General features: G+C 35.7%; 47 protein-coding genes and 2 riboswitches (1 of these 49 only partly in view). Of the genes, 29 read left to right on the top strand and 18 right to left on the bottom strand.

Annotated features, from left to right (window positions below; genetic code table 11):
* The 5 genes from ACFSTE_RS11985 to ACFSTE_RS11965 form a co-directional block, all read right to left on the bottom strand.
* A protein-coding gene (locus tag ACFSTE_RS11985; RefSeq protein ID WP_176028752.1) for an App1 family protein crosses the window boundary here: on the bottom strand, positions 1 to 438 show its beginning. It extends 558 nt beyond the left edge of the window; only the first 438 of its 996 coding nucleotides appear in the window; the start codon lies at positions 436 to 438; the stop codon falls past the left edge of the window.
* 75 nt (positions 439 to 513) lie between these two features.
* Positions 514 to 2,856 carry a sodium-translocating pyrophosphatase gene (locus ACFSTE_RS11980; RefSeq protein ID WP_378257088.1) on the bottom strand — a complete coding sequence of 781 codons (2,343 nt, stop codon included), beginning with the start codon at positions 2,854 to 2,856 and terminating at the stop codon, positions 514 to 516.
* 295 nt (positions 2,857 to 3,151) lie between these two features.
* Complete coding sequence (locus ACFSTE_RS11975) at positions 3,152 to 3,682, bottom strand: inorganic diphosphatase (protein ID WP_176028754.1); 531 nt, start codon at positions 3,680 to 3,682, stop codon at positions 3,152 to 3,154.
* A gap of 169 nt (positions 3,683 to 3,851) precedes the next feature.
* A complete protein-coding gene (locus ACFSTE_RS11970; protein ID WP_176028755.1) occupies positions 3,852 to 6,347 on the bottom strand; it encodes a DUF5686 and carboxypeptidase-like regulatory domain-containing protein in 2,496 nt (831 codons plus the stop codon).
* Positions 6,348 to 6,467: 120 nt separating this feature from the next.
* Positions 6,468 to 7,445 (bottom strand): pyruvate dehydrogenase complex E1 component subunit beta, encoded by a 978-nt coding sequence (locus tag ACFSTE_RS11965; RefSeq protein WP_176028756.1) that lies wholly within the window; start codon positions 7,443 to 7,445, stop codon positions 6,468 to 6,470.
* Between the two features lie 168 nt (positions 7,446 to 7,613).
* On the opposite strand from ACFSTE_RS11965, the gene ACFSTE_RS11960 reads away from it, so the two are divergent.
* The 10 genes from ACFSTE_RS11960 to fabD all read left to right on the top strand — a co-directional run bounded on the left by ACFSTE_RS11960 (position 7,614) and on the right by fabD (position 16,430).
* Entirely contained in the window at positions 7,614 to 8,360 is a 747-nt protein-coding gene (locus tag ACFSTE_RS11960) for an electron transfer flavoprotein subunit beta/FixA family protein (RefSeq protein ID WP_176028757.1), read from the top strand.
* A gap of 74 nt (positions 8,361 to 8,434) precedes the next feature.
* A complete protein-coding gene (locus ACFSTE_RS11955; protein WP_378257085.1) occupies positions 8,435 to 9,403 on the top strand; it encodes an electron transfer flavoprotein subunit alpha/FixB family protein in 969 nt (322 codons plus the stop codon).
* A gap of 92 nt (positions 9,404 to 9,495) precedes the next feature.
* Positions 9,496 to 10,116 carry a bifunctional nuclease family protein gene (locus ACFSTE_RS11950; RefSeq protein WP_176028759.1) on the top strand — a complete coding sequence of 207 codons (621 nt, stop codon included), beginning with the start codon at positions 9,496 to 9,498 and terminating at the stop codon, positions 10,114 to 10,116.
* Between the two features lie 47 nt (positions 10,117 to 10,163).
* Complete coding sequence (locus ACFSTE_RS11945) at positions 10,164 to 11,930, top strand: NupC/NupG family nucleoside CNT transporter (protein WP_176028760.1); 1,767 nt, start codon at positions 10,164 to 10,166, stop codon at positions 11,928 to 11,930.
* 145 nt (positions 11,931 to 12,075) lie between these two features.
* A complete protein-coding gene (locus ACFSTE_RS11940; RefSeq protein WP_176028761.1) occupies positions 12,076 to 12,900 on the top strand; it encodes a thymidylate synthase in 825 nt (274 codons plus the stop codon).
* A 23-nt stretch (positions 12,901 to 12,923) separates the two neighbouring features.
* Positions 12,924 to 13,355: an energy transducer TonB gene (locus ACFSTE_RS11935; protein ID WP_176028762.1), complete on the top strand. Its 432-nt coding sequence runs from the start codon at positions 12,924 to 12,926 to the stop codon at positions 13,353 to 13,355.
* Positions 13,356 to 13,618: 263 nt separating this feature from the next.
* A complete protein-coding gene (locus ACFSTE_RS11930) occupies positions 13,619 to 14,077 on the top strand; it encodes a 2TM domain-containing protein (RefSeq protein WP_378257082.1) in 459 nt (152 codons plus the stop codon).
* A gap of 5 nt (positions 14,078 to 14,082) precedes the next feature.
* Complete coding sequence (locus ACFSTE_RS11925; protein WP_378257080.1) at positions 14,083 to 14,565, top strand: dihydrofolate reductase; 483 nt, start codon at positions 14,083 to 14,085, stop codon at positions 14,563 to 14,565.
* Positions 14,566 to 14,571: 6 nt separating this feature from the next.
* Positions 14,572 to 15,423: a fructosamine kinase family protein gene (locus ACFSTE_RS11920; RefSeq protein ID WP_378257078.1), complete on the top strand. Its 852-nt coding sequence runs from the start codon at positions 14,572 to 14,574 to the stop codon at positions 15,421 to 15,423.
* Between the two features lie 125 nt (positions 15,424 to 15,548).
* Positions 15,549 to 16,430 carry an ACP S-malonyltransferase gene (gene fabD / locus ACFSTE_RS11915; protein WP_176028765.1) on the top strand — a complete coding sequence of 294 codons (882 nt, stop codon included), beginning with the start codon at positions 15,549 to 15,551 and terminating at the stop codon, positions 16,428 to 16,430.
* 79 nt (positions 16,431 to 16,509) lie between these two features.
* Here fabD and ACFSTE_RS11910 read toward each other — a convergent pair whose 3' ends face one another.
* The 4 genes from ACFSTE_RS11910 to ACFSTE_RS11895 all read right to left on the bottom strand — a co-directional run bounded on the left by ACFSTE_RS11910 (position 16,510) and on the right by ACFSTE_RS11895 (position 24,140).
* A complete protein-coding gene (locus ACFSTE_RS11910; protein ID WP_176028766.1) occupies positions 16,510 to 17,790 on the bottom strand; it encodes a metal-dependent hydrolase family protein in 1,281 nt (426 codons plus the stop codon).
* 216 nt (positions 17,791 to 18,006) lie between these two features.
* Positions 18,007 to 20,904: a DEAD/DEAH box helicase gene (locus ACFSTE_RS11905; protein WP_378257075.1), complete on the bottom strand. Its 2,898-nt coding sequence runs from the start codon at positions 20,902 to 20,904 to the stop codon at positions 18,007 to 18,009.
* A gap of 97 nt (positions 20,905 to 21,001) precedes the next feature.
* On the bottom strand, positions 21,002 to 22,141 hold the full coding sequence (locus tag ACFSTE_RS11900; protein WP_378257074.1) for a DegT/DnrJ/EryC1/StrS family aminotransferase: 1,140 nt from the start codon (positions 22,139 to 22,141) through the stop codon (positions 21,002 to 21,004).
* A gap of 205 nt (positions 22,142 to 22,346) precedes the next feature.
* On the bottom strand, positions 22,347 to 24,140 hold the full coding sequence (locus ACFSTE_RS11895) for a T9SS type A sorting domain-containing protein (protein WP_378257072.1): 1,794 nt from the start codon (positions 24,138 to 24,140) through the stop codon (positions 22,347 to 22,349).
* A gap of 148 nt (positions 24,141 to 24,288) precedes the next feature.
* Here ACFSTE_RS11895 and ACFSTE_RS11890 point away from each other — a divergent pair, with 148 nt between their 5' ends.
* Positions 24,289 to 25,533: a 3-deoxy-D-manno-octulosonic acid transferase gene (locus tag ACFSTE_RS11890; RefSeq protein ID WP_378257070.1), complete on the top strand. Its 1,245-nt coding sequence runs from the start codon at positions 24,289 to 24,291 to the stop codon at positions 25,531 to 25,533.
* A gap of 7 nt (positions 25,534 to 25,540) precedes the next feature.
* Here the strand turns inward: ACFSTE_RS11890 and ACFSTE_RS11885 are convergent, their stop codons facing one another.
* The 4 genes from ACFSTE_RS11885 to ACFSTE_RS11870 all read right to left on the bottom strand — a co-directional run bounded on the left by ACFSTE_RS11885 (position 25,541) and on the right by ACFSTE_RS11870 (position 29,298).
* Positions 25,541 to 26,200 carry a DUF2461 domain-containing protein gene (locus ACFSTE_RS11885; RefSeq protein WP_176028770.1) on the bottom strand — a complete coding sequence of 220 codons (660 nt, stop codon included), beginning with the start codon at positions 26,198 to 26,200 and terminating at the stop codon, positions 25,541 to 25,543.
* Between the two features lie 24 nt (positions 26,201 to 26,224).
* Positions 26,225 to 26,839 (bottom strand): deoxynucleoside kinase, encoded by a 615-nt coding sequence (locus tag ACFSTE_RS11880; RefSeq protein WP_176028771.1) that lies wholly within the window; start codon positions 26,837 to 26,839, stop codon positions 26,225 to 26,227.
* A gap of 226 nt (positions 26,840 to 27,065) precedes the next feature.
* Positions 27,066 to 27,746 (bottom strand): response regulator transcription factor, encoded by a 681-nt coding sequence (locus ACFSTE_RS11875; RefSeq protein WP_176028772.1) that lies wholly within the window; start codon positions 27,744 to 27,746, stop codon positions 27,066 to 27,068.
* Entirely contained in the window at positions 27,739 to 29,298 is a 1,560-nt protein-coding gene (locus ACFSTE_RS11870; RefSeq protein ID WP_378257067.1) for a sensor histidine kinase, read from the bottom strand. Before ACFSTE_RS11870 ends, ACFSTE_RS11875 begins: the two co-directional genes overlap by 8 nt.
* 135 nt (positions 29,299 to 29,433) lie before the next feature.
* Here ACFSTE_RS11870 and ACFSTE_RS11865 point away from each other — a divergent pair, with 135 nt between their 5' ends.
* Together ACFSTE_RS11865 and ACFSTE_RS11860 are read left to right on the top strand one after the other, a co-directional pair.
* Positions 29,434 to 30,252: a GLPGLI family protein gene (locus tag ACFSTE_RS11865; RefSeq protein WP_176028774.1), complete on the top strand. Its 819-nt coding sequence runs from the start codon at positions 29,434 to 29,436 to the stop codon at positions 30,250 to 30,252.
* 91 nt (positions 30,253 to 30,343) lie between these two features.
* The gene (locus ACFSTE_RS11860; RefSeq protein ID WP_378257065.1) at positions 30,344 to 33,082 is read left to right on the top strand and encodes a carboxypeptidase-like regulatory domain-containing protein; all 2,739 of its coding nucleotides are present in this window, start codon (positions 30,344 to 30,346) and stop codon (positions 33,080 to 33,082) included.
* 39 nt (positions 33,083 to 33,121) lie between these two features.
* On the opposite strand, the gene ACFSTE_RS11855 is transcribed toward ACFSTE_RS11860, so the two are convergent.
* The 4 genes from ACFSTE_RS11855 to metK all read right to left on the bottom strand — a co-directional run bounded on the left by ACFSTE_RS11855 (position 33,122) and on the right by metK (position 36,699).
* A complete protein-coding gene (locus ACFSTE_RS11855) occupies positions 33,122 to 34,132 on the bottom strand; it encodes a hypothetical protein (protein ID WP_378257063.1) in 1,011 nt (336 codons plus the stop codon).
* A complete protein-coding gene (locus ACFSTE_RS11850; RefSeq protein WP_378257061.1) occupies positions 34,111 to 34,557 on the bottom strand; it encodes a hypothetical protein in 447 nt (148 codons plus the stop codon). Before ACFSTE_RS11850 ends, ACFSTE_RS11855 begins: the two co-directional genes overlap by 22 nt.
* A 192-nt stretch (positions 34,558 to 34,749) precedes the next feature.
* Complete coding sequence (locus ACFSTE_RS11845) at positions 34,750 to 35,124, bottom strand: hypothetical protein (RefSeq protein ID WP_378257059.1); 375 nt, start codon at positions 35,122 to 35,124, stop codon at positions 34,750 to 34,752.
* A 318-nt stretch (positions 35,125 to 35,442) separates the two neighbouring features.
* Positions 35,443 to 36,699, bottom strand: a complete 1,257-nt coding sequence (metK, locus tag ACFSTE_RS11840) for a methionine adenosyltransferase (protein ID WP_176028779.1) — start codon at positions 36,697 to 36,699, stop codon at positions 35,443 to 35,445.
* A 472-nt stretch (positions 36,700 to 37,171) separates the two neighbouring features.
* A riboswitch (SAM riboswitch) is annotated at positions 37,172 to 37,284 on the top strand.
* A 220-nt stretch (positions 37,285 to 37,504) separates the two neighbouring features.
* Here metK and ACFSTE_RS11835 point away from each other — a divergent pair.
* From ACFSTE_RS11835 to ACFSTE_RS11815, 5 genes are all read left to right on the top strand, one after another.
* Positions 37,505 to 38,791, top strand: a complete 1,287-nt coding sequence (locus ACFSTE_RS11835) for an O-acetylhomoserine aminocarboxypropyltransferase/cysteine synthase family protein (RefSeq protein WP_176028780.1) — start codon at positions 37,505 to 37,507, stop codon at positions 38,789 to 38,791.
* 22 nt (positions 38,792 to 38,813) lie between these two features.
* Positions 38,814 to 39,773 carry an alpha/beta fold hydrolase gene (locus ACFSTE_RS11830; RefSeq protein ID WP_378257056.1) on the top strand — a complete coding sequence of 320 codons (960 nt, stop codon included), beginning with the start codon at positions 38,814 to 38,816 and terminating at the stop codon, positions 39,771 to 39,773.
* 82 nt (positions 39,774 to 39,855) lie between these two features.
* Positions 39,856 to 42,270 carry a bifunctional aspartate kinase/homoserine dehydrogenase I gene (gene thrA, locus ACFSTE_RS11825; RefSeq protein ID WP_176028782.1) on the top strand — a complete coding sequence of 805 codons (2,415 nt, stop codon included), beginning with the start codon at positions 39,856 to 39,858 and terminating at the stop codon, positions 42,268 to 42,270.
* A 72-nt stretch (positions 42,271 to 42,342) separates the two neighbouring features.
* Positions 42,343 to 42,768, top strand: a complete 426-nt coding sequence (locus ACFSTE_RS11820; RefSeq protein WP_378257054.1) for an OsmC family protein — start codon at positions 42,343 to 42,345, stop codon at positions 42,766 to 42,768.
* Positions 42,765 to 43,943 carry a trans-sulfuration enzyme family protein gene (locus ACFSTE_RS11815; RefSeq protein ID WP_176028784.1) on the top strand — a complete coding sequence of 393 codons (1,179 nt, stop codon included), beginning with the start codon at positions 42,765 to 42,767 and terminating at the stop codon, positions 43,941 to 43,943. The genes ACFSTE_RS11820 and ACFSTE_RS11815 overlap by 4 nt, the downstream gene beginning before the upstream one ends.
* Before the next feature lie 78 nt (positions 43,944 to 44,021).
* On the opposite strand, the gene ACFSTE_RS11810 is transcribed toward ACFSTE_RS11815, so the two are convergent.
* Positions 44,022 to 44,552 (bottom strand): hypothetical protein, encoded by a 531-nt coding sequence (locus ACFSTE_RS11810; RefSeq protein ID WP_176028785.1) that lies wholly within the window; start codon positions 44,550 to 44,552, stop codon positions 44,022 to 44,024.
* A gap of 271 nt (positions 44,553 to 44,823) precedes the next feature.
* Here ACFSTE_RS11810 and ACFSTE_RS11805 point away from each other — a divergent pair, with 271 nt between their 5' ends.
* The 11 genes from ACFSTE_RS11805 to metH all read left to right on the top strand — a co-directional run bounded on the left by ACFSTE_RS11805 (position 44,824) and on the right by metH (position 57,628).
* Positions 44,824 to 45,090: a DUF2061 domain-containing protein gene (locus ACFSTE_RS11805; RefSeq protein WP_176028786.1), complete on the top strand. Its 267-nt coding sequence runs from the start codon at positions 44,824 to 44,826 to the stop codon at positions 45,088 to 45,090.
* A gap of 112 nt (positions 45,091 to 45,202) precedes the next feature.
* A complete protein-coding gene (locus ACFSTE_RS11800; protein ID WP_378257050.1) occupies positions 45,203 to 45,829 on the top strand; it encodes a phosphoadenosine phosphosulfate reductase domain-containing protein in 627 nt (208 codons plus the stop codon).
* A 71-nt stretch (positions 45,830 to 45,900) separates the two neighbouring features.
* Positions 45,901 to 46,866 (top strand): sulfate adenylyltransferase subunit CysD, encoded by a 966-nt coding sequence (gene cysD, locus ACFSTE_RS11795; protein ID WP_378257048.1) that lies wholly within the window; start codon positions 45,901 to 45,903, stop codon positions 46,864 to 46,866.
* Positions 46,867 to 47,002: 136 nt separating this feature from the next.
* A complete protein-coding gene (locus tag ACFSTE_RS11790; protein WP_176028788.1) occupies positions 47,003 to 48,250 on the top strand; it encodes a sulfate adenylyltransferase subunit 1 in 1,248 nt (415 codons plus the stop codon).
* 98 nt (positions 48,251 to 48,348) lie between these two features.
* Complete coding sequence (locus ACFSTE_RS11785) at positions 48,349 to 50,439, top strand: HEPN domain-containing protein (RefSeq protein ID WP_378257046.1); 2,091 nt, start codon at positions 48,349 to 48,351, stop codon at positions 50,437 to 50,439.
* Positions 50,440 to 50,562: 123 nt separating this feature from the next.
* Entirely contained in the window at positions 50,563 to 51,342 is a 780-nt protein-coding gene (gene cobA, locus ACFSTE_RS11780) for a uroporphyrinogen-III C-methyltransferase (protein ID WP_176031080.1), read from the top strand.
* 18 nt (positions 51,343 to 51,360) lie between these two features.
* Positions 51,361 to 51,948, top strand: coding sequence for a precorrin-2 dehydrogenase/sirohydrochlorin ferrochelatase family protein (locus tag ACFSTE_RS11775; RefSeq protein WP_176028790.1), 588 nt, complete (start codon positions 51,361 to 51,363; stop codon positions 51,946 to 51,948).
* Entirely contained in the window at positions 51,945 to 53,000 is a 1,056-nt protein-coding gene (locus ACFSTE_RS11770; RefSeq protein ID WP_176028791.1) for an NAD(P)/FAD-dependent oxidoreductase, read from the top strand. The genes ACFSTE_RS11775 and ACFSTE_RS11770 overlap by 4 nt, the downstream gene beginning before the upstream one ends.
* A gap of 99 nt (positions 53,001 to 53,099) precedes the next feature.
* On the top strand, positions 53,100 to 53,417 hold the full coding sequence (locus ACFSTE_RS11765; RefSeq protein ID WP_176028792.1) for a 2Fe-2S iron-sulfur cluster-binding protein: 318 nt from the start codon (positions 53,100 to 53,102) through the stop codon (positions 53,415 to 53,417).
* 144 nt (positions 53,418 to 53,561) lie between these two features.
* A riboswitch (SAM riboswitch) is annotated at positions 53,562 to 53,666 on the top strand.
* Between the two features lie 188 nt (positions 53,667 to 53,854).
* Positions 53,855 to 54,844: a homocysteine S-methyltransferase family protein gene (locus tag ACFSTE_RS11760; RefSeq protein ID WP_378257043.1), complete on the top strand. Its 990-nt coding sequence runs from the start codon at positions 53,855 to 53,857 to the stop codon at positions 54,842 to 54,844.
* Between the two features lie 66 nt (positions 54,845 to 54,910).
* On the top strand, positions 54,911 to 57,628 hold the full coding sequence (metH, locus tag ACFSTE_RS11755; protein WP_378257041.1) for a methionine synthase: 2,718 nt from the start codon (positions 54,911 to 54,913) through the stop codon (positions 57,626 to 57,628).
* Positions 57,629 to 57,671 lie beyond the last annotated feature (43 nt).

The following is a 57,671-nucleotide window of genomic DNA, read 5'->3' as shown; positions in this document are numbered from 1 at the left end:
TGTGTGGAGAATGGTATCGTCTATATCGCTAATTACTCCGTAGGTAGCCATGGAATCTGGAATCAGGATTTCTCCTTTGAAGCTATTATTAGCTGTTATAGGTTGTTTACAGTCCAGAAAAGATACTGTGTAAGGAGTCCAGGTGTTTTTTAGAACATTTGTATGCTGTACAATCTTTTCTTTGTCAAAATGATAGTACCCTTCTTCGTCAGTGGTGGTGATAAAAGTAGTACCATCAGCAAGGGTTAGCTTGATTTTAATATGAGGAATTTCATCACTCTCGAATTGTTTATAAAAGTTTTTGAGAGTTTTTCGGATACCGAGACCACTACTAAATTCAATATTCTTATCCTTTAGTGCCCGACCGGTAATTCGGCTTTTAATAGCAGATCCATAGCTTAAATATGAGTTGATACGTAATGGTTTTTTTTTAAACATAGATCTGTTAATGAGGGATAAAGATAGAAAACCTCGCTTATAAGCGAGGTTTTTTGAAGGTATTTTGTTTTAAAATTATTGTAAGGTTGCCTTAATCTTTTCAATTTCAGCCTTCACTTCTGCTTCACTACCTACAATAGTTCGTGTTTCTTGTAGTTGTTTTCCTTTTTGAGTAGAAGAAATTGTAACGGTTGCAGTTGTGCTATCGTGTTCTTTTTTCATTTCTACACGTATTTCTTTTTTAGTTTCAGCTACAGCTGTTTCTCCACTGTGATTACCTAGGAGCGGAGCAATTACAAGACCGACAAGACAAGTTAGTTTTATCAGGATATTCATAGAAGGACCAGATGTGTCTTTAAATGGATCGCCAACCGTATCTCCTGTAACCGCAGCTTTATGTGCATCAGAACCTTTGTAGGTCATTTCTCCATCAATTTCTACTCCTGCTTCAAAGGATTTTTTTGCATTATCCCAGGCACCTCCTGCATTATTCTGAAAAATTGCCCACATCACACCAGAAACACAAACTCCAGCCATATACCCTCCTAGTGGCTCAGCACCAAATAATACACCAATTATGATTGGAGAGATAATAGTGATTAGTCCTGGTAATATCATTTCTTTAAGTGCTGCTTTTGTAGAGATGTCTACACATTTTGCATATTCAGGGGTTCCGGTTCCTTCCATAATCCCTGGTATTTCTTTGAACTGTCTTCGTACTTCTTGTACCATTTCCATGGCTGCTTTTCCTACTGATTTCATAGCCAGTGCAGAGAATACTACTGGGATCATCCCTCCGACAAACAGGGCTGCAAGTACATCTGCTTTAAAAATATTTATTCCGTCAATACCTGTAAAAGTTACATAGGCTGCAAATAGTGCTAATGCGGTTAGTGCAGCTGATGCAATGGCAAATCCTTTACCGACAGCAGCAGTTGTGTTTCCTACAGAATCGAGAATATCGGTACGTTCTCTTACATGGTCTTCCAGTTCGCTCATTTCAGCAACTCCTCCTGCATTATCTGCAATAGGTCCAAAAGCATCAATAGCAAGTTGCATAGCTGTAGTAGCCATCATTGCAGAAGCGGCCATAGCCACCCCATAAAAACCAGCAAGCTCATAAGAACCATATATGGCAGCAGCAAATAATAATACGGATGAAAAGGTTGATTTCATTCCTACAGATAGCCCGGCAATAATATTGGTGGCAGCTCCCGTAGAACTGTTTTGTACAATGTCTAAAACTGGTTTTTTTCCCAGACTGGTATAGTATGCTGTTACCATCGAAATTAACGCACCTACTGCCAATCCTATGATAGTAGCATAGAAAACATTTAGAGAAGAGATGTTTTTAATTCCTTCTCCAAAAAAGTTCATCTGTAGTGTTTGAGGAAGCATAAAATCAATAAGGAAGTAGCTGGCAATTACAGTTAGTCCAATTGCTACCCAATTACCTAGATCAAGTGCTTTCTGTACGTTTGCTTCTTTAGCATTGTTATCTTTAATACTTACCAGAAAAGTTCCAATAATCGAGGCTAGAATACCAACTCCAGCTATAACTACAGGGAGTAATATAGGCCCCATATTTCCGAAATCATCTGAAAACTGGGAATTTGCAGAAATATCTCTAATGACATAATTACCTAAAACCATGGCAGCAAGAACAGTCGCTACATATGATCCAAAAAGATCCGCTCCCATTCCTGCAACATCTCCAACATTATCCCCAACATTATCTGCAATAGTTGCAGGGTTTCTTGGGTCATCTTCAGGGATCCCTGCTTCTACTTTTCCTACAAGGTCAGCTCCTACATCTGCCGCTTTGGTATATATTCCTCCTCCAACTCTGGCAAAAAGAGCGATAGATTCAGCACCAAGGGAGAACCCAGCCAAAGCTTCTAGTACGATAGTCATATTGGTATAGAAAGATCCTTCATTGCCCATAAATTGGTTGATGAAGAATAAAAAGAAAATACTTAATCCTAATACTGCCAGACCAGCAACACCTAGTCCCATAACAGTTCCTCCTCCAAAAGATACTTTGAGGGCTTGAGGAAGACTGGTTTTGGCAGCTTCAGCTGTTCTTGCATTGGCATCAGTAGCAATTCGCATTCCGATATTACCAGCAAGTGCTGAAAAAATTGCACCAAATATAAAAGCCGGAACAATCATCCAGCTAGTTGTCTCAACAAATAAGGATATGCTAAATAATGCAACAGAAGCTACAATAACAAATATGAGTAGTAACCTGTATTCTGCGGCTAAAAATGCTAAAGCTCCTTCTTTAATGCTTTTGGAGATATTCTGCATTTTCTCGCTCCCGGGACTTTGTTTTTTTACCCAGGACATTTTTATAAACATGAAAAGTAATCCTAATATAGATAAGGCAATTGGCACATAAATTATGTTTGATTTCATATGTGTGATTTTAGTTAATAAGTAGTTAAATGTAATGAAATTCATCAAGATAGAGAAGATGAAGGAAAAGAGAAGCTTCTTTTTTTTATGTTAAAGTGATGGAAAGAGTTGTTAAAAATAAAAAGAAAGCTTATCGCGTATTTTTAATACGGGATGTAGGTTATTTCAGAATTGAAGAGAAAAATAGGAGGTAAGAAGAGTATAAAATATGGGTTTTTTCTGTAGAAAATAGCAATATAAAAAAGCCAACTATTGAACATAGTTGGCTTTTTTATGCTTTTATATCAGGTGCTATTTATGCAATGCTAAAAAGTCCTTTTGGTTTATCTGCTAATTCGTCAAAACGTTTTACACAAGCTTTGATAATGTCCTTAGCTTCGGTAACATTCCCCCAGTCACCTACATCAACTTTTTTCTTTTCCAAATCTTTATACACCTGGAAGAAATGCTCTATCTCCTGGATTAAATGAGGGTTTAGTTCATTGATATCAGAAATTCTGTTAGCAATAGGGTCAGAAATTGGAACGCAAATGATTTTTTCATCTGGTCCTTTTTCATCAGCCATGTGAAAAACACCAATAGGCTTCACTTCGATTACGCAACCTGGGAATGTAGGTTCTGTAACTAATACTAATACGTCTAAAGGATCTCCGTCTAGTGCTAAAGTTTCAGGAATGAATCCATAATCAGCCGGGTACATCATTGAAGAGAAAATCATACGATCATATCGTATTTTTTTCATATCAAAGTCGTATTCGTATTTATTTCTACTTCCCTTAGGTATTTCGATTAGTACATCAAAACTATCACGAGTTGCTGCGCTCATATTTTTTCTATTTTTTTAAATCGGCGTCAAATATAGTTATTCCTTAGCCGTAGGGGAAATTTATAGACGAAAAATATAATGGTTTTCGCAAAATTAACTTTACGTTAAAACCCTAGGCGAAATTTTGTAAAATCTGTAAAATAATTTTGGTTTTCCGAAGAATGATATATTAGAAGTAAAATCCAAAAGATCCTGTAACTCCAAACTTTCGGGCATCGGGATTGTCAAAATAGTTCCCCCTGAAATGAAAATCGATTCTGAAGATTTTGAAAATATTCCCAACTCCTAAGCTATATTCCCAATAAACCTCGTCATCAGGAGCGAGTAGAGGGATATTAGAAGGAGCACTCATAGCTATATTTTCATCCGATAATTCTCCCCAAACACCTCTAAGACCTACTAATTCTCTTAGGTTTAGTTTTCTTAATAAGGGGATTCTGGAAAAAATTCTCCCATTAAAATTATGCTCTAAATGAAGAGAGGCATAAGTATCTGTTGTGAATTCATAAAAATTAAGTAACGGGAAAGTGTTGTATATCGATAGATAGGTTTGGTTACCAGGAATTACACTTAGGAGCCCTAAAGGAACAGTTCCGTAGGTTTTTCCAAGCTCTAATGAGCTGTTTAAAACTCCAAATCCGCCAATGTTCCATGGTTGTCTGTAGTATAATTGTATTTTCTCGTAGTCAAAATCACTTTCTAATAATCCTTTTATTCCAGCACTATAATTAAGAAATAGCTGAGCATAATCTCCATCGTTCACAACAATTCTATCGACGCCATATCCTGTTGTTTTTCTTCCAGGAGTATAGGTTAGTCGGGTCGAAATTTCTGTTTGTTTAATTTCTTGCCTTATCTCATTAGTATCGGGATCTATAAAATCAAGACTAAAGAGAGATCTGTCTGCAGGTTTTAAAGCTCGGAAAGTACCTGTCACTCCAATAGTGAAATTTCTTGCAGGCTCTATCTGAAGGTTAAAAGCAGATAAATTAATAGAAGTAAGTCGGTTATTGTCTCCCGTCATGATTACTGAAGAGGAAGCTAAACTTCTTCCTTCTACATCATTAGTGTTTGTGAGACTGGCTCCTAATTGTTCTACATCTCTTCGGTTCCCGCCAGAGATAATCAATCTGGATTTTCTGTCGACAAGTATTTTACCAGAAAGACCATATTTAAACTTATTGTCTTTAAAACCATAAGCGCCATACCCTTCGATTCTCCATCGATCATTAGGAGAGAAGTATGTTCTACCCCCGGCTCTTAAACGTAAACCTTCAATGTCATTATATCCTACAGTAGAAAATAAAGGACCAAAATCAAAATTATTGAATTCAATATATCCTGAAGCTAAGATGGTACCGATATTATAAAGCCGTTTAAAAGCTTTAACTGTTTTTAAAGTGTCTAATAGCTTGTATACTTTTTTTTCATCCTTATTTAGCTCTTCCATTCGGGCATTTTTCCAGAATGAATCTTCTCTGTTGTAAACATCGTAGTTATAAGGATCGACCTGACTGCGGTAGAATTTTTTGTCCTTTTTTCTATCGAATTTGTAATCGTCGTATAACGTGGTTCTCTTACCGTAAATACCTCTGGACTTTTCTTTTTTATTAAAAGCAAAATCAGATTGGAAATAGTCTTTTGTAATTAAGAAAATAGAATCATTTAATACTTTGAATTCTTGTTCTATATAGAGATCTTTTACCCAGTTTATATTGGCACTTTTAGTAACTTCCAGATTAATTTCTTTAATCGCCCAGGTGGTGTCATTAACCCAGAAATCACCTTTAAAGGTAAGTTCGTTTTTTCTTCTGGGATAATAGATGATATTGTAGCACCATTTATTGTCGATATATGCACTGTCTGTTAATACATAATTGTATACGTTTATACCTGTTCTGGATAGAGGACTGGTAAAGCTTTTGTCAAAAAACTTCAGATAATTGTCATAAACATTATAATCAGAATATAAATCTTTTACAAAAGCAATTAATGTTTGATTATCGCTAAATCCGGCGTTTTTATTTCCTTTTAATACTTCCTTTAGCTCATTGGTTGTATTGTCTCCATATACGGTTGAAATTGCCTCGTTTAAGAAGATAGGAAGATAGGTTTTTCCGGTAATTCTGGAGGTGTCAATATCATCAAAGATAAACTCCATACCATTAAAGATTCTGCTGTTTATAAAGGCACTATCAATGGTGTTGATATCGAATTCCAGTTTTTCATATTTATTATAGCTGTATTGTTTAAACTTTTTAATCCCGTTTTCTCTTCGGTATTCCCATATTTTTCGAAGAATATCAATAGCAGGGTTGTTCTTTTTCGAGGTTTTTCCTTTGTATATAACGACTTCATCAAGAGCAGCAGCTTCTTCTTCAAGGGTAATTTCCATATTGTAGGAAGTTCTCTTGTTTAGCGTGATGCTTTTAGTTTGGAATCCGACAAAAGAAACACTTATAGAGGTGTGGTTTTTGTCTGATTCCATATAGAAGCTTCCATTTTCATCGGTAATCGTTCCTATGGTTGAATTCTTAAAAACGATATTCGCAAAAGGAATAGGTGTACTATTGCTGTCTAACACTTTTCCACTTACTTTTGTTTGTGAAAAAAGAGTTGCGCTGCCGATTAAAAATAATACAATTACGAAAATCCTCTGCTTCATTAAATACACTTGTTTTGTGTCGTCATAGGTTGTATGTTTCTCGATAATAAATCTGTAGTTACATAACAAATGATTACAGCTTATATGATTGCGCGAAGACGCAAATTAATATACTTTATTTTATTTGTACATTACTTTTGTGACAGCTTTAACAACATCTTCACTATTAGGTAGCCATTCTTCTAATAATACAGGAGAATATGGTGTAGGTGTATCAGCAGTGTTTATTTTTATGATTGGAGCATCCAGATGATCAAAAATAGTAGCTTGTACCTGATAAGTGATTTCTGAAGCTACATTAGCAAAAGGCCAAGCTTCTTCTAGTATAATTAATCGGTTAGTCTTTTTTACAGAAGTAAAAATGGCTTCAAAATCTAACGGGCGAACGGTTCTCAAATCGATGATCTCACAAGAAATGTTGTCTTTCGCTAGTTGATCAGCAGCTTTGTAAGCTTCTTTAATTATTTTTCCAAAAGAAACTATAGTGACATCTGTTCCTTCTCTTTTGATATCAGCGACACCTAGAGGAATGGTGTATTCTCCTTCTGGTACTTCTGCCTTATCACCGTACATTTGCTCACTTTCCATAAAGATAACCGGATCATCATCTCTAATAGCAGATTTAAGAAGTCCTTTAGCATCTTTAGGGTTAGAAGGCACGACAACTTTTAATCCAGGTGTGTTGGCGAACCAGTTTTCAAAAGCTTGAGAGTGGGTGGCACCAAGTTGTCCTGCAGAAGCAGTCGGTCCTCTAAAAACGATAGGAATATTGAATTGTCCTCCACTCATTTGTCGCATTTTAGCAGCATTGTTAATGATTTGATCAATTCCTACTAATGAGAAATTGAAGGTCATAAACTCTACAATAGGTCTGTTTCCATTCATGGCGCTTCCAACAGCAATTCCGGCAAACCCAAGTTCAGAAATAGGAGTGTCAATCACTCGATCAGGTCCGAATTCGTCAAGCATTCCTTTACTAGCCTTGTAGGCTCCATTGTATTCTGCGACTTCTTCACCCATTAAAAAAATAGAATCATCACGGCGCATTTCCTCGCTCATGGCTTCACAAATTGCTTCTCTGAACTGTATTGTTTTCATTTATAAAATAATTATTTTTGTGCTACAACGTAGTTGGCAAAAGTAGCAATTAATCCTTTTTAGAGGAAACCGAAACCTTAAAAAATTATTATGCATGCATAGTATTTTAAAGTTTTTATTTGTACTTTCGTCCATAATGTCAAATAATAAAAAAAACAACGATATAAAATGAAAATATTAGTTTGTATAAGCCATGTGCCGGATACTACTTCTAAGATAAATTTTTCGGAGGGAGATACTAAGTTCGATACTAACGGTGTGCAATTCGTGATTAACCCAAATGATGAATTTGGATTGACAAGAGCGATGTGGTTTAAAGAAAAACAAGGGGCTTCTGTAGATGTGGTGAATGTAGGAGGAGCAGAAACAGAGCCTACTTTAAGAAAAGCTTTAGCAATAGGAGCTGATAACGCAATTCGTGTAAACGCAGAGGCAACAGATGGTTTTTTTGTAGCAAAGCAGTTAGAGAAAGTAGTGAAAGACGGAGGGTATGATTTGGTGATAGCAGGAAGAGAGTCTATCGATTATAACGGAGGAATGGTTCCAGGAATGCTAGCTGCATTAACCGGGGCTAATTTTGTGAATACTTGCATCGGGTTGGAAGTAGAAGGAGATACAGCAACTGTAACTAGAGAAGTTGACGGTGGAAAAGAAACTGCAACGGCAAAATTACCTTTGATTGTTGGAGGTCAAAAAGGATTGGTTGAAGAAAGTGATCTTAGAATTCCAAATATGAGAGGGATTATGATGGCTCGTAAAAAACCGTTAACAGTGGTAGATCCAGTTGCAGCTGAAGAAGGAGTGAAAACTGTTCAGTTCGAGAAGCCAGCGCCAAAAGGAGATGTAACTTTAGTTTCTCCGGATAACATTGGAGAATTAGTAGACCTTCTTCATAACGAAGCAAAAGTGATCTAAGAAATCACAAAAAAATTACAGTAAATCAATAAAAAATAACCAGTAATGTGCTGGTATAAAATATTTAAAAAAATATGTCAGTTTTAGTATATACAGAAAGCGAAGGAGGTAACTTTAAGAAAGCCGCCTTTGAAGTTGCTTCATATGCAAAAGAAGTAGCAAGCATGTTGGGAACTACAGTGACTGCAGTAAGTATTAATGCAAGTAATAATGAGGAGCTAGGACGTTATGGAGTGGATAAAGTTTTAAATGTATCATCTGGTGATTTAGAGCAATTTAGTGCAAAAGCATATGCAGAAGTTATAAAGCAGGCCGCAGAAAAAGAAAATGCAACTGTAGTGGTAGTAGGATCTAGTATTGATAGTAAATTTGTTGCTCCTGCTTTGGCGGTAAATCTGAATGCAGGATATGCTTCGAATGTAGTGGCTCTTCCAGAAAGTACAGCTCCTTTTAAGGTGAAAAGAACAGCTTTTTCTAATAAGGCATTTGGTGTTGTTGAGATTTCTTCAGATGTAAAACTGATAGGACTTTCTAGTAATGCTTTCGGAATTATAGAAAATGAAGTTTCTGCAGCAGTAGAAAATTTTGAACCAGCTGTTGGGGATGAGAATTTCTCAGTACATGTTACTGCTGTAGATAAAGCAACTGATAAAGTTTCTATAGCAGATGCAGAAGTGGTAGTATCAGGAGGAAGAGGGTTAAAAGGGCCTGAAAACTGGGGGATGATAGAAGGGTTGGCAGATGTTCTTGGTGCTGCAACGGCGTGTTCTAAGCCTGTAAGTGATATGGGATGGAGACCACATGGAGAGCACGTAGGACAAACAGGAAAACCGGTAGCATCTAACCTGTATATTGCAGTAGGTATTTCTGGAGCAATTCAGCATTTGGCAGGAATAAACTCTAGTAAAGTTAAAGTGGTGATCAACAATGATCCAGAAGCTCCGTTTTTTAAGGCCGCTGATTATGGAATCGTAGGAGATGCATTCGAAGTTGTGCCAAAACTTATAGAAAAATTAAAGGAATTTAAAGCGAATAACGCATAATTTTCATAAATTGTGCCCACGTAAGGGCTGTTTGAACTAATTTTTAAGTCCGTTTGTTCAAACAGCCTTTTTTTTGTTAATAAATTTCATGCATGAGCTTAGTCCGCCTAAATATAAAAGGAATATCATATAGTCAGACGCAAAATGGTGCGTATGCTCTTATCTTGAGCGAAGTAGATGGAGAACGAAAGTTGCCGGTTGTTATTGGTGCGTTTGAAGCGCAATCAATTGCAATTGCTTTGGAGAAAGAAATCAAACCTCCCAGACCATTGACGCATGACTTGTTTAAAAATTTCGCAGATCGATTTGATATTGTGGTAAAACAAGTGATTATCCATAAGCTGGTTGATGGTGTTTTTTATTCAAGTATTATCTGTGAAAGAGATAAAATAGAGGAGATTATTGATGCGAGAACAAGCGATGCCATTGCCTTAGCTCTTCGCTTTCAGGCACCTATATTTACGTATAAAAACATTTTAGATCAGGCAGGAATTTATTTAAAAGTAAATCCTAAAAAGGATGAAGGGAATGAAGATGCTTCAGGATTGGATATGGATGAATTAATATCCGAAGAAGTTGAATTGGAAGGAAAGGAAGCAGGATATCAGGATTTATCTTTAGAAGAACTTACCAGACTGTTAGAGCAAGCAGTAGGAAATGAAGACTATGAACTTGCTGCCAGAATCCGAGATGAAATTTCTAAACGAGGATAGATAGCTGTCTGTTAGCTTTTGTCCGATATTTTAATGATTTTCAATTTATGAAGAAAGGTTTTTTTGCATTTCTGTTCATACTGTGTGCAGTATTGTTACCTACGGTACAAGCTGCGCAATCAGATATTACACCTTCTGTCAAAAAAAAAGAACAGACTTCCCGAACCAATTTTTGGCAAGTAGTAAGCTCTGTTTCTTATGTTTCATATCCTGATGTTGTTGCATCAGAGAATGTGGTGAATAAAGGAAAAGATTTTATTGAATTCAAAGCAGATGGAACATACAGTTTCTTAGTGAATAAAGTCTTCACCAGTGGGTATTGGATTCAAAATAATAAGTTGCTTGTATGTAAGCAAAAAGTACCTAAGGTAATTGATGTTTATTATGAAGTGATCGAAGAATCTCCTATTTCTATGAAAATCAAAATAGGGAACAAGGTAGTTTCCTTGATTTCTTCAAAGCATCCCGATTATATTAATTTGAAATCAAATGCTGATACAATCATACCTAATCAAGGTTTTTCCTTTACCAGTCTATGGAGGGGAGTCTTAGGGATGGTCGTTTTGTTGTTGATAGCATTTTTGTTTAGCAGTAACAGAAAAGCAATTAATTGGAGAACGGTAGTGATCGGTTTGGTAGCACAATTGCTGTTAGCTTTTGGGGTACTTAAAATAAGTTTTGTTCAGCAGTTTTTTGAGTTTGTAGGAGGTTTATTTGTTGCAGTTCTTAATTATACAGTTGTTGGTAGTGAGTTTTTACTGGGAGGCATTATGGATGTTTCTTCCTACGGGTTCATTTTTATTTTTCAGGTATTGCCCACTATTATTTTCTTTTCAGCACTGACTTCTTTGTTGTTTTATTTGGGAATCATCCAAAAGATAGTTCAGGCATTAGCATGGGGTTTGACTAAGTTGTTAAAGATATCCGGAGCAGAAAGTCTGAGTGTGGCAGGGAATATCTTTCTGGGACAGACTGAGGCACCGTTGATGATTAAAGCGTATTTAGAAAAAATGAATCGTTCCGAAATCCTGCTTGTTATGATTGGGGGGATGGCTACAGTTGCAGGAGGAGTCTTGGCGGCTTATATCGGTTTTCTAGGAGGTAGTGATGAAGCATTGAGGTTGGTTTTTGCAAAACACCTTTTGGCGGCTTCAGTAATGGCAGCTCCCGGGGCAGTAGTGATCTCTAAAATTTTATATCCGCAAACAGAAAAAATAGATTCTAATATAGAAGTTACCCAGGATAAAATAGGAGCAAATATTCTGGATGCTATAGCTAATGGTACTACAGAAGGTTTGAAACTGGCAGCGAATGTTGGAGCGATGTTGTTGGTTTTTGTGGCAATGATAGCCATGCTTAATGGAGTGTTGACCTGGGTAGGTGAGGTGACAACTCTTAATGGAATAATCGCATCAGTAACTCCGTATAAAGCGCTTTCTCTCGAAGCGATATTAGGAATTGTTTTTGCCCCTCTTATGTGGCTGATTGGAGTAGCAAAAGAGGATATGATGTTGATGGGGCAGTTATTAGGAGTGAAGCTCGCGGCAAGTGAATTTGTAGGGTATATTCAATTAGCGGATTTAAAAAATCCAGGGAATGTTCTTCATCTTACTTATAATAAGTCGATCATCATGGCTACGTATATGTTGTGCGGCTTTGCTAATTTTGCTTCTATTGGGATACAGATCGGAGGAATTGGTTCTCTGGCACCAAAACAGCGCAAAAATTTATCAGAATTTGGTATGAAAGCCTTGATAGGAGGAACGTTAGCTTCTCTGTTGTCGGCCACTATTGCAGGGATGATTCTTGGGTAATTAACACTTTCTTAATAAATTGTTAAAAAATATTCTTTTCTAAGGGAATAATCAAGGAGTTGAAAATAGCTTCATTTGCAATTTTTTGTATATTTGGAAATATAGTAATAACACTACTCGATTTAAAAAGTTGTAATCAGAAATTATGAAGCAGTATCTTGATCTTGTCCGTCATGTGATGGAGAATGGAAATGAAAAAGGAGACCGTACAGGTACAGGAACCAAAAGTGTATTTGGCTATCAGATGCGTTTTGATCTAAGTGAAGGTTTCCCTATGGTTACGACAAAAAAAATACATTTTAAATCTATTGTTCATGAGTTATTATGGTTTTTAAAGGGAGATACGAATGTAAAGTATTTACAAGATAACGGTGTCCGAATATGGAATGAGTGGGCAGATGAAAATGGCGATTTAGGACCTGTTTATGGTCATCAATGGAGAAATTGGGATGGTACGGGAGTTGACCAGATCAAAGAGGTGGTAGAAACACTAAAGAAAAATCCGGATAGTAGAAGAATGCTAGTTTCTGCTTGGAATCCTAGTGTAATGCCAGATACTACTGTTTCTTTTTCAGAAAATGTTGCAAACGGAAAAGCAGCACTCCCTCCATGTCATGCTTTTTTTCAATTTTATGTGGCAGATGGTAAGTTGTCTTGTCAGTTATATCAACGAAGTGCGGATATTTTTTTAGGAGTTCCTTTTAATATTGCTTCTTATGCATTATTAACAATGATGATAGCGCAGGTTTGTGGTTATGAATATGGAGAATTTGTGCATACTTTAGGAGATGCACATATTTATAATAATCATACCCAACAATTGGAGTTACAGTTGTCTAGAAACCCCAAAAAATTACCCGTAATTAAAATAAACCCAGAGGTTAAAGATATTTTTGGCTTTGTTTTTGATGATTTCATCTTAGAGAACTATGACCCACACCCACATATTAAGGGAAAAGTCGCAGTCTAACCCTAAATTTAAACTGAATTATTATGAACAAACTACTTCTATTCTTTGCTCTTGTCTGTATGACGATGGCTTCGTATGCTCAGGATAATATAATACTATCCAGAGAAAATGCTAATGAAAAAGGGATTACCCCAATTTGGCCCAGATGTGATCGATCCAGACAAACACCTATTAAGTGTTTTGATAATAAATTAAGAGATCATATTATCAGGAATTTTCAATATCCGGATATCGCTTTAAAAGATGGATTAAGCGGAACAGTTACCGTAGAATTTATCATTAACAAAAAAGGAAAAGTTGAAGTTCTTGAGGTAACAGGAGCACATCGTTATTTGCAGAGAGAAGCAATTAGAATTATTAGAGCACTTCCAAAAATGGAACCAGCAAAATGGGGGCAAAAGCCGATTGCAATTGCTTTTACTGTACCAATAACCTTTGTGAAGCCCAAAATTTGATTGCATTCATAAATTAGCTAGGTTTTTTATAAGTAGTAGTGCTACTTAATTCACTTCATAAATATCCCGTATTAATCTACTAAATCAACAGCGTATCGTATAAAAATACTTCTTTCTTTATTAATCAAAAATATCTGTGAACTACTCGGATACAAATTAAGTTGGGATCTAATTTGTTTCGTGTGTAGGTAAGGTCAATAGAGTATACTGGATTTTTAGTAAAAACTAGTATATTTACTTGAGAATTATAATATACCATTAGGATGTTTTCAAGAAAGAAGGAGATTGCTGGGATTGATCCTTTGCAGAGAGAATTATACGAACATGCTCGGAAGCGAGTTGTACAGAAAAAAAGGCTGTTTCAACACTTTGTAATCTTTATAGTAGGTTCTCTTTTTTTAATCATATTTAATCTTGTATTGGGATTTGGAAAAGAAATAACTTTTCTGGATACAGACTGGTTTGTTTTTGCGATTCTTTTTTGGTCTTTTCTGTTTGTTCTTCATTTTTGTAATGTTTGGTTATTTAGCAAGTTTATGGGAAAAGATTGGACTGATCGTCAAATGGAACGCCTTATAGCGGAACAAAAAAAAGAAATTGCGCAAATACAACGAGAGGTTGACCTAATGCATCCCAAAGAAGAATTGCTAAAAAAAAAGGAGGATTTGATGGTAGAAAAATCTCAAAAACCTCAGCCGCCTCAAACATCAGAAAACACGTAAAAACTATGATTACAATGATTGCTGCTGCGGCAGAAAATAATGCATTGGGAAAAGATAATGACCTGGTCTGGCACCTTCCAGATGATTTCAAACGATTCAAAACACTAACAACAGGACATCATATTATCATGGGAAGAAAGACATTCGAATCATTTCCCAAACCTTTGCCTAATAGAGTACATGTGGTAATTACCAGAAATACGGAATATGAGGCAGAAGGTGCTATTGTTGTTCATTCGATGGAAGCGGCCTTAGAGATTGCCAAAAATGATTCTCAACCCTTTATTATTGGAGGAGGAGAGATTTATGCAATAGGTATGGAATTTGCCGATTGTATAGAGTTAACCAGAGTTCATGGAACCTTTGAAGCAGATGCTTTTTTTCCATTAATAGATGCGAATATCTGGGAAGTAGTCGAGGAAGAACGACACGAAACAGATGATCGCCATCAATATGCATTTACATATCTTACTTATAAGAAAAAATAAAGATTCTTGCTCCCTGAAAATTTGATAGCTCATTTTGAGGTTGTTTTGTCAAAAAAAATAACAGCACATATGCCCTTATCCGGAGGGGATATTAATCAGGTGTATTTATTGCAGGTCGATCAAGAGGGGTATGTGGCTAAAATAAATGATAAAGCCACTTTTCCCGGGATGTTTCAAAAAGAAGCAAAGGGGTTGCAATTATTAAAAGCAGTAGATGGGGTAAACGTTCCTGATGTTATCTATGAGGGTAACTTTGGACAATTTTCTTTTTTATTAGTAACCTATATAGCTTCTGTTGCACCAGCGACTAATTTCTGGAACTTATTTGCAGAACAATTAGCAAGTATCCATCAACAGACCAATTCGCTGTTTGGATTGTCTTTTGATAATTATATAGGAAGTCTTCATCAATATAATGACTGGCAATCAGATCCGGTAACTTTTTTTATAGAACAACGATTATTTCCTCAGTTCAAATTAGCGCAAAAAAAGGGATATTTATTTGCTGGAGTAGCGACGTTTTATAAAAATCTGGAGAATGAAATTCCGCAAGAACCCCCTTCACTCATTCATGGAGATTTATGGAGTGGAAATTTTATTGTTAATGAAGTGGGAGCTCCGTGTTTGATAGATCCGGCAGTGTGTTATGGATCAAGGGAGATGGATATAAGCATGATGCAGTTGTTTGGCGGATTTGATATGCAGGTGTTTGAAAGGTATAATGAGATTTTCCCATTAGAGAATAAATGGGAAGAAAGAATTAAAATCTGGCAGTTGTATTACATTCTGGTACATTTGAATTTATTTGGACAAGGATATTATTTGTCTGCAAAAAAAATTGTGGATTCCTATTCGTAGCACAGTATCTGTCCTGAAACGTTTGTTGTACGCTATAACGAGTCTTGTTTGTAAGGAATCTGAATTTTCGATTTGTCTGTTTTATAACTTTTACATTACTTTTGCTAAAAATTAAACAATACTATATGAATGCATATGTATTTCCAGGTCAAGGAGCACAGTTCTCAGGAATGGGACTTGATTTATATGAAAATTCGGAATTAGCGAAAACGCTATTTCATAAAGCAAATGAGATTTTAGGATTTGAAATTACTAAGATCATGTTTGAAGGAACAAAAGAAGAATTACAACAAACTAAAGTTACCCAACCTGCTATATTTTTACATTCTGTAATTTTGAGTAAGGTTATGGGGGCATCTTTTAATCCAGATATGGTAGCAGGGCATTCTCTGGGAGAGTTTTCTGCCTTGGTAGCAAATGGAGTATTAGAATTTGAAGATGCATTGCGTTTGGTGTCTAAAAGAGCTTTAGCGATGCAAAAAGCATGTGAATTAAAACCTTCTACAATGGCTGCAGTGTTAGGGTTAGAAGATGCTGTAGTAGAAGAGGGGTGTGCTGTTATTGATGGAATTGTAGTTCCTGCTAATTACAATTGCCCTGGGCAGCTAGTAATTTCAGGAGAAATACCAGCGATCGAAAAAGCATGTGAATATATGAAGGAGAAGGGGGCTAAACGAGCATTGGTATTACCTGTAGGAGGAGCATTTCATTCTCCATTGATGGAACCGGCAAGAGAAGAATTGGCAGCTGCTATTGAAGATACGGTGTTTAATACTCCAAAATGTCCTATCTATCAAAATGTACCGACAACAGCGGTTACTGATGCTAATGAGATTAAAAAGAATCTGATTGCTCAGTTAACAGCTCCGGTAAAATGGACACAAAGTGTACAGCATATGATTGCTGATGGGGCTACTGTCTTTACAGAAATAGGACCAGGTAAAGTTTTACAAGGACTAGTTAAGAAAATAGAAAGGTCGGTAGAAACAGCTTCTGCGGCTGTATAAATCAATCAAATGTATAATATAAAAAGCCCTCTCTATTGTTAGAAAGGGCTTTTTATATATTTATAAGATGAATGTTTATTTATTCTGATTTGTATATCTTTCCTTCTTTCATTACAAAAGTGACATGCTCCATAGTTGAGATTTTTTTGATAGGATCGTCATTTACAGCAATAATATCAGCAATAAACCCAGGAGTAATTTGCCCTAGCTGATTTTCCATATGAAGAATTTTGGCATTAGTGATAGTTGCACTTTGGAGGGTTTCCATAGCGGGCATTCCTGCTTCCACCATATATTCGAATTCTTTTCCATTATTCCCGTGCTTAAATACGCCGGCATCAGTACCAAAAGCGATCCCAACTCCTCTTTTATAGGCTTTGCCAAATGTGTTTTGAATTTTGGGACCAATTTCTAATGCTTTAGGGACAATGATCGCAGGATAATATCCGTCAATTTTTGCTTTATCGGTTACTTCTTTTCCTGCTGTAATAGTAGGAACCAGGTAAGCGTCATATTGTTTCATTAGATCCATTGTTTTTTCACTCATTAAAGTACCGTGTTCAATGGTTTTTACTCCGCCAATAACAGCTCTTTGCATTCCTTCATCTCCGTGAGCATGGGCAGCTACATGGAACCCATAGTCTTTGGCGGTTTCGCAAATAGCTTTAATTTCTTCTATGGAGAATTGAGGGTTAGAGCTACTTTTTGCGACGCTAAGTACTCCGCCAGTAGCAGTTATTTTTATAACATCTGCTCCGTTTTTATATCGCTGTCTAACGGCTTTTTTTGCATCCTCGATACTGTTAACAACCCCTTCTTTAGGACCTGGATCTCCAATTAGTTTTCGGTTGCTGCCATTTGTGGGGTCTGCATGACCTCCCGTAGTGGCTAATGCTTTTCCTGCGGTAAAAATACGAGGACCTATGATTCGTCCTTTGTTAATTGCTTTTTTTAAAGAAATATTGACACCACTACCACCAAGATCCCTGACAGTAGTGAAACCTGCAAGTAAAGTGGTTTCGGCAAATCCTACAGAGTTATAAGCAACATCGGCTTCACTAGCGGTGTATTTTTCCAGATATGCATTAGGATTGGTTTCACTTTCCAGGTGCACATGCATATCAATCAGACCGGGTAATACCGTTTTGTTTTTTAAATCTATAAGAATGTCATCTTTGTGATTTTTATCAATGTATCCATTCTGTATGCTTTTAATTTTACGTCCATGAATAACAATGGTTTTTTCGGAGAGCGTTGTACCGTTTTTAGTGTCAATAACCTTTCCGCAATGGAGGTAGGTGTCTTGTGCAATTAATACAGAACAACATAAAGAAAAGAGTGCGGTGTAAACAACTTTCATAGTTTCGTGTTTTAATAAGTTTGTGCCCATTAAGTATTAAATAAAATAGCAAGTAGCTTCAATAAAAGGATTTATGGGTTTTTGCAATTTATGTTAAAAAAGTGTTTGTAAATGAATTTTTGTGATTTTTTTAATGGTTGCCTAATGATCATAAGTCAGGTCGATTCTATTTAAAAATCACCTTTAATAAATGTTTTATAGCACTACATATCGTAATTACTTCAGGATGCTTTCCAGATCATTTTCTATGTAATCGGGTAGTCCTTCTGTCATAATGATGTCGTCCGATAAAGATTTCTTTTTGTTTTGGAGTTGAATGATTTTTTCTTCAATTGTATTTTTGGTAATAAAACGAGATACGGTTACATTTTTAGTCTGCCCGATTCTATGTGCTCTGGCGATTGCTTGTTTTTCGATAAAGGGGTTCCACCAGGGATCTAGTAGTACTACATAAGAGGCTTTGGTTAGGTTGAGTCCTACTCCTCCAGCTTTTAGAGAAATGAAGAAAATGGAAAGGTGATCATCCTCCTGAAAAGTATTGACAATTTGTTCCCTGTCACTGCTTTTTGTCTGTCCTGTGAGGACGCAGTACGAAATTTGATTTTGAGAGCACCAGGATGTATATATGTCCAAATGAGAAACAAAAGAACTAAAGACTAATACTTTTTTGTTTGCTTTAACTAATGTCATCAGATAATTGGTAACATCAGTAAATTTTCCAGAGATTTCTTCGGTTTCAGGAGAGATAAGAGCAGGGTGATTTGCTAATTGACGAAGCTTTGTCAGGGTATTGATAATGTGTATTTTATTAGTAGACGGATTGTCTATCCCTAATAAAAGATTTCTGGCGGCGGATTTTTCTGATTCGTACTGTTTTTCTTGCAGAGGAAGCATCTCGGTATAAATGATTTGCTCACTTACTTCAGGAAGGTCTTTAGCAACTTGCTCTTTGGTTCTTCTTAGGATAAAAGGATTAATTAGTTCTTTTAGTTCTTCGATTTTCTCTGTGTCCTGATGTTTTTCTATAGGAATTCTAAAGTGATTTTTGAAAAAAGAATAGCTTCCGAGAATTCCAGGATTGATAAATTCCATTTGAGACCATAAATCAGCAAGAGAGTTTTCTATAGGCGTTCCGCTTAAAGATATTTTATTTATTGTCTGGATACTATTAATAGCCGAAAAAAGCTTGGATTCTTTGTTTTTGATTTGCTGACTTTCATCTATGATTAGATAATTAAACTGAAACTTTTTGAGTTGTTCAATATCTTTCGAGATGGTAGTATAGGTAGATAAAACAATGTCATAAGACTCTACATATGGGGTGATTTTTTTTCGATCAGCACCAGTGTACTTTACACAATTCAAATGAGGCGCAAACTTGATGATTTCCTGAGCCCAGTTGAACACTAATGAAGAAGGGAGGACAATGAGCGCTTTTAGGTAGGTTTTGATTTCCAGGGGACTGCTAAACAGATCAAATTGTATTTTTTGCACACTATTCTCTTCAGGGATAAGTTGTTCCTTTATGAATGTCAAAACAGCAATGGTTTGCAAGGTTTTTCCAAGCCCCATGTCATCTGCAAGGCAAGCCCCTAGCTTTTTGTTGTAATGTTCGATGAGCCATTTTACACCTTCCTCCTGATAGGGGCGTAATGTCGCCTTTAATTTCGAAGAGGGGCTATAGACTAATGAGGTTTCTTCAATTGTAAACTCGGCAGCAGGAATAATATCTCTTAATAAGGGATAATTACTCTTGTTTACAGATAAAGCATTCTTGGAAGCCCTACCGTGAATAGCCAGTTTTTTATAACGATTCATCCATTCTAATGGGATGATAAATGCAGTGTTGTCATCAATAGTGAATACGCGATTGTTTTGCTTGATGTGTTGAATAAGGTCTGTAAATGGAAAGTTATGGTGACCAATACTGATAACCCCTTTTATATCAAACCAATCATTTTGTTGGGTGTTTTCTATAGAGATTGACGGTGTCCCGGAATGGATTTTTTTTCCCTGTATATGTATTTCTGGAAGTTTAAATCCTTCTTTTTCCAGTTGTCTTTGATAGTTTCCTAGCCATGTCATAATGGCGTAGGGATCTTTTTCTTCAACAAGTTCGTATACGAGGTTACTGCTTAGAGAAAGACCTTTTTCGATTAGTAATTGACCGATTTTGCTTTCTTGCTCAGTATTTCTTTTGGTTTGGATAATCTGGATATGATTATTCTCATTTATGAGTACATCCGAAGTAGAAGTCTTAGTGTCATTCTGACGAAAAGAAACCTGATTATATTGGTAATTAATAGTGCCTACATATAGGTCTCTGATAAAATCATGAGATATAATCAGTTCGTATGAAGTAACCTCTTGGTGAGTAATGATGTCAAACCCTTCTGTGATGACCTCTATTTTTTGTATAACAGGCAGAATGATTTTATCCAAATACGTTCTTACATGTTTTTCCTCTATAGAGATGGTGTTTTTTTTAAAAAAAGGTTTTAATTTATTCGCATTAAGATGTTCGATAGCAGCTAATTGCTTGTCAAGAATAATCCAGGCAGGATTGTTTAGTAGAATACGAATGTCGTGATCTTTTGGTTGAAGTTGTCTGTCTTCTTTTTTGATGGAGAAAGAATATTCAATTCCTTGTTCTTTTTTTGCAAAGGTCAGCAATGGGGTTAGAGCAGTACTTTGATGGGTAATCATATAAGGAGCCAGGTGATCTTTCCTCTTGGCATTATAACAAAGCGGAAACCTGTTTTCAGAAAGTAAGGTGTAAAATGTGCTCATTTTTCTATGGATGTATTGTAGGAGCACTTCCTTTGTTTTTTTGTCTGTTAACAGTTCGGCAATGGTGTAATTTTTTTTCCTTTTTTTGGCTTGAAAACGAAGTGTCAATTCACTAGGCTTTAATGCCTGGCAAATTTCCAGTAGTCTGGCGTGGGTAGTATCTAGGTAGGGGATTTTATAAGTATCGAGAATTTCAGGTAAGGCTTGTTTTTCTATATAGCCAATTTTTTGATTAGAAATCGTAGCAATATAGGCTTCCGGAAGCGGTGGTACATCGGCATATTCGAGGTCGACAAGATTGTAACAGATACAGAAAGAATCCATTTTTAGAAAGAAAAGGTAAGTGTTTGGGGTGAATTAAAATTATTTTGGGTATACTGAATTCAGTATACCCAAAAAAATAAACGGTGTTTTATTGATTTTATTTTTTTACAAAATCAATAACTGTTTTAGTTATATAGCCAATTTGTTCATCATCCAGTTCTGTATGCATTGGTAGAGAAATCACTTCTTTGACTAATTGGTTTGTCACAGGAAAATCTGCTTCATTATAGCGATCGTCCTGATATGCTTTTTGACTGTGTAGTGGGATAGGGTAATATACCCCACAAGGGATGTCATTTGCATTGAGATGCTTAACAAGAGCGTCTCTGTCTGTATCTAAAACGCGGAGTGTGTATTGGTGAAATACATGCGCCTTGTAGTCTCCTGGCTTGCTGATCTTAGGTGTAATGATGTTATCGATGCCTTCAAAAGCTTTAGTATATTTTTCAGCAGCTTCATTTCTGGCGATATTATAAGCATCTAAATTCGGTAATTTGGCTCTAAGAATAGTTGCCTGAATAGAATCTAATCTAGAGTTTACTCCCACTACATCATGGTGATAACGTTTGTACATTCCGTGATTGACAATCCCTCTGATCGTATGTGCCAGATCATCGTCATTTGTGAAAATAGCCCCTCCATCTCCATAACAACCTAAATTTTTGGAGGGGAAAAAAGAAGTAGAAGCCACATGACCGATTCCTCCGGTTTTAGTGATACTTCCGTTATTAAACTTATATTCTCCACCAATTCCTTGTGCATTATCTTCAATTACATATAAATTATGCTCTTTTGCGATACTCATAATCTCGTCCATATTGGCACTCTGACCAAAAAGATGAACAGGGACAATAGCTTTGGTATTAGGAGTAATTGCTTTTCGAATAGCAGCCGGATCTATATTGAAAGAATCAGGTTCTACATCGACAAGTACAGGTGTTAATTGCAGCAAAGCAATGACTTCTACTGTAGCAGCAAAAGTAAAATCAGCAGTAATTACCTCATCTCCTGGTTTTAACCCAAGTCCCATCATGGCGATCTGAAGGGCATCTGTTCCGTTACCACAAGGAATGACATGTTTGACACCCAGATAGGTTTCCAGTTCTTTTTGAAAACTATGTACTTCAGGACCGTTAATAAAGGCAGAAGAGTTTATAACATCAAGGACTGAAGAGTCAACACGTTCTTTTATTTGTTCGTACTGACCTTTTAGGTCAACCATTTGTATCTTCTTCATAAAGTGTGTTTGTTCTGATGCACGAAAGTACGAAATAATGATACGATTGCCAATGAGAGTTTCCTTATTTTGAATGATAAAAGTAAATGCTTCTTATTGGGGATCATGTTTTGTAAAATCTCAATGGGTGTAATGGGCTGACTTGTTTAAAAAATTAACATTCTACCCCTAATTGTACAGTTTTGTTTGCCTGTATAGGAGTTATTTACTTTTTGATGAACCGGATTGCTTTTTGAGTATCGTACTTTAAAAGATACACTCCGCTTTGTAATTTTTGTAAGGGACCAGAAATGTCATATGAATTATTTTGACTTTCCGGAAGAGGCAGTGAGAGGACTTTTTGTCCATGAATTGTATACACTGTGATAGTAGCATCATAAGGTGGCGGAGTAAGAATACTTATCGTAGCTGTATCTTCTATGACAGAAGGAGTGATGACGATATTAGGTTGTTCTTTTGGAGTTGTACTCTCTGGATTAAAAGTCATAAAAGGATCCTCGTTACCGAGTACAAAGCCAGATATTAAGTTTCGTTTGATGTTTTGATGATTAGTTGCATGGATGATGATACTATAAACTCCATGGGGTAGTACGGAAGGGTCGAATACAAATTTATTACCGTTTTTGGTAAAATTAATAATCTCTTCAGGATCGTTTATATCTTCTGAAGAAGTATCATAAATAACTCCCCAAACATCGAAATTTGTAGGGACTGAAAACTTCTCTTTTTCAGGGGTAGTAAATGAAACTTCTAAAAAAGGCTTTTGTGAAGAAATTTCATTAGAAAAAGACATGACAGGGCCATTTGCGTCTTTTACGAAGGCGATAAATGCTGAATCACTGTGTAATGCCATATCTTTTTTAGTAGGTTGTAGTATCGTTCTGTGAGGAATTTTGTGTACAGGAATGATATCTTTTTTCTTATTATGTGTGTTTGATGTTTGAAAAATAGTATTTTCTTTTTTGTGAATAATATCAATCCATTGTGTTTTGGAGGTGCTTTTTTCTAGATGTAAGCGGTGCTCTTTGTCTGATTGTATGAGGTAATAGTTACTTTCTAATGAGGTTGTTGATGGTTTTAAAGATGTAGTTTCCAGAAATGTTCTTTTGTTATCATTCTCTATATATGGACGGATATGTTTCCAGCTAAATTGACCGAAGCTAATATCGAGATGATCAAAAATAGCGTTGGGGTCTTTGTCTTTAAAATGAATAGTGGCATTAGGACGTAAGGTACTACTATAAGGGGCAACTCCGTCATTACTTCCTTGCTTAGCGAGTAATACACCTCCGGAAACTAAAAAGACAGGGGCAGCAATAGGTACAGAGCTATTGTAAAAACCAGAGGCTCCAAAAGAAATAAATTTTTGAGGTTGATTGCCAGGGTGTTTGTCAAAATATGGTCGTACAATATCCCTGCAATAATAAGTAGTGGACGTTCTTGCTCCTTCGTTTAATCCTGTTAACTTCCATATCCAGTTTAGTAGAGGTACTTGTGAAATATCAGCAAGATAAGTCCCCCAAAAAGGAGTTCCCAAAGCAAAAACATTGGCTACTTTATCTTTTTTCCCATAATGAAACATTGCTGCTTCAGCTGCTTTTCCTCCATTACTATGCGCAATAAGATATACCTGTGGGATGCCATATTTATGAGTGATTATATCCAGTGCACTAGCTAATAATTTTCCATTTGTCCAAAGTCCTTCTCCTCGGGTAGTTGCAACAAAAACAGCTTGATATCCTTCGTTAAAGACATCTTGATAGAAAGTGTTTTTGAATAAAAACTGACTTTGATTAAGGTCAATGTACCCATGATTAAAAACAATGACTTTGCCATTATAATTTTCGGGAGTGGCTCCATAATGAATGGTGGGATGAAAAAGAGGACCAATAAAATTGTTCGTTATTTTTGTTGGTGTGGGGAGCTGTATTTCTTTAAAATTCTGAGTATAAGATGTAAGTGAAAAAAATAAGAGTAGTGTAATAAGTTGAAATTTCATAGTTAATGAGTTTGTGTGTTTATTTTTTATAAATATCATAATATATATGTTAAAATAATGAATATTTGATAGATTTTCTTGTTTTTGAAGATTTTATGTGCTTATCAGAAAGTAATGTATTTTTGTAGCTTATATAAAAAACGAGTTTTTGAAAATTTTATACGCTATACTATCTGTTTTGTTTCAATGGTCATTACCATTAATAGGTACTTTAAGTTCTAAGTTGCGATTGTTTGCAAATGGTAGAAAACACAGTTTTTCAGTATTAGAAAAAAACCTAAAAAAAGGAGATAAAGTTATTTGGTTTCATTGTGCTTCTCTAGGAGAATATGAGCAAGGAGTTCCTGTTATGGAATCGTTGAAAAAAGAATATCCTACCTATAAGTTGTTGGTTACTTTTTTTTCTCCTTCGGGGTATGAGGCAAAAAAGAAAAGTACGCTTGCTGATGTGGTTTTGTATTTACCAGTCGATACGATTCGTAATGCCAAGCGATTTGTTAAGTATGTACAACCAAAAATGGCACTATTTGTAAAATACGAGTTTTGGCCAAATTATTTTCAGGAGTTAAAAAAAGAAGGGATTCCAGTTGTAATTATTTCTGCTGCATTTAGAGAAAATCAATCTTTTTTTAAATGGTATGGAGGTTTTATGCGTACTGTCCTAAGGTCGGTTTCTCATTTTTTTGTTCAGGATGAGATTTCCAAAGAATTGTTAAATCGTATAGGATTCTCTAATGTTTCAGTTAGTGGTGATACCCGTTTTGACAGGGTTTCTCATCAAATAGAAATGAATAACAAGGTCGATTTTATCTCTGAATTTGTAGGGGGGCGATTGTGTGTAGTTATAGGCAGTTCCTGGAAAGAAGATGAAGAAGTCTTTATTAATTATATCAATCGGGCTCCGGCATCATTATGCTTCATTATAGCACCTCATGAAATCAAGGAGAGTGGAGTTGCGTCATTGGTCGATAAAATTACCAAAAAAACAATTCGTTATTCGGATAGAGAAGGTAAGGAACTGAATTCATATCAGGTTTTTGTAATGAATACTATTGGATATCTGTCCAGGGTATATAGTTATGCTGATATCACTTATGTTGGTGGGGCTATGGGAACCTCGGGGTTACATAATATTTTAGAGCCGGCTACTTTTGGAGTTCCGGTGATCATCGGAAAGAATTTCGATAAGTTTTGGGAAGCGAAGCAATTGCAAAAACTGGCAGGCTTGTTTTCCGTTTCTTCTCAGGAAGAATTCTCTGTAATTATTGACAGATTGATCGATGATAAACAGTTTAGAGAAAAAACCGGGATGATATCAGGGCATTTTATTAACAGCAATACCGGAGCTACTCATACTATTATGACGTACATAACAGCAACTGGGAATTTGTGATTAAAGACTATACAGAAACTGCTTGTCGCAAATAGCGTCTAAAAGGAAGCATTTCTTTGTAAACCTGTACAACATAATCGGTAAAATCATCTTGGAGTACCTGTTTCTTTTCCAGAGGGTGAATTACAGCAAATGTTTTGTGTTTTAATAGATCGATATGCTCGTGGTCTGTAGTATAGCCTTTAGGGGCTTTTTTTAAGAGGTCATTTCCATCTGTATACAGTGACCCGAACATCTTTTTGAAACTTTTTTTAGTAATTATTTTTTTTAATTCTTCTCCGTTATAATCGATTGCTTCCCGAATACTGTTTAGAATCTTGTTTTCAGGTTTCCAATATCCTCCGGCAAGAAGACATTCGGAAATCCCGATATGAATATAAAAATCTCCTTGCTTTGTCAACTGGTCCAAACCTGCACCAAAATGATCTTTGTAAACAGGTTTATGAGGATGAAACAGTAAATTGTTATTGATCCGATTCATTCCTTTTTTTCCGGGAGTAGGAAAATAATCAGGATCCATTGCCGCAAGTCGATCGTTCAGCTCATCTAGCCATTGGATAAAATTAGTTCTGTTTTTTTGATACGCTTTCCTATGGGCATCCATCCATTCCTTGGAATTATTTTGTTGAAGTTTTTCTAAAAAATGAAAAAGCTGCTGAAAGTCCATTTTATCGAGTATAGAATTTAGAGTTTAGAACAATCCGTGTAATTGTGCATCTATTTTATTAATGATATCTCCCAGATCTTCTGGGTTATCTACAAAATTAATGTGATCTACATCGATAATTAATAAGTTCCCTTTGTCATACCCGTGTACCCATGCTTCATAGCGCTCATTTAATCTACTGAGGTAATCAATACTGATAGAGTTTTCGTAATCCCGACCTCGTTTGTGAATTTGTGCCACTAGATTAGGGATACTGCTTCTCAGATAAATCATAAGATCAGGACCTTCGACAACACTTTCCATCAAATCAAATAAAGAACGGTAATTTTCGAAATCTCTATTAGTCATTAACCCCATTGCATGCAGGTTAGGAGCAAAGATATAAGCATCTTCATAAATTGTCCTGTCTTGAATAATGTCTTTTCCGTTTTTTCGGATTTCCAGAATTTGCCTGAATCTACTGTTTAAAAAATAGATTTGAAGATTAAAAGACCAGCGTTCCATTTTATTGTAGAAATCTTCCAGATATGGATTCTCCATTACATCTTCAAATTGAGCTTCCCACTTGTAATGTTTCGCTAATAAACGTGTTAAGGTTGTTTTTCCAGCACCAATGTTTCCCGCAACTGCTATATGCATTTTTTATTTTTTTTTGGGGTGTTAAAGCAATATCCTTTTTAGGTTTGGTCGTAAATATAAAATATTTCCTGACTAACATAAAACTGTTTTAACGTAATTTCGATGAGATTATTCTGCCTTTTTATTTTCTTTCCTCAGGAAGAACAAGAAGAGGAAGGGGAGTTTTAATTTTATGGAATTATAAGGAATGTTATTGGGTTTTATCGGTTTGAAATGTGTATAGGTACTAATCTATAAGCTTATATCCATAGCCTCTAATGTTTATAATCTGTAATTGAGGGTCGTGTTTTAGTTTTTTTCTGAGTTTTGTAATAAAAACATCCATGCTTCTTCCATTAAAAAAATCATCGTCTCCCCATAATTTTTTTAAGATCATGGAACGATCTAAAACCTGGTTTTTGTTTTTTATTAAATGGAACAATAAATGGGATTCTCTATGAGTTAGTTGCTGCGTCTCGTTTCTGTGCTCCAGTTGTTGTTTGGGGAAATTAAAAGTGTATTGACCAATCATCATGACTTCTGCTTTTTTTTGAAGAAGTGTTCTTTGAAGTAGATTGTTGATTCGTACAATGAGTTCTTCCATACTAAAAGGTTTCTTTAGATAGTCATTGCCCCCGATAGAAAAGCCTTCAACTACATCTTCAGTTTGGGACTTTGCTGTTAGGAAAATGATAGGAATCGTATCATCTATCTGTCGGATTTCTTTTGCGACAGTAAATCCATCTTTTTTAGGCATCATTACATCCAATACAAGTAGTTTGGCATCTGTGTTTTTATATAATTGTATAGCCTCAATTCCATTGCAGGCGATATGGACTTTAAACGATCTGGTGCTTAGACTCTCTTTTATAATTTGCGCTAGAGAGGGTTCGTCTTCTGCTAAAATAATTTCTGTAAAGTTACTCATTGGGGAGGGTAATTATAAAGTTAGTCATTTGGTGATCTAAAGTAGCAGTAATGGTTCCCTGGTGTTTTTCTATTATTGTTTTTGTGTAGAATAAACCAATTCCGAATCCTTTTACATCATGGGTATTGCCCTTGGGAACACGGTAGAATTTCTCAAATATCTTGTCTTTGTGTGCCTTTGATAGAGAAGAACCATTATCACTAATCTGTATTGTTATCTGATTGTTGTGATCTTTGATCGCTATATGAATCTCATTCCCTCCATATTTGATCGCATTATCAATGATATTGTTTATGGCATTTTCAATATGAAAGATATCTATATGGGCATAAATTTTGGTAGAAGACGGGAGGTACTGTATCTTTTTTTTCTGAGATAATTGGTGTTGATGTTTGGCAATACAATCATTCATAAAGCTAACGAGTTCTATGCGTTCTTTATTTAGTTGTAATTTGTCACTGTCCAGGGAGGCGGTTTCCAGTATTTTTTCCACCATTAAATTTAGTTTTTGTAATTGCTCAAATGAGATAGTTACATATTTTTTTGTTTTTTCAGGATTGTTGTTTTTATTAAACAAAGAAATCCCTTCCAGAGCAGCATTGATGGTAGTAATCGGAGTTTTGAACTCATGTGTGATATTGCTGATCAGATCATTTTTTACTTCTGCAAGTTGTTTTTGACGGTTGATGATTCTCAATAAATATAACATGCAATAGATAACGGTAGCAATCAGAATAAAAGAGAGAAGTATTCCCAGCAGGTTTTTTTTGAGTAAGGTAGTTGTTGTGTTGGTATATGATAATCCGATAGTACTGCTATATGGCAAGTATAAAGAAGTTGTGGAAGTGGTTAAGGTCTTTTGTGGAGGACTGGAAAAAGGGATGATTTTTTGATTGTTGAACTGATCGTTATACGTTAATGAATAATCAACGGTAATTTGTTTTCGGGAAAATTCATGTTTCAAAAGACTGTCTAATTGATGAATATTCATATTGTCATTCGAAACAGAAATAAGAATTTTGGAAGCCAGTTCTTTAATGGGTTCTGCTTCTATCAATTTTAATTTTTCTATTTCAATGATAGTGTCCCCAGTTTTAGGTATGGTGATAAACTTAATTTGGCTGGTGCTTTCAGGGGATTTTTCAGGAAGGTTGTACTTTACCATATTAGAAAGGCTGGAATCTGTATATACCCTCATTGTATTCAGTTTTTTATTTTTTTGCAAATTAGGGTAATGTTTCTGTGGACTATAAGGGTAGGGAAAAGTATCCTTGTGAGATTGTTTATGGCTTTGATGGGAACCGTCTCTTTTTACTTCAGAAAACTCATAATAATGTTGGCTAATAGACGTCGCGAGATCTAGTGTATTATCCTTAGCAATTTTCTCATAGTAATAGTTGACAGCATTATCCAGACCGATTTGAACATCGTTAATAAGCTGTTGTTCACTTACTTTATAATTTTTGTAATTCCAATATAATTGTATGCCTATAGTGATGAGACTTACTATGGCTATAAAAAACAAAATATGTTGATCACGTTTTTTCTGCATAGGTCAAAAATACAATACTAAAATAGTTTTAAATGAATGGGTTAACATTCGTTAACACTTGTTAACCGTAAGATTTTTAATAGGTACTCATCTTTGTCTCAAACTTTTTATAAATACAATTTAAACAAAAAAGATATGATACGAATAATGATACTACTTATGATGCTGTTTGTTAATTCTTTGTTTGCTCAGGATTTTCAGGGGGTGGCAATATATCAATCAAGCAGCAAAATGGATCTTGATATAGGTGAATCAGCAGCTCCTTCCGGAATGAAAGAGCAACTTGAAGCGATGTTGATCAAACAATTTCAAAAAGAGTACCGATTGGATTTTTCTATTCATGAATCGATATATCAGGAAGAAAAACAATTAGAGAATCCCGCTTCTAATCAGGGCGTTAAAATGATTGTGATAGGTTCAGGTGGTGGAGAGGTGTTGTATAAGAATACAAAAGAATCAAGGTATGTGAGTAGTAATGACATTTTTGGTAAACAGTTTTTGATTAAAGATACATTGCGAAAAAATAAATGGGAGTTAACCAACGAAACAAAAAAAATAGGGAATTATTTATGTTATAAAGCTACCCGAAAAGTAGAGAGCATTGAAATAAGAAATATTACAATTAATGGAGAAAAAGAAAAGGCTAAAGAGAAGAAAAAGGAACAGCTAATAACAGCCTGGTATACGCCATTGATACCAGTAAGTAATGGACCTTCTATGTATGGAGGGCTGCCGGGTTTGATATTGGAAGTTAATGATGGTAAGCAGACGATGCTTTGCAAAAAAATTGTAATCAATCCTAAAAATAAAGTAACGATCAAAGAACCAGCAAAAGGAAAAGTAGTTACTCAGGAACGATTTAATGAGATTATGAATAAGAAAATAGAAGAAATGAAAATACATTCTAGTCATCGTTCAGGAGATGGTGGTATCGAAATAAAAATAGGAGGATAAGTCATACGGGAAAATCAATTAACGTATAGAGTAAAAGGAAGTTGGTGCAGATATTATTTGTAACCAAAAAAACATCAATTAAAAAACGAACATGAAAATTATATATATGTTGTTGCTTCTTATAGGAGCGACCTGGGGAGCGACTGCTCAAAAAGTAGTTCTTTCAGGAAAAGTTCAGGATGAGAAAGGGAATGTTTTGGAGATGGCGAATGTAATTGCATATAAAAACTCAGGAACAGAGATGGTGGCTTATGGAATTTCTAATGATCAGGGAAAATATAAACTGGTAGTTCCCGGGGATGCTATGTATACATTAAAAGTAAGCTACCTGGGATTAACAGCAGATGATAGAGAAATTAAAGTATCAAAGACAGATCAGACAATAGATTTCATAATGAAAGCGGATGAAAACAGTTTGGATGAAGTAGAATTAGTATATGAAATGCCGGTAGTGGTAAAAGGAGATACAGTGGTTTATAATACAGATTCATTTACCAATGGAGCAGAAAAAAAATTAGGAGATGTATTAAAAAAGTTACCAGGAATAGAGGTTACAGAAAATGGAGAGATAGAAGTAGAGGGGAAGAAAGTGTCCAAGGTTATGGTAGAGGGGAAAGATTTTTTTGACGGAAATTCTAAATTGGCGACAGGAAACATTCCTGCCGATGCTTTGGATAAGGTAGAAGTACTTCGTAATTACGAAGAGGTGGATCAAATGAGAGGATTAAGTAATTCTCAAGATCAGGTAGCAATTAATGTAAAGCTAAAAGAAGGGAAAAAGAATTTTTGGTTTGGAGATGTTAAAGCTGGCGCTGGAGTAGGGAATACAGAGAGACACTTGGTGAAACCAAAGTTGTTTTATTATAACCCCGCTTATAGTCTTAATCTATTAGGAGATATTAATGATATTGGAGAAGTACCTTTTACATTACATGACTATTTTAATTTTACTGGAGGCTTGAGGAACCTGGAGAAAGGAGGAACAAGTCTTGATTTTTCTTTGGATAATATCGGACTTTCACTACTGGGTAATAATAGGGCTAGAGAAGTTGCTACAAAATTTGGAGCAGCTAACTTTTCGTATAATAAAATTAAAGGGTTAGATATTTCAGGCTATAGTATTTTTAATAAGACAAGAACCAGTCTGCTTACTAATATCAGACGGTTATACATTGATAATACACCTTCTGATACGGATAATACTATAGAAGAGGTTACGCAAGCTGCGGAGCAAAATAATCAGATAGGAATGTTGAAATTAAATGCAGTGTATAAACCTTCTACAAAACTCAGAATAGATTATGATCTTCTGGGGAAAATATCCAGTTTAGAAGAAACCTCTTCATTTTTGTCCAGAAGAGAGGAAGCTATAGAAGATATTAGAGAGAATGGAGAAAATAAACCAGCTTCTTTAACACAAAATATCAATGCATACTATACTGCAACAACGAAAGATGTTTTTTCGTTTTCAGCACAACATTTATTGCAGAAAGAAATACCATTATATAATGCCATCCGGGATGATATTCCTTTTAGAGGAGTGTTTACTACAATACATAATCCGATTGATCCGACACAAGATACATTTTATCCTTTGAAGCAGAGTGATCGGTATGATATCAATCAGGAAAAAGAAATTAGAACGAATAAATTAGATAGTAGATTAGATTATTATAGAGTGTTAACCAAAAAAAGTAATCTTAATTTTTATGCAGGTAATACATTGAGTCATCAAAGGTTTACCTCCAGAATTTTTCAACAGTTAGAAGAAGAAGAAAACACCTTTGCTGATAATGAATTTGCTAATCAGGTAACATATGGGTTTTTAGATACATATCTGGGACTTAGGTATAAATTTATAAAAGGAATTTTTACAATTAATCCGGGAATTAGTCTTCATAATTATCAATTAAGAGATGAACAGTTGGGAACTACAGAGGTAAGGAAGTCCTGGAAACTCCTTCCTGATTTTTTTGCGACAGCGCGACTAAAAAAGAATGAAACTGTTAATTTCCGATACCAAATGACGGCTAATTATACAGATGTTAACAAACTGGCATTAGGGTATGTTTTTGATTCATATAATGCATTATACAGAGGAAATCGCAATTTAGAGAATGCTTTATATAATGATTTGTCTCTGTCTTATCATAGTTTCAATATGTTTAATCATACCACTGTTTATGCTTATGCAAAATATACACATCGGCAAAACCCAATAAAAAATACTAGTGTTATTTCGGGGATTAATCAGGTACATACTCCAGTCAATTCCAATTTTGCAGATGAGGTATTTGCTGCTATGGGTGAATTCTCCAGAAGTTTTGGAAAGGTGAAAGGGAAACTGAGGGCAAATGTTAATAATGCCTGGTATAATACGATTGTGAATGGAGACGCTAGTAAAAGTACAAGCTTTACTCAGGAATATGAAATAGCAGGGTCGACGAATTTTAAACAAGGTCCGAATGTTGATATAGGATACAAACTTGCGATCAATGAATATAATAATAACGGAGCAAAGAATGTATTTTATACAAAACAACCGTATGTAAAATTAGAATGGCAGTTCTTAAAAGGATTTTTATGGAATGCTTCTTACAATTATTTCTTGTATCAGAATAAAGAGCGAACATTAAATGAATATGGAATTCTTAATGGAGAAATATCATATCAGAAACCTCAGGGGAAATGGGAGTATGCTATTTCAGCTACGAATCTTTTGAACACAGCGTATATATATCAGGATCATTTTAATGAGGTGTATAATAGTACCTCTCAGTACGCGATACAACCTCGCTATTGGATGTTTGGAATTACATATAATTTATAAATGCAAAAATAGTTTTTAGAAAAAGCAGGGAGAAGAATGTTACTTTTTGGACTCACTTAGATTCCATTTTATTCCAGGTTTAAAAAGAACTTCTTCTTCTCCTGTAATGGCATTGACTTCTTTTTTTAAGGAGGCAAAAAGCGTAATGTTTGGAATCAGGTAAGCTTCTGCATAGGCTCCAAAATTAATGCTTTCGGTTTGTCCGTTATGGTATATCTCAGAAGATATGATGAGCTTTTCTCCGTATTTTCTAAGAGCAATCCCTCCTATAACTCCATCTGAATTAGAAAGATTTCCATGTTGATATCGGTACATAAGCATGCTATTGATACTAATGCCGTTTTTTCCAAAATCATATTGCCCGCTGATCCAAGCTTGGTGGCGATAGGTGATGATACTATCAGTTTTGAAAGCGTTATTACGAGCTCTTCCGGCAACAGCATATCCGATGGAAAGGGCTCCTCCTTTTTGTTGTCTATAGGCTTTTTTAGCTTTCTCGTAAGCGATTTTGAGAGCATTGTTTTCTACAATAGTTCCAGGGTCGTGGTGATGAGGTCCCGGATCTTCTTTAGGAAGTAATTCCCTGTCGATACTCTCACCTAAAGCCTTATTGTATAAAATATCCTTACTATCCCAAAGTGTCATCCTGAGCCCTCCGGAGAATAGCATGTCGTCAGGGAAATCAGTAGCGTTAATTGTAGCAAGAGATAGTTGAAGATTTGCCAGAAAGCGACTCCAGTATTTTGTTCTGTATTCTTCTATATTTTGTAATCTTCCACCAAAGTTAAAATACGGGTTAAAATCAATAGCTAAGCCAGGACTAACATTATTACCACTGATAAAATTTGTAGCCAGTTGCGTAATGACTTCTTGTGCTGCTGTAGCCCGTAATACAGTTGTCGGATTAGCATCAAGTACAGCAAAAGCAGGACTCTCAGGGATGCTGTAATCCAGTTTATAACGAAATGCCTCGGTGTTGTTTTCTTGAGCGATCCCGATATATAACCACCCAAACAGAAAAAGATAGTTTATGAGTCTATTTGCTTCCATAGGTTTGTTGTGGGGTTTTGAGAATCGATAAGATGCTTGAAGATAATGTGATTTCCAAATTGAAGTTGCTTTCCATCTCCTACAAAGGGAACAATCCTGGAAGCCGTTTTTTTCCAGCGTTGTATTGTGTCCTGAATGATTCGGATGGTGAATTCTCCTCGCTCCAGATTTTTAATCATAGCACATGAGTTCACAGACCATGCGAGAGAGTTGTTCTCTAACTCATCCGGTTTTTGAGGGATAATGCATTCGTCGAATCCTTTATCCCCAGTAATCAAATTCCACTTTTCTTTTTTTATCCATTTTTCATCTTGTAGTTCCCATAGAACAAAAGAAGAGTTGGATCGAATTCCATTGTTTACAGTAAGTTGTATTTTTATAGGACCGCCTTTGGGATCAATAAGGCAATAATTAGATGCAGGCATATGGTTTGAAGAGGATTGTGTGATGTGTTAAACAAAGCGTGATTTCTTAATCGTAAAATTAGGGAATTAATTTATGACATAAGATGATTTCAATAGATGAATTGAGAATTTTAATGAATTCGAGAAAGGTATTAAAATAAAAAAACTTCCTGTCTAAGGAAGTTTTTTTTATTATTTAGTGAGAAAATACTGTTACCACCCAGAAATACTGGATTCACCACTAAAAGATGGTATTGGGATAAAAACAGTGTCTATTTTTCGAGTAATATACGTTCCCATTTTTACAATCCGTTCTTTATTTTTAAGAAGAATTTTTTTAGTTCGTTTCCATTCTTCGAGACTAAAAAAATCAGTACTGCTTCCTAAAGTTTCATTATATGATGCAGTCTCTGAGGATTTAAAAATAAGATTATTTTCTGTGTCACTATTCTTTTCTGTACTATAGGTACCTTCTTCAATCGTAAGATCAAGAGATTTTACGCATTGAGTAACATTTTTGTGATCCTGAGCATATGAAAATTGCCCGATCCATAATGCAATAATAATTAGAACAATTTTTACTTTCATTATTCTGGGGTTAATAGTTTTACAATTACGATTTACAATACTTACTATTTGTTTTTTAGTATAACCTAAAATTAGGAAATTTAGTATTATAGAACTCTTAAAAAATCTAAAAACAACAGTTAACGTTTGTTGTTTTGTTTTGTGTATTTTGTTGTTTTTTAAGTTTTTAAGGTTTTGATGTAGCTAAAATAAAGGATATTGTTTAAAATTCATTACGGCAAAACCACACACTTTGTCTAGGGTAAGAATAAAAAAACCTGAAACTACTTCAATAGTAGTTTCAGGTTCTGATTTGAATGTATTTTATAATGGGTTATTTTATAGATTAAAAGCCTTTTTTACGGCAGCTACATAATCTAGTTTTTCCCAGGTGAATAATTCTACTTCTTTTTCTATTTTTCCTGAGTATGGGCTTTCGAATACTTTGGTAATTTTTTGAGGTTGTTTTCCCATATGACCATAAGCAGCAGTTTCCTGATAAATAGGGTTTCTTAACTTCAATCTTTCTTCGATGGCAGCAGGTCTCATATCAAAAATCTGAGAAACTTTTTCTGCAATCTCTCCATCAGTTAATCCGGTTTTGCTAGTGCCATAGGTATCTACAAATATAGAAGTAGGTTCTACCACTCCAATTGCATATGAAACCTGAACTAAGGCTTCACTGGCAACTCCTGCGGCAACAAGGTTTTTCGCAATATGTCTGGAAGCATAAGCAGCTGAGCGATCTACTTTGCTAGGATCTTTTCCTGAGAAAGCACCTCCTCCATGAGCTCCTTTTCCTCCGTAAGTATCAACGATAATTTTTCTACCGGTAAGTCCGGTATCTCCATGAGGTCCTCCGATAACAAATTTACCAGTAGGGTTAATGTGGTAAACAATTTCTTCGTTGAATAACTGCTGTACGTATGCTGGTAATTGAGCAACAACTCTCGGAATAAGAATTGAAATAATATCTTGCTTTATTTTGTCTAGCATAACTTCGTCATTACTGTCGAAATCATCATGCTGTGTAGATACTACAATAGCAACAATTCTTTGTGGGACATTGTCATCACTGTATTCTATAGTTACCTGACTTTTTGAATCGGGACGGAGATAAGGAATCTCTTTACCTTCTCTTCTTAGGTTAGCTAGCTCTATTAATATTTTATGAGAAATATCCAGGGCCAATGGCATGTAATTTTCAGTTTCCTTAGTAGCATAACCAAACATCATCCCTTGGTCTCCAGCACCCTGCTCTTCTTTTGTTTCTCTGTCGACACCTTGGTTAATATCTTGAGATTGTTCGTGAATTAAAGAAATTACTCCGCAGGAGTCTCCGCTAAATTGATAAGCTCCTTTGGTGTAGCCAATTGCATTGATAACGTCACGAGCAATATGCTGTACGTCTAGGTATGTTTTAGATTTTACTTCTCCAGCCAGTACAACCTGCCCTGTTGTAACCAGTGTTTCACAGGCTACTTTAGACTCTGGATCAAAAGCTAAAAAATTATCTAATAGCGCATCACTAATTTGATCTGCTACTTTATCTGGGTGTCCTTCAGATACACTTTCTGAAGTGAATAAATATGCCATTCGTTTATCTGTTTAAAAAGGAATGTGATTAAGACCGTATTGCTTACCAGAGATAGAGATTTCAAAAAAAGATTTTTTGAAAGTACTGTTTTAGCATTTTCTCTGTTTCTATAACAGCGATACAGAAATGATATTTCGGTATCTCTAGGGTTGCAATCAGTCAAATTTATCCCTAATAATTTCGGCAAAGGTATAAAAAATGATCATACCAAAACCTGTTTGACGTTTCAATATTTTTCTTTTTTGAAAAATAAAGATTTTATTAAGAACTCTTTAAGGGAAACACACTTAGTAATGCAAGCTTAAAAGACAGTTGAAGAAATAAAAAAAACTAAAAAAATAAATGTAATCAGATGCGAATGAGCGTGTTTATGAAAGAGTATTTTTTGTTAAACTAAGTTTTTTTAGAGAAAAATATGGTAGTTTCAAAATAATTACTAATTTTGACCCCAAGTTTCTTATACATTTTAGTAAGTTATCAAGAAAGGCGGAGGGAATAGACCCGATGAAGCCTTAGCAACCCTTTATCCGTAAAGAAGGTGCTAAATTCTATCCACTGTATTTTATTGTTGGAATAGATAACTAAAATCAATTACTTTCTGTAATTGAAAAACCTTTCTTTTTAATTTTCTATGACAATACACTACTAACAAATATAGGGTGTGCTATGTATTGGGCTCTTAGCAAAAATTTGTTTTGTAAGATTAATGATTTCTGAAAAAACAAATAATGCATTATTGACTTTGTGAAGAACAACGTCAGAATTGTAATAAGTTAAAGTCTAAAAAAATTGAATTAGAAAATCATGAGTACTAAAAAACTAGCAACAAATGCTTTGCATGCAGGACACGATGTGAAGAGTAACGGAGGAACCAGAGCTGTTCCTATTTATCAAACCTCTTCATATGTTTTTAATAATGCTGATCATGCAGCGAATCTGTTTAATCTTTCAGAGGCAGGGTTTATCTACACGAGATTAAATAACCCTACTAATGATATCTTAGAGCAGCGTTTAGCAACACTGGAAGGAGGAATTGGTGCTGTTGTTACTGCTTCTGGGACAGCGGCAATTAATACCACACTGTTAACTTTGTTGAAGTCTGGAGATCATATTGTCGCTTCAAGCAGTCTTTATGGAGGAACGTATAACCTCCTCAATGTCACATTACCGCGCTTAGGGATTACAACTACTTTTGTAGATGCTGCTAATCCAGAAAATTTTTCTTCGGCAATTCAGGAGAATACTAGGGCAATATTTGTAGAATCATTAGGGAATCCAAAACTGGATGTATTGGATTTGAAAAAGATTGCAGCGGTATCAAAATCGAATAATATCCCTTTTATAGTGGATAATACAGTTGCTTCTCCAGCCTTATTAAATCCAATTGCATATGGGGCGAATATCGTTATACATTCATTGACAAAATACATTAGTGGAAATGGAACCTCTTTAGGAGGAGTGGTGATTGATGCAGGGACATTTGATTGGGCAAACGGAAAGTTTCCGGAGTTTACAGAACCTTCCGCAGGGTATCATGGATTAGTATATCACGAAGCGTTGGGAGCTGCAGCATTTATAGCAAAAATCAGAATAGAAGGGTTGAGAGATTATGGGGCAGCCCTAAGTCCGTTTAATGCTTTTCAGATTTTGCAAGGATTGGAAACGCTGGAAATCAGGATACAGAAACACAGTGAAAATGCATTGGCATTAGCACAATGGTTGCAAGAGCAAGATGAAGTAGAGTGGGTTCGATATCCGGGATTAAAAGAAGATGAATACTATGAGTTAGCAAATGAATATTTGCCCAAAGGACAAAGTGGAATTGTAACTTTTGGAGCAAAAGGAGGTTTTGAATCTGCAAAAAGAATAGCAGATGAAACCAGCATATTCTCTTTACTGGCGAATATAGGAGACTCCAAGTCTTTGATTATTCATCCGGCAAGTACAACTCACCAGCAATTAACAGAAGAACAGCAAAAATCTACTGGAGTAACGAGTGATTTGATTCGTCTTTCGGTTGGATTGGAAGATGTGGAGGATCTAAAAACAGATTTAAAAAACGCATTTGCTGTAATTAAAGAAACGGTTTAAAAAAAAGAATTAGAAAAGGATTATGCTGCAACGAATTCAGATCGATACCTTTAGAACATTACAAGGAGTTTGTTTTGAAAAACTATCACTCACCTACGAAGTATTTGGGCAGCCACTGGAGCGTGCGCCAGTGGTGCTAGTCAATCACGCTTTGACAGGGAACTCTTCAGTGTGTGGAGAAGATGGTTGGTGGAAAGGTCTTATAGGAAAAGGAAAGTGTATTGATACTGATAAGTATGCAATTTTATCGTTTAATATTCCTGGAAATGGATATCAGGAAGAAGAAAATAAAATAGAGGACTATAAGGCGTTTGTCGCCAGAGATGTTGCAGCCATTTTTCTTGAAGGATTACAACGGTTAGGAGTAGGTGAATTATACGCAGTTATAGGAGGGTCTGTAGGAGGAGGAATAGCATGGGAGTTAGCTGTATTGGCGCCAAAATTGATCAGACATCTTGTTCCGATTGCTTCAGATTGGAAATCGACAGATTGGCTAAAAGCAACTTGTCTGGTACAAGAGCAAATTCTATTGCATTCTAATAATCCTGTTCATGATGCGAGACTTCATGCGATGCTGGTATATAGAACCCCGGAATCTTTTTCTCAAAAATTCGAAAGAAGTTTTAATGAGGAAAAAGGAATGTATAATATTGAAAGCTGGTTGTTTCATCACGGAAAGAAACTCGAAAGTAGGTTCGGGTTGTCTTCTTATAAAGCCTTAAATCATATTCTGGCTAATATAGATATCACAAAAGACAGGGGGGGATTTGAGGAGGTGATAAAAGATGTAGAATGTGCGATTCATCAGATCAGTGTAGATTCTGATTTGTTTTTTACAGCAAAAGAAAACAAAGATACATTTGAGATTTTGAAAAAACACAATCCTAAACATACATATGGAGTTGTTAAATCAGTTCATGGTCATGATGCTTTTTTTATAGAGTATGATCAATTACATCAATTATTAAAACACGTGTTTTAGAGACGTGCTATTAAAATGAAATAAATAAGCAAGGATGCTCAGAAGGATGAGATCTTTGAGAATTAAAAAATAAAGACGGATAATGAAAGTTTTAAAATTTGGAGGAAAATCACTGGCAAATGGACAAGGAATCCAAACCGTAGTAGATATTATTGATCAGAAAGTAAAAAAAGGAGAACACATAACAGTGGTGCTTTCGGCAAGAGGGACTTCTACAGATGAATTGGAAGCAATTCTGGAGCAAGCTGTGAAAAATGAAAATTACCAAGAGGCGTTGGATGCGTTTAAGAAATATCAAATCGCAGATTTTGGAAATGTTAATTTTTTAGAAGAATTTGAAATTCTTGACAAGTTGTTTGAGGGAGTTTCACTGCTGGGAGATTATAGCAAAAGAATCAAAGATCAGGTGTTATCTCAGGGAGAAGTGATTTCTGCTAAGCTGGTGACACATTTGCTAAAAGAAAGAGGTGTGAATGCTCACTTTACAGATAGTAGAGAATTGATCATTACAGATGGTCAATTTGGAGATGCACAACCGTTAGATACTTTATCTAAAGAAAATGTCGTGAAACATTTTGAAAAATATAATGGAACTACAGTGAATGTAGTGACAGGGTTTATCGCTTCGAATGCTAAAAATGAAACAACGACTTTAGGTAGAAATGGGAGTAATTATACAGCTTCGTTATTGGCGAATTATTTAAATGCTGAAGAATTACAGAACTTCACCCATGTTAATGGAATTTATACAGCAAACCCTGATCTCGTGCCAGATGCAAAGAAGATAGAAAGACTGTCTTTTACAGAAGCAAATGAGTTAGCATATTTTGGGGCAAATATTTTACATGCCAAAACGATTATTCCATTAATAGAGAAAAATATCCCTCTTCGGATATTGAATACATTTGATCATAATAATGAAGGAACTCTTATAACTTCAGAAGCTAGCGAAAAAGGTATTAAGTCATTATCTGTATTGGAGAATGTGTCTTTGATAAACCTGGAAGGAAGAGGGTTATTGGGGAAAGTGGGAGTTGATGCTAGAATTTTTAAAGCTTTGGCGTATAAAAATATAAGTGTAAGTATTATATCTCAGGGGTCGTCAGAGCGAGGAATTGGATTGGTGGTAAGTGCAGATGAAGCAAAACAGGCAAAGGCGACGCTAGAGCAAGAGTTTGAGTCTGATTTTTACAAAAGAGATGTGAGTAGTATTACAGTGGAGAAGGATGTATCTGTAATTTCGATAATAGGACAGGATTTAAGCACCTTTCATAAGCCGTATAATGCATTGATACGGAATCAGGTGGTGCCGCTTTTATTTAATAATACTGTTACAGGAAAGAATGTGAGTTTGGTGGTTAAAAAGAACCAGCTTCATAAAGCTTTAAATGTGATTCATGGTGAGATTTTTGAAATTTCTAAAAAAGTTAATATTGCCATCTTTGGTCATGGCTTAGTTGGAGGGACTTTGATTGATCAGATATTGACATCTGCAAAAGAGATAGAAAAGCGTAAGAAAATTCATCTGAATATATTTGCTGTAGCGAATTCGAGAAAAGTACTCTTGCAGAAAAATGGAGTTAAAAAAGAGTGGAGAGGAGATTTAGAGGAGCATGGAGTTGTATATGAAATCGAAGAAATTATAAAATATGCAGATGTACACCATTTAGAGAACTTAATAGCAATTGATAATACGGCAAGTAAAGAATTTACAGATCATTATATTACCTTAGTGAAGCATGGATTTGATTTGGTGTCTTCTAATAAGGTGGCGAATACGCTGAGTTTTGATTTTTATAAAGAGTTGAGAAAAACACTAGAAGAAAATCAAAAACAGTATCTGTATGAAACAAATGTGGGAGCAGGGTTACCTTTGATTGATACCATTAAACTGTTGCATTTATCAGGAGAGAACATTACCCGAATTAAAGGAGTGTTTTCGGGGTCATTAAGTTACTTGTTTAATACGTACTCAGTAGAAAACAGGAAGTTTAGTGAAGTGCTTCAGGAAGCAATAGATAAAGGGTTTACAGAACCAGATCCAAGAGAAGACCTGTGTGGGAATGATGTAGGGAGAAAACTATTGATACTTGCCAGGGAATTAGATTTGAGTAATGAGTTTGAAGATGTTCAGATAGATAATTTGATCCCGGAAAATTTGAGAGATGGTGACGCAGCTTCTTTTCTAGGAAGGTTGCAAGAGTTGGATCCGGTATATGAAAAAATAAAAGAAGATCAGAAAGAGAAACATGTATTGCGCTATATAGGAGATTTATCAGGAGATTTGTCACAGGAAAAGGGAGTTTTGGAGGTGAAGCTGGTTTCGGTTCCTGAGAGCAGTGCTTTGGGGCAGGTAAAAGGGTCTGATTCTATTTTTGAAATTTACACTGAATCTTATGGAGATCAGCCCGTAGTGATACAAGGAGCAGGAGCAGGAGCAGCGGTTACGGCAAGAGGGGTTTTTGGAGATATTCTCAGGTTGACAGAAAAAGGATAAGTTCAAAAAAAAAAGTACTGGAAGGAATACTGTGAATTAAAAAAAATAATTACTAAGAAATAAGTATGACCAATGAAAATACAATTAAAGAGAATTGATCAAGATTATCATTTCGAGTTAATAAACGAAAGAGGTCATGTGACTCATATTGATAATAAAACAGAAAACGGAGGGCATGATTTGGCACCAAGTCCTATGGAGTATGTGTTAATGGGAGTTGCGGGCTGTAGTGCGATTGATGTGATTTCAATATTGAAAAAACAAAGGCAGCAAATAACTGCCTATAGTGCAGAAGTTGATGGAAGAAGAGAAAAAATAGGGGGAGCTTCTCCGTTCAAAGAGATAAAAGTAACGGTTTATTTAGAAGGAGAAATAGACCCTGATAAAGCTAAGAGAGCAGCACAGTTGTCTTTTGATAAATATTGTTCTGTGTCCAAAACCTTAGAGCCTACTGCTGTAGTAGTGTATCAAGTGGTGTTAAATAATGAAGCCATATGAGTGAAACGTATAAGAATTTTGAAACACAATCAGTTCGTGTTCAAACAGAAAAGACGCAGTTTTTGGAGCATTCTGTTCCTTTGTATTTAACTTCAGGATTTGTATTTGAAGACTCAGAAGAAATGCGTGCTTCTTTTGCAGAAGAGAAAGAACGGAATTTGTATAGTCGATTTAGTAATCCGAATACGACAGAATTTGTAGATAAAATGTGTCACCTGGAAGGAGCCGAAGCTGGATATGCTTTTGCAACAGGAATGGCTGCCGTGTTTTCTACCTTTGCAGCATTGTTGAATAGTGGAGATCATATCGTCTCTGCTAGGTCTGTATTTGGATCTACCCATTCTTTGTTTACTAAGTACTTTCCTAAGTGGAATATCGAAACAAGTTATTTTTCGGTGAATGAAGTAGAAAAAGCAGAAGCGTTAATTAAACCGAATACAAAAATCCTATATGCCGAATCTCCAACGAACCCTGGGGTTGATGTCTTGGATCTGGAATTGTTAAGTTCGATAGCAAAGAAACATGGATTATTGCTTATAGTTGATAATTGTTTTGCAACCCCTTATTTGCAAAACCCGATTAAACTGGGAGCAGATTTAGTGATCCATTCGGCAACAAAATTGATTGATGGACAAGGAAGGGTTCTTGGAGGTGTAACTGTCGGAAAGAAAGAGTTGATAAGGGAAATTTACTTGTTTTCCAGAAATACAGGTCCTTCGTTATCTCCGTTTAATGCGTGGGTGTTATCTAAGAGTTTGGAGACATTGGCAGTTCGAGTAGATAGGCACTGTGAGAATGCGTTGAAATTAGCAGAATACCTGGAAAAACACCCGAAAGTCAATTGGGTGAAATATCCATTTCTGGTATCTCATCCTCAATACGAAGTAGCAAAAAAGCAAATGAAATTAGGAGGGAATATTGTAGCATTTGAGGTAAAAGGAGGAGTAGAAGGGGGACGAACATTTTTTGATAATATAAAGATGTGCTCCTTGTCGGCTAACCTTGGGGATACTAGAACGATAGTAACACATCCGGCCTCAACTACCCATAGTAAATTAGCTGTGGAAGATAAGTTGGCAGTTGGAATAACAGATGGAATGGTGAGGTGTTCTGTAGGGCTAGAAGCTGTGGAAGATGTAATCAAAGATATAGAACAAGCGTTGGGATCGCTGTAATCCAGGCGATTTAACAATAATAAAAAAAGACCTTAAAAATAGTATTTAAGGTCTTTTTTTGTAAAAAACTACTAGGGTTTATTTTTTGGTAAACGTATAATTAGCAGTTCCTGAAGCTTCTGTTGTTACACCAGCATTGTTTACGGTGTCCTTATAGTCTATCGTAAAGCTTAATTTGGTGGAAGTTAATTCAGTAATGGTTGTTGATTGTTTTTCATGAGAATTCGGGTCTTCTACTATTAATTTATTTCCTTGGATTTCCCATAAGCCAACAAGGTCAAAATTGACTCCAGTAACATCTGTCGTAGAAGTTTGTCCTTCAACAGTAGTAGTGGTTACAGCAGTGTATTTCCCGGTGCTGGCAGCTATTTTAGGAATCTTAGTGAAGATAACTTCTGTACTAAAATCTTTTCCTTCTGATGTGAAATCAGTAGTCAAAGTAGCTCCCTGAGCGGTGGTAATACTTTTTCCATTTGTAACACTAAAGGCGGTTAATCGCCATTTCCCGGTAAGTAAAGACTCGTTGTCTGTAGCATTGTCATCATCACTTGAACATGAAGTGAATGCTAGAAAAGGAATAATTAATAAAAAAAAGATCGTCTTTTTCATAATTAGAATTGATTTGTAGGTTTTAAAAGTTATGCTAAAATATGCTATTAAACGGAAGAACAGAATAAATGGATATTAATAATTAGTTAAAAAAAACTGAGGTAAAACCCGAAATATTAGGTGTTTATGGAGGTGTGTTGAGCTTTGTTTATAATGATTCTAATTTTACTGGGAATATGATAAAAATTGATAAAGAATGTGTTCTGTGTCAAATTAATGTATATATTTGCTGAATAATCTACTAATCCGATAGGGTAATAGAATTTTAAAAATGTTAGCAAGTCAAATGATATTAGATAAAGTAGCTGGAAGGAAAACATCGTATGAGTCAGATAAGGTTTCGGAGAAGCCAATACGAAGCATCGCTAAGGCAGTTAGCTGGCGAGTTGTAGGGACATTAGATACCTTGATTGTATCTTATCTTCTAACAGGAGAAATGATGTTGGCTACTTCTATAGCATCGATTGATTTTGTAACAAAAATGATTCTTTATTTCTTTCATGAAAGAATATGGAATCGTATAAAATGGGGAAAATAATTAAGTGTATCCCGAAAATGTCACATCTCAGAAAGTCTTTAGCATATTGAGAATAATCTGGGTCATAAGAGAAGAATAGTTTGTTAAGAGTGGAAAAAATTTGCTGTGTACTATGAAATTTACAGAAAAAGAAATTGAAGAATTAAATAAAGAGCTTAAGGATAAGACGCCTCAGGAAGTTGTTTCCTGGGCTTTGTCAAAGGCAAAAAAACCTGTTGTAACCACAAATTTTAGACCTTATGAAGCAGCCATTCTTAATGTGTGCGTACAGGAGAAAAAAGACATTCCGGTTATATGGTGTGACTCGGGGTATAATACACCAAATACATATAGACATGCAGAAAAAGTAATAGAGTTACTGCAGTTAAATGTACAGTTGTATGTGCCTAGACAGACGGCATCTCATAGAGATGTAGTAATGGGAATTCCCGATGTGGAAGATCCGATGCATAAGGTATTTACAGAACAAGTAAAGTTAGAGCCCTTTAGAAGAGCAATGGCAGATTTTACTCCAGATGTATGGTTTACGAATTTGAGAAAAGGACAGACAGCACTCAGAGATTCACTAGATATTCTGAGTTTAGGGAAAGACGGAGTCTTAAAAGTAAGCCCCTTTTATTACTATGATGATGAGAAGCTTGACGGATATTTATTAGACAATAAATTGCCGAATGAATTTAAGTATTTTGACCCTACAAAAGTAATAAGTAATAGAGAGTGCGGATTGCATACATTATAAGGGGAATTAGAAATAGATAAAAGATATTTTTAGAGTGATAAAAGCTCATTATAAAAACAAGAAATAAATAAATGGAAATAGTAGAAAAGAAAGACGAATACGGAGGAGAAATTTCTGATTTAGGAACTCAGGAAGGAGTAACAACTCTTAGTGTTAATCCTTTAGAGAGTGAAGCTATATACATATTCAGAGAAGTGGTGGCACAATTTGAAAAACCAGTACTACTATTCTCAGGGGGGAAAGATTCTATAACTCTAGTAAGATTAGCGCAGAAGGCATTTTACCCTGGAAAAATACCGTTCCCTTTATTACATATAGATACAGGGCATAACTTTCCTGAGACAATTGAATTTAGAGATCGTTTGGTAAAAGAATTGGGAGTAGAGTTAATTGTTCGTAATGTTCAGGACTCTATCGATCAGGGAAAAGTAGTAGAAGAAAAAGGGCGATATGCTAGTAGAAATAGTCTTCAGACTACAACATTATTAGATGCGTTGGAAGAATTTAAGTTTGATGCAGCCATAGGAGGAGCAAGAAGAGATGAAGAGAAGGCAAGAGCAAAAGAACGTATTTTTTCTGTGAGAGATGATTTCGGACAGTGGGATGAAAAGAACCAAAGACCAGAATTGTTTGACCATTTAAATGGGAAAATAGATTTAGGACAGAATGTTCGAGTATTTCCGATCAGTAACTGGACAGAGTTGGATGTTTGGAGTTATATAGAAAAAGAAGAAATAGAAATCCCATCTATTTATTTTGCTCATAAAAGAAAAACATTCATCAGAGATGGTATGATTTGGTCAGCAGAAGATGATGTGGTGTATAGAGACGAACACGAAGAAGTAGAAGAAAGAATGGTTCGATTCAGAACAGTAGGAGATATGTCCTGTACAGCAGCGGTGCTTTCAGATGCGATAACGATTGATAAAGTAGTAGCAGAAATCAGGGATTCGGAAATATCAGAAAGAGGAGCGAGAATCGATGATAAGAGATCTGAAGCAGCGATGGAAAAAAGAAAACAACAAGGATATTTTTAAGAGATATAAAAATAAACGTTGAAAATATAATGTTAGGACTTGCTTATAAAAGAAGGTCGATAGAATAAAAAGAATAGTGTCGAAAAGGTTGGTTTGTTAATGTAGAAAAAAAACAATCAACCATCAATCTAAAAAGATGGAAGTATTAAAAATAGCAACAGCAGGGAGCGTAGATGACGGAAAAAGTACGTTAATTGGTCGTATTTTATATGATACAAAATCCCTGACTACAGATAAATTAGAAGCTATTGAGGCAAAAAGTAAAGCAAATGGATTTGACTATTTGGATTTTTCTTTAGCAACAGATGGATTAGTAGCAGAGAGAGAACAGGGGATAACGATTGATGTAGCGCATATTTATTTTTCTACAAAACGAAAAAGTTACATCATTGCAGATACTCCAGGACATATAGAGTATACAAGAAATATGGTGACAGGAGCTTCTACTTCTCAGGCTTCTATCGTTTTGGTAGATGCTAGAAAAGGAGTAGTGGAGCAAACATACAGACATTTCTTTATCAATAATTTATTGAGAGTAAAGGATGTAGTAGTGGCTGTGAATAAGATGGATTTAGTAGATTTTTCTCAGGAGAAATACGAAGCTATAAAAGCAGATTTTGAGAAACTGATCCAAAAAAGTGATTATAAAGAACAGAATGTAACATTTATTCCTGTAAGTGCTTTAAAAGGAGACAATGTAGTGACGCCATCAGAAAATACCCCTTGGTATAAAGGGCAGACACTATTAGAGCATTTAGAAGAATTAGATGCACAGGATTTATTTGAAAAATCACAATTGAGATTTCCTGTTCAGACGGTAATTCGTCCTAAACAGGCAGAATTCCATGATTTTAGAGGATATGCAGGGAAATTGTATGGCGGTGACCTGGCAGTAGGTGATGAAATTACTGTATTGCCTTCATTGACAACTTCAAAAATAAAAGAAATTTACTTCTTTGATAAAAAGTTTGAAAAAGCAGGAAGAGGAAGTTCTTGTACAATCACCTTAGAAGATGATGTTAATATCAGTAGAGGAGATATGATTGTAAAAATATCCGAAAAACCAAAAGTAGAGAAACAACTTTCAGCAACATTATGCTGGATGGATAGTAAAAAACTGAACCCCGGAACTAATTATTTCTTACAAAGTGGAAGTAATAGAATCTTAGCAAAAGTTAAAAGCATTCAAGGAACTATTGCAACGGATTTTTCTGGAGAAGACGCTTCTAAAAATGAACTTCAATTAAACGAAATTGGAAAAGTTCAGATTCAATTAAGCAAGCCTTTGGCCTTTGATTCTTATACAAAAAATAAAGCATCTGGTTCATTTATCCTGATCGATTCTCAAACAAATAATACCTCTGCGGTAGGATTTGTAGAGTAGTTGATATCGAGTAGAATAGCACGTTTTTAAAAGCGATACAAAAAGTACACAAAAGTCATAACTATGCCCATTTTTGAAGGGTGTAAATATCAAAAAAAATGCAAAGTTTTAGAACCGAAATAGAAAACCCGATTGTAGAAAAAGATATCATTGAATTAGCCAATAAAATTCAATTATTCAAAGAAGGGAAAGTAGATGAGGAGAAGTTTCGTAGTCTTCGATTAGCACGAGGAGTATACGGACAGCGACAAGAGGGCGTGCAGATGATTCGCATCAAATTGCCTTATGGGAAGATGCTGAGTAATCAGTTACGACGTATCTGTGAGGTATCAGATGAGTATTCCAGAGGACGATTGCATATTACCACACGTCAGGATATTCAGATTCACTATGTAGATTTAAATAGAACTCCGGAACTTTGGGCAGAATTAGAAAAAGATGATGTAACCCTTAGGGAAGCCTGTGGAAATACGGTAAGAAACGTTACGGCATCAGAAACAGCAGGAGTTGATCCAAAAGAAGCTTTTGATGTTTCTCCATATGCAGATGCAATATTTCGTTTCTTCTTGAGGAATCCGGTTTGTCAGGAGATGGGAAGAAAATTTAAAGTTTCTTTTTCAGGATCAGATGAGGATACAGGACTTTCTTATATGCATGATTTAGGTTTTATCGCCAAGGTAAAAGACGGTGTTCGAGGTTTTAAAGTAATGTTAGCAGGAGGGTTGGGATCTCAGCCTAGACATGCAGATGTATTGTATGACTTTTTGGAAGCAGATAAAATTATTCCTTTGATGGAAGGAGTGTTGAGAATTTTTGATCGCCATGGAGAACGAAAAAGTAGAGCAAAAGCAAGATTGAAGTTTTTGGTAAAAGGAATAGGTCTGGAAGCGTTTAAGGAACTTTTAGAAGCAGAGCAAAAAGCAGTTTCTGTCGCGTCTGTTCCAATTGATTATGAAGCCTATCCGATTTCGGTTCCTGCAACGGTAGAAACACCTGAAGTCACTATAGAAGATAGTGAAGCATTTGAGTTGTGGAAATCAACGAATGTAATGGCTCAAAAACAAGAAGGGTATGTTGCAATCGGAATAAAAGTACTCTTAGGAGATTTTTATACAGACAAGGCAAGGTTACTTGCTGATCTGGTAGAGAAATACGGAGCTGGAGAATTGAGATTGTCGCTCCGTCAGAATATTTTGATTCCTTATGTTCGGGAAGATTTAGTACCTTTCTTTTATAATGAATTAAAAAAACTGGGCTTTGTAGCTCCAGGATATAATAAAGCGATTGATATTACTGCTTGTCCGGGAACAGATACATGTAATTTAGGGATTGCCAGTAGTACAGGGATTGCTAGAGAATTAGAGCGAGTAATCAAAGCAGAGTATCCACAATATCTAGAAAATCAGGATTTAGTGATTAAGATCAGTGGATGTATGAACGGATGTGGACAGCACAATATGGCTAATATCGGTTTTCAGGGGATGTCTATCCGAACTAAAGATAAACTGGTAGCTCCAGCTTTGCAAGTCCTGTTAGGAGGAGCAAATAGAGGAGATGGAAATGCTCGCTTCGCAGATAAAGTGGTGAAAATCCCTAGTAAAAGAGGACCGGAAGCATTACGTCGTATATTAAATGATTACGAATCCAATGCCAAAGACACTCCTTTTGTAGAGTATTATGAGGAAAAAGGAGAAAAATATTTTTATGAGTTGCTGACAGATTTATCAGAAATAGATAACCTTACTCAAGAAGATTTTATTGACTGGGGGAATGAAGAAAAATATGTCAAAGCGATTGGAGTAGGAGAGTGTGCCGGAGTTGTTATTGATTTGATCGCTACGCTATTTCTGGAAAGCGAAGAGAAGATAGAAAATGCAAAAGTATCTTTTGAAAATGAAATCTACTCTGATGCAGTGTATCATGCGTATAGCTCTTTAGTCAATACAGCAAAAGCATTGTTGTTGGCAGCGAAGAAGAAAACAAATAGCCATGCCAAAGTGATCAGTCAGTTTGATGATGAATTTGTTGCTACTGGGAAAATTAAGGTAGAAGAAGCATCTTTTGCCGAATTGGTGTATAAGTTGCAAAAAAATGCACCGACTCAGGATTTTGCAGTAGATTATATAAAAAGTGCAGAAAAGTTTTTGAAGCAAGTACAAGAATTCAGAGAAGCAGAAGTTGCTTCATGAAGCTGTAAAAAAAACTAAAAACAAAAGAAGGAGGGAACAGTGAAAAGGAATGTTGAATGTATAAAAGATAGAAAAACTATTTTTTCTGATGATATCGGAGATAAGGAGCGTGGAAGAAAAGTGATTTCTCCTTCAAGAAACACAAGTCCGAAATTAACTGTAGTAGGAGCAGGTCCTGGAGATGCAGATTTGATAACACTTAAGGCGATTAAAGCGTTGGTGTCGGCAGATGTAGTGTTATATGACTCATTGATAAATGAAGAATTACTGGAATATGCTTCTGATGCCGAAAAGATTTTTGTAGGAAAAAGAAAAGGCTGCTATGCATATCATCAAGATCAGATCAATGAATTAATTGTCAGTAGAGCAAAAGAAAAAGGACATGTAGTACGCTTAAAAGGAGGAGATCCGTTTATTTTTGGAAGAGGAGCAGAAGAAATCGACTATGTAAAACAGTTTGGTTTACAGACAGAAATGATCCCAGGAATATCGTCCTCATTAGCAGTGCCAGCTTATCAGGGAATCCCTTTGACTAGAAGAGGAGTTTCAGAAAGTTTTTGGGTAATAACAGGTACAACAAAGGCTCATAAATTATCAGAAGATGTTTATCTGGCGGCAAAGTCTAATGCGACGATTGTAATTTTGATGGGCATGGGTAAGTTGAATGAAATAGTTAGTATCTTTGCAGACGAAAATAGAGAAAGTACGCCTGTTGCGATCATTCAGAATGGAACAACTAAAGACGAAAAATTCGGTTTTGGAACCATTGATTCTATTCAAAAGGTCGTAGCTGAAAAAGGATTATCATCACCAGCAATTATTGTTATAGGAGAGGTGGTGAATAACAGAGTTGAGTTAGAGTCTATTTACCAAAGAGTAAATGAAGAAGTTGCGTCAGAATAAGTAATACCTGAGATCGTAATGGAAAGAAATAACTTATATCCTGTTTTTTTGAAACTAAAAAACCTTAAAGTACTGATTGTAGGAGGAGGAAATGTAGCAGAAGAAAAGCTTACTTTTTTGTTAAAATCAAGTCCTGATGCAAATATTACAATTGTAGCACCGGAATTTGGTCAGGGAACAAAGAAACTAGCAAGTGATTTTGGAGTGAAAATGATCACAAAAAAATATAAAAAAAAGTTTCTGAAAGGTAAGCATATAGCAATTGCAACCACAGATGTGCCAGCGGTGAATATAAAAGTATTCGAGGATTGTCAAAAAAAGAATATTCTTGTTAATGTAGCCGATAACCCACCTTATTGTGATTTTTATATGGGGGGAGTTGTGACAAAAGGGAATGTGAAAATAGCAATTTCTACAAACGGAAAATCTCCGACTACAGCAAAGAGACTACGTCAGTTTTTTGAAGAAGTAATTCCAGAAAATATTGATGATCTAGTAAAGAATTTAAACGAGTATAGAAAAACTATAAAAGGTGATTTTGGAGAAAAAGTGGAACGATTGAACGAATTCACCAAAGAATTAATAGCTAAAAAAGTTGAGAAATGATTAAGACAGATATTTTAATTATTGGAGCAGGTCCAACAGGATTGTTTACAGTATTTGAAGCAGGATTGTTGAAGTTGAAATGTCATCTTATAGATGCATTGCCACAACCTGGAGGACAATGTGCAGAGATTTATCCTAAAAAACCTATTTATGATATACCAGGATTTCCTGAAGTATTGGCAGGAGACCTAGTAGATAACCTAATGGAGCAGATTAAATCATTCGAACCTGGATTTACGTTAGGAGAAAGAGCAGATACAATAGAAAAACAAGAGGATGGAACGTTTATTGTTACCACAAATAGGGGAACAAAACACCATGCGCCAGTAGTGGCTATTGCAGGAGGTTTAGGATCTTTTGAACCAAGGAAACCACCAATTGCTAATATTGCAGATTTTGAAGATAAAGGAGTTGCTTACATCATTAGAGATCCTGAAGTATACAGAGATCAACGTGTAGTTATAGCAGGAGGAGGAGATTCTGCATTAGACTGGACAATCTTCCTGGCAGATGTAGCAAGTGAAGTAACTCTGGTTCATAGAAGAAACGAATTTAGAGGAGCCTTAGATTCTGTAGAAAAGGTTGCGGAATTAAAGAAGTTAGGCAAGGTAAACTTAATTACCGAAGCAGAAGTAGTAGGACTTCACGGAGAAGAACATATTACAGGAGTTACGGTAAAGCACAAAACAGAAGGAGAGTTTGTGAAAGATACAGACCACTTTATTCCGTTATTCGGACTATCTCCTAAATTAGGACCAATAGCGAATTGGGGATTAGAGATAGAGAAAAATGCAATCAAAGTGGATAATACATTAGATTATCAAACGAATATCCCAGGAATTTATGCTATCGGAGATGTGAATACATACCCAGGAAAGCTAAAATTGATTCTGTGTGGATTCCATGAAGCAACTCTAATGTGTCAAAGTGCTTACCAGAGAATTCACCCAGACAAAAAATATGTGATGAAGTATACGACAGTAAGTGGTATTGATGGATTCGATGGGAGTAGAAAAGAAGCTAAAAAAGCAGTTGTAAAATCAATAACGTAAAAAGAATAATAGAAACAATAGTTTCTATATTTTGACCAAACTAATTATTAATTCAATAATAGTAAGATTACTTTGCTAAAGTAAATCTTGGGAGAAAATATGTCAGACGTAACAATAAAAATAAAAGACAGAGAAGGAGTGGTTCATGAAGTACAAGCGCCAACAGATATGGCAATGAACCTGATGGAAGTATGCAAAGCATATGAATTGCCGGTAGAAGGAACATGTGGAGGGATGGCAATGTGTGCGTCTTGTCAATGTTATGTACTGTCTGATCATGAATTGCCAGAGATGGGAGACGATGAAGATATGATGTTAGCAGAAGCATTTCATGTAGAAGATAATAGTAGATTAGGATGTCAAATACCTATTACAGAAGCCTTAGATGGTTTAGAGATAGAATTGGCACCAGAATAATATTTTTTTAGAAAAGGTCATGGTATATGCTGTGACCTTTTTCAAAAAAATAAACTTGCAAAACAAAAGGAGATGCCTTTTCTTTGCATCAGATTTTTTAATACGCACTAATTGTCGTAAAAAAATAGTTCTTACACGTATTTAATGTTATCAAGAAAGGTGGAGGGAATAGACCCTGTGAAACCTTAGCAACCCTTTATCTGGTAAAGAAGGTGCTACATTCTATTCGCGCAGCGAAATAGATAACAATTCTATAAGCAGTTGTACTGTCCTCACTAATTTTCTTGATACCTTATAAATTCGCTAAAACAAATGCAATCATTGTTTTTAGTAAGAGTATTTATATTTTTTTATCACAGGACTCTTTTTCATTATTTAGAAAAGAGTGTGATACTAATTCGGCTTGCGTGTTATAATGCTAAAGAATACAGTTATCGATGAAAGATATACATAAGATTATAAAGGAACGCATTCTGATTTTAGATGGCGCTATGGGGACAATGTTGCAGCGCTATAAATTTACAGAAGAAGATTTTCGGGGAGAGAGATTCAAAGAGTGGCCGGTTCCTCTTCAGGGGAATAATGACTTATTGAGTATAACTCAGCCTGATGCCATTAAAGAAGTGCATAGACTGTATTTTCAGGCAGGAGCAGATATCGTAGAAACCAATACATTTTCAGGAACGACCATTGCGATGGCAGATTATGAAATGGAAGAGCTGGTATATGAGCTAAACTATGAATCGGCAAAAATAGCCAGAGAAGTAGCAGATGTATTTACAGAAAAAGAACCGCATAAACCTAGGTTTGTAGCAGGATCGATCGGACCTACTAATAGAACAGCCAGTATGTCTCCGGATGTGAATGATCCAGGGTATAGAGCAGTAACTTTTGATGAGTTGAGAATTGCTTATAAGCAACAAGTAGAAGCACTACTGGATGGAGGAGCAGATATACTGTTGGTAGAAACTATATTTGATACATTAAATGCAAAAGCGGCACTATTTGCTATAGAAGAAGTAAAAGAAGAAAGAGAGATTGAAGTGCCAATCATGATTAGTGGCACCATAACAGATGCTAGTGGACGAACCTTATCAGGGCAAACAGCAGAAGCATTTCTCATTTCTGTTTCGCATATCCCCATGTTATCAATAGGGTTTAATTGTGCATTGGGAGCTGATCAGTTAACACCTCATTTAGAAGTACTGTCGCAAAAATCTGAATTTGCTACTTCTGCACACCCAAATGCAGGATTACCAAATGCCTTTGGAGAATATGATGAAACTCCAGAACAGATGGCAGATCAGATTAAAGAATATTTAGATAAAAACTTGATTAATATTGTCGGAGGGTGTTGTGGAACAACTCCGGAACATATTAAAGCAATAGCTGATTTAACTAAAGATTATAAACCTAGACAGTTGTAGGGGAATTGTTCTTCATATGAGAAGAATATAAAAATAAATTATCATGGTTGTTAATACGAAGAGATTATGACAAAAAATAAGTCAGGGCAATCCATAGAAAAAAAATATCTGAAACTATCAGGTTTAGAACCGTTGGTTGTTACTCCTGATACTAACTTTATTAATGTAGGAGAGCGAACAAATGTAGCTGGTTCTCGAAAATTTCTTCGCCTGATTAAAGAAGAAAAATTTGATGAAGCATTAGCCATTGCCAGGCATCAGGTAGAAGGAGGGGCACAGGTTATTGATATTAATATGGATGATGGGTTGATTGATGGGAAAGAAGCAATGGTTCGATTTCTAAACCTGATAGTTTCAGAACCAGATATTGCCAGAGTGCCTATTATGATTGATAGCTCCAAATGGGATATTATTGAAGCTGGGCTTCAGGTTGTACAGGGGAAATGTGTGGTTAACTCAATTAGCTTGAAAGAAGGAGAGGAAGAGTTTATAAAACACGCTAAGCTGATAAAAATGTACGGAGCAGCTGTTATTGTAATGGCGTTTGATGAAGTGGGACAGGCAGATAACTATGAACGCCGTATAGAAATATCCAAAAGATCTTATGATGTTCTGGTTGATCAGGTAGGGTTTCCGCCAGAAGATATCATTTTTGATTTGAATATCTTCCCGGTGGCAACAGGAATGGAAGAACATAGAAAAAATGCAATTGATTTTATAGAAGCGACCAGGTGGGTTAGAGAGAACCTGCCACATTGTAGTGTAAGTGGAGGAGTGAGTAATGTCTCTTTTTCATTTAGAGGGAATAATGTGGTAAGAGAGGCGATGCATTCAGTCTTTTTGTATCATGCTATTGAAGCAGGGATGAATATGGGGATTGTAAACCCCGCCATGTTAGAGGTGTATGATGATATCCCAAAAGATCTTCTGGAATATGTCGAAGATGTGATTTTGGATCGAAGAGAAGATGCTACAGAGCGATTGTTGGATTTTGCAGAGACCGTTAAAGGAGTTAAGAAAGAAAAAACGGTAGATCTATCATGGAGAGAAGAGAGTTTGCAAGACCGGATAACAAGAGCATTGGTCAAAGGGATAGATGAGTATGTAGAAGAAGATGTAGAAGAAGCGAGACAAAGCTTAAGTAAACCTATCGAGGTGATAGAAGGTCCTTTGATGACAGGGATGAACGTGGTAGGAGACCTCTTTGGTTCGGGAAAAATGTTCCTGCCTCAAGTGGTTAAATCTGCTAGGGTGATGAAAAAGGCAGTAGCGTATTTATTGCCGTTTATAGAGGAAGAGAAAAAGAAAAATGCAACAGGAGATGTAGGAGGAAGTGATAGTGCCGGAAAAGTTTTGATGGCCACTGTTAAAGGAGATGTGCATGATATAGGTAAAAATATCGTCTCTGTGGTATTAGGGTGTAACAACTACGAAATAGTAGACCTAGGAGTGATGGTGCCTCCTGAAAAAATTATTCAGACAGCCATCGATGAGCAAGTGGATATTATCGGGCTAAGTGGTTTGATTACTCCTTCATTGGATGAGATGGTATATCTGGCTAAGGAAATGGAACGAAAAAACTTTAAAATCCCATTGCTGATTGGAGGAGCTACCACATCAAAGGCGCATACGGCAGTTAAGATAGATCCACAGTATAAAAATGCAGTAGTCCATGTTAATGATGCTTCTAGGGCAGTAACTGTAGTAGGAGACCTGTTGAATAAAAGGAGTAATCAGAAATATGTCGGAGATATAAAAGAGGATTATGAAAAGTTTAGAGAAGGCTTCCTAAAACGAACAAAAAGAAAAGAATACCTAAGCATTCAGGAAGCGAGAGAGAATAAATACAAAGTCGATTGGGATACCACAACGATTAAGAAACCTAATAAATTAGGAATTCATGTGATAGAGAATTTCGATATAACGACTTTGGAACCTTATATAGATTGGAGTCCTTTCTTTAGGTCATGGGACTTACATGGGAAATATCCAAAAATACTAGAAGATAAGGTGGTTGGAGAGCAGGCAACGGTTTTGTTTAAAGACGCCCAGGAACTATTAAAAAGAGTCTTTGATGAAAAATTGCTTTCGGCAAAAGCAATTTATGGATTGTTTGAAGCAAATACCATAAATGATGATGATATTCAGGTGTATGCTGATGGAGCACCAGCTGTGATTTTTAGAACCCTGAGGCAACAATTAAAAAAATATAAAGGAAAACCAAATCTGGCATTGGCAGATTTTATAGCTCCGGCGGATAGAGAAAAGAAAGATTATATCGGTTGTTTCTGTGTGTCCACAGGGTTTGGAACCCAGGAGTTAGCCACAGCTTTTGAAAAAGAGCACGACGATTATAATTCAATTATGATTAAAGCATTAGCAGACCGTCTGGCAGAAGCCTTTGCAGAATACTTACATGAGAAAGTAAGGAAAGAAGACTGGGGGTACGCTGTTGATGAACAGTTGTCTAATGATGAATTGATTAAAGAAACTTATATCGGGATTCGTCCAGCGCCCGGCTATCCTGCTTGCCCTGATCATTTAGAGAAGTTAACAATCTGGGAATTGTTGAAAGTAAAAGAAGAAATAGGAGTAGCGTTGACAGAGAGTATTGCCATGTGGCCAGCAGCATCAGTATCTGGATATTACTTTGGTAATAAAGAAGCATCTTATTTTGGATTAGGAAAGATAAGAGAAGACCAGTTAAAGGATTTTGCAGAAAGAAAAAATGTAGATATAGCATATGCTAGAAAATGGTTGAATCCAAACCTGTTAGAAGAGTAATTGACAGAAAGACCATAAGTAGCAATAACATAATTAACCAAGC

It is taken from the genome of Aquimarina hainanensis (genome assembly GCF_042684685.1).
GTDB lineage: Bacteria > Bacteroidota > Bacteroidia > Flavobacteriales > Flavobacteriaceae > Aquimarina > Aquimarina hainanensis.
This window is presented reverse-complemented; position numbering and strand designations above follow the sequence as displayed.

Coding starts and splice junctions, on each gene's coding strand:
- ACFSTE_RS11910 (WP_176028766.1), bottom strand. CDS start 17,790: ATGAAAGTTGTTTACACCGCACTCTTTTCTTTATGTTGTTCTGTATTA.
- ACFSTE_RS11975 (WP_176028754.1), bottom strand. CDS start 3,682: ATGAGCGCAGCAACTCGTGATAGTTTTGATGTACTAATCGAAATACCT.
- ACFSTE_RS11905 (WP_378257075.1), bottom strand. CDS start 20,904: ATGGATTCTTTCTGTATCTGTTACAATCTTGTCGACCTCGAATATGCC.
- metH (WP_378257041.1), top strand. CDS start 54,911: ATGACAAAAAATAAGTCAGGGCAATCCATAGAAAAAAAATATCTGAAA.
- ACFSTE_RS11965 (WP_176028756.1), bottom strand. CDS start 7,445: ATGAAAACAATACAGTTCAGAGAAGCAATTTGTGAAGCCATGAGCGAG.
- ACFSTE_RS11945 (WP_176028760.1), top strand. CDS start 10,164: ATGAAGAAAGGTTTTTTTGCATTTCTGTTCATACTGTGTGCAGTATTG.
- ACFSTE_RS11785 (WP_378257046.1), top strand. CDS start 48,349: ATGCAAAGTTTTAGAACCGAAATAGAAAACCCGATTGTAGAAAAAGAT.
- ACFSTE_RS11950 (WP_176028759.1), top strand. CDS start 9,496: ATGAGCTTAGTCCGCCTAAATATAAAAGGAATATCATATAGTCAGACG.
- ACFSTE_RS11820 (WP_378257054.1), top strand. CDS start 42,343: ATGAAAATACAATTAAAGAGAATTGATCAAGATTATCATTTCGAGTTA.
- ACFSTE_RS11870 (WP_378257067.1), bottom strand. CDS start 29,298: ATGCAGAAAAAACGTGATCAACATATTTTGTTTTTTATAGCCATAGTA.
- metK (WP_176028779.1), bottom strand. CDS start 36,699: ATGGCATATTTATTCACTTCAGAAAGTGTATCTGAAGGACACCCAGAT.
- ACFSTE_RS11960 (WP_176028757.1), top strand. CDS start 7,614: ATGAAAATATTAGTTTGTATAAGCCATGTGCCGGATACTACTTCTAAG.
- thrA (WP_176028782.1), top strand. CDS start 39,856: ATGAAAGTTTTAAAATTTGGAGGAAAATCACTGGCAAATGGACAAGGA.
- ACFSTE_RS11930 (WP_378257082.1), top strand. CDS start 13,619: ATGTTTTCAAGAAAGAAGGAGATTGCTGGGATTGATCCTTTGCAGAGA.
- ACFSTE_RS11760 (WP_378257043.1), top strand. CDS start 53,855: ATGAAAGATATACATAAGATTATAAAGGAACGCATTCTGATTTTAGAT.
- ACFSTE_RS11955 (WP_378257085.1), top strand. CDS start 8,435: ATGTCAGTTTTAGTATATACAGAAAGCGAAGGAGGTAACTTTAAGAAA.
- ACFSTE_RS11805 (WP_176028786.1), top strand. CDS start 44,824: ATGTTAGCAAGTCAAATGATATTAGATAAAGTAGCTGGAAGGAAAACA.
- ACFSTE_RS11830 (WP_378257056.1), top strand. CDS start 38,814: ATGCTGCAACGAATTCAGATCGATACCTTTAGAACATTACAAGGAGTT.
- ACFSTE_RS11885 (WP_176028770.1), bottom strand. CDS start 26,200: ATGGACTTTCAGCAGCTTTTTCATTTTTTAGAAAAACTTCAACAAAAT.
- ACFSTE_RS11855 (WP_378257063.1), bottom strand. CDS start 34,132: ATGGAAGCAAATAGACTCATAAACTATCTTTTTCTGTTTGGGTGGTTA.
- ACFSTE_RS11875 (WP_176028772.1), bottom strand. CDS start 27,746: ATGAGTAACTTTACAGAAATTATTTTAGCAGAAGACGAACCCTCTCTA.
- ACFSTE_RS11835 (WP_176028780.1), top strand. CDS start 37,505: ATGAGTACTAAAAAACTAGCAACAAATGCTTTGCATGCAGGACACGAT.
- ACFSTE_RS11925 (WP_378257080.1), top strand. CDS start 14,083: ATGATTACAATGATTGCTGCTGCGGCAGAAAATAATGCATTGGGAAAA.
- ACFSTE_RS11765 (WP_176028792.1), top strand. CDS start 53,100: ATGTCAGACGTAACAATAAAAATAAAAGACAGAGAAGGAGTGGTTCAT.
- ACFSTE_RS11790 (WP_176028788.1), top strand. CDS start 47,003: ATGGAAGTATTAAAAATAGCAACAGCAGGGAGCGTAGATGACGGAAAA.
- ACFSTE_RS11865 (WP_176028774.1), top strand. CDS start 29,434: ATGATACGAATAATGATACTACTTATGATGCTGTTTGTTAATTCTTTG.
- ACFSTE_RS11800 (WP_378257050.1), top strand. CDS start 45,203: ATGAAATTTACAGAAAAAGAAATTGAAGAATTAAATAAAGAGCTTAAG.
- ACFSTE_RS11935 (WP_176028762.1), top strand. CDS start 12,924: ATGAACAAACTACTTCTATTCTTTGCTCTTGTCTGTATGACGATGGCT.
- ACFSTE_RS11845 (WP_378257059.1), bottom strand. CDS start 35,124: ATGAAAGTAAAAATTGTTCTAATTATTATTGCATTATGGATCGGGCAA.
- ACFSTE_RS11815 (WP_176028784.1), top strand. CDS start 42,765: ATGAGTGAAACGTATAAGAATTTTGAAACACAATCAGTTCGTGTTCAA.
- ACFSTE_RS11860 (WP_378257065.1), top strand. CDS start 30,344: ATGAAAATTATATATATGTTGTTGCTTCTTATAGGAGCGACCTGGGGA.
- fabD (WP_176028765.1), top strand. CDS start 15,549: ATGAATGCATATGTATTTCCAGGTCAAGGAGCACAGTTCTCAGGAATG.
- ACFSTE_RS11980 (WP_378257088.1), bottom strand. CDS start 2,856: ATGAAATCAAACATAATTTATGTGCCAATTGCCTTATCTATATTAGGA.
- cysD (WP_378257048.1), top strand. CDS start 45,901: ATGGAAATAGTAGAAAAGAAAGACGAATACGGAGGAGAAATTTCTGAT.
- ACFSTE_RS11970 (WP_176028755.1), bottom strand. CDS start 6,347: ATGAAGCAGAGGATTTTCGTAATTGTATTATTTTTAATCGGCAGCGCA.
- ACFSTE_RS11770 (WP_176028791.1), top strand. CDS start 51,945: ATGATTAAGACAGATATTTTAATTATTGGAGCAGGTCCAACAGGATTG.
- ACFSTE_RS11895 (WP_378257072.1), bottom strand. CDS start 24,140: ATGAAATTTCAACTTATTACACTACTCTTATTTTTTTCACTTACATCT.
- ACFSTE_RS11775 (WP_176028790.1), top strand. CDS start 51,361: ATGGAAAGAAATAACTTATATCCTGTTTTTTTGAAACTAAAAAACCTT.
- ACFSTE_RS11850 (WP_378257061.1), bottom strand. CDS start 34,557: ATGCCTGCATCTAATTATTGCCTTATTGATCCCAAAGGCGGTCCTATA.
- ACFSTE_RS11940 (WP_176028761.1), top strand. CDS start 12,076: ATGAAGCAGTATCTTGATCTTGTCCGTCATGTGATGGAGAATGGAAAT.
- ACFSTE_RS11900 (WP_378257074.1), bottom strand. CDS start 22,141: ATGAAGAAGATACAAATGGTTGACCTAAAAGGTCAGTACGAACAAATA.
- ACFSTE_RS11880 (WP_176028771.1), bottom strand. CDS start 26,839: ATGCATATAGCAGTTGCGGGAAACATTGGTGCTGGAAAAACAACCTTA.
- ACFSTE_RS11810 (WP_176028785.1), bottom strand. CDS start 44,552: ATGAAAAAGACGATCTTTTTTTTATTAATTATTCCTTTTCTAGCATTC.